Genomic DNA, 56505 nt, shown 5'->3' with positions numbered 1-56505 from the left:
ACTTCGCACGGGAGAGGTGCTCGTCCAGGTGCACCGGGCCCTCCGGGGTCACGGAGAGGTACTGCAGGGAGATGTTGGTGCTGGTCGCGGAGGACAGCTCCTTCTTCGCCTGCTCGGCGGCCTCCTTGAGGCGCTGAAGGGCGATCTTGTCCTTGGACAGGTCGGCGCCCTTGGCCTTGGCCTGCTGCAGCAGCCAGTCCACCACCCGCTGGTCCCAGTCGTCGCCGCCGAGGCGGTTGTCGCCGGAGGTCGCGCGGACCTGGATGGTGGAGAAGTCGTCCTCGTCCTTGCCCACCTCGAGGAGGGACACGTCGAAGGTGCCGCCGCCGAGGTCGAAGACGAGGATGAGCTCGTCCTCCTTGCCCTTCTCGAGGCCGTAGGCCAGGGCGGCCGCGGTCGGCTCGTTGATGATGCGGGACACGTTCAGGCCCGCGATCTCGCCGGCCTCCTTGGTGGCCTGGCGCTCGGCGTCGTTGAAGTAGGCCGGGACGGTGATCACCGCGTCGGTGACCTTCTCGCCCAGGTACTCCTCGGCGTCGTGCTTCAGCTTCATCAGGGTGCGCGCGGAGATCTCCTGCGCCGTGTACTTCTTGCCGTCCACCTCGGTGGTCCAGTCGGTGCCCATGTGGCGCTTGACCGAGGCCAGGGTGCGGTCCGGGTTGTTGACGGCCTGGCGCTTGGCGACCTCGCCGACCAGCACCTCGCCGGACTTGGAGAAGGCGACCACCGACGGGGTGGTGCGTGCGCCCTCGGCGTTCGCGATGACGACCGGGTCGCCACCCTCGAGGACGGCGACCACGGAGTTGGTGGTGCCCAGGTCGATACCCACTGCTCGCGACATCATGTGTCCTTTCGTCGACTGCTGCTCGAGGTGACCGCGGCCGACCGGTGCCGGCCGCCCTTGAGCGTTCTGGACTCAACCTGCCACCGGAGCGGAAGGCCTGTCAAGAAACCTGAGTCACCTCGACTCATGTTCTAGTGTCGTGCAGTACAACCCCACCCCCGGGGACTTCATTCCCGGCGCCTGGTGATCCTCGTCACATCCCTGCCGGACCCGCTCTCGGGCATCTCGCGGGCGCCCTCCCGGGCTTCCCTCGGAAGCGCTCGCGGCGCCCGCGCGGAGCCCTGCCGAGCCCATCGCAGTGTCGGCGCACAGGTGCTGACTAGACTTCTGAAGATCGGACCCGCAACCCAGGAGTGACACGTGTTCATCCTCTCGAGTCGCATGCGACCCACAGAGCAGTTCGAGGGATACGCCTTCGTCGGCACGGACTACGTGCACGGGCCCGCGGGCATGGCCGCGTATCGCGCGCGCACCGGCCGCACCGTCGGCCCCGGCGAGGACGGCTGCTACGTGGTCGCACGCCGGGCGGGCAGGCTCTTCGGCCGCCGCTTCGAGGTGGGCACGGACGCCAGCGGTCTGGGCCGTCTCTTCCTCTACCGCAGCGGCGACGAATGGGCGCTCGGCTCCTCCTACAGCGGGCTGGTGGAGCACCTGCGCGCCGAGGGCATGACGCTCACGCCCCGGCTCGGCAGGCTCCGTCCGTTCGCCCTCCGCCAGACGCTGACCATGCAGCTGTCCACCTTCCAGACGCCGTTCGACGAGATCCGACTCCTGCCGGTCGGCACCGTCGCGGTGATCCGCGGGGGCGTCCTCGTGCTCGAGCGCGCCCCCGAGCTCGAGCCGCTCGAGTACGAGGCGGCGCTCCAGCAGTACCTCGACGTCTGGCGCGGGCGCACCCGCACCCTGCTCGCGGACCCGCGGGTCACCTTCACCGCGGACCTCAGCGGCGGCGTGGACTCCCGCACGGTGTTCGCGTTCCTCCTCGAGTCCGGCCTGTTCCGCACGGACTCGGACCGGTTCTGGCTGCACTCGGGCGTCAACCAGAAGGAGGACCTGGCCGTCGCGAAGGGGATCGCCGAGGCCCACGGCCTGACGGTGAACGGCCCCAAGCCGCCCTCCCGCACCCTGATCTCCGGGTCCCGCGCCTACCGCCACTGGCGGGAGAACAGCCTCGGCGTGTACACCCCGGTCTACATGTCCTCGACGTTCCAGAACCCGTTCGAGGTGCATGCACACGGCGGCGGTGGCGGCACCATCAAGCAGTACTACCGGCATGCCGAGCCGCTGCGCCTGCTGGAGCCGCTCGAGGGGAAGATGCCCGCCGCCGACTTCGCCCTCTGGCAGGAGGAGATGGCCACCACGCAGGAGCAGCTGAAGCAGATCGCCCCGGGCGTCGTGCCGAGCATCCAGCACTACCTCGAGTTCCGGAACCGCTTCCACTTCGGCCACATCCCGAAGGCCCGCCCGCTGTTCATGCCGCTCAACTCGAAGTACGCCATCCGGGCGCTGACCGCCCTCCCGCAGGACGTGCGCCGCCGCTTCTACTTCGACGTCATGGAGTCCCTGGTCCCCGGGCTCAAGGACGTGGACTACGACAGCGCCCGCAAGGCACCCACCGCGCAGGAGCTCGAGAGCCTGGTCGTCCTGCCCGCCTCGGACCGTCTCGCCGCCGGCACGGCCTACGGCGACGACACGGTCGAGGCAGCCGACCCGGACGATCCCCTGTCCGCCGGCTTCCAGCGCTGGCTGCAGGACATCGACCGGGCCGCCGCCCGCCCGGAGGTGCGTCGCTTCATCATGGGCCGCGCCATGGCGCGCACAGACCGCACAGTGGAGGCCCTGCGCGCGCTGGGCAAGCCCTTCCACTCCCACTCTGGTCACTCCGTGGCACTGTCCCACCTGCTGATGGTGGACTTCACCCTCGGCGACTGACCGACGCCCCACGCCCGCCGTGGCGGGACGACGACGGCCCGCACCCTCTCCGCGGTGGGCGCGGGCCGTCGTCGGGAAGGGCGCGGCAGGACCCGGGTCAGGCGGCCTCGGCGGGCCACCAGACCTTCGGGCCGATGTCACGCACGAGCGCGGGGATCAGCAGGGTGCGGACCACGAGGGTGTCCAGCAGCACGCCGAAGGCCACGATGAACCCGAGCTGCACCATGAACATCAGCGGGATCACGGCCAGCGCCGCGAACGTCGCCGCGAGCACCACGCCGGCGGAGGTGATGACGCCACCGGTGACCGTGAGCGCCTTGAGGACTCCGGCCCGGGTGCCGACCACGTCCGCCTCCTCGCGCGTGCGGGTCATGAGGAAGATCGTGTAGTCCACGCCGAGCGCCACGAGGAACACGAAGCCGTACAGCGGCACGGTCGGGTCCGCCCCCGGATACTCGAAGACGTGGTTGAACACGAGCGCCGAGACTCCCATCGCGGTGCCGAAGCTGATGACGGTGGCCGCCACCAGCAGGACGGCTGCCAGCACGGAGCGGAGCAGCACCATCAGGATGAGCAGCACCACCACCAGCACCAGCGGGATGATGACCACGAGGTCGCGCTGGGCGGTGTCGTTGGTGTCCAGCGCCTCGGCCGCGGTGCCGCCCACGAGGGTGTCGCCCGGGATGCCCTGCAGCTCGGTGCGGATCGTCTCGATGGTCTGCTGCGCCTCGAGGGACTCGGCCGGGTCGGCCAGGGTCACGGAGAACAGCACGTCGCCATCCACCTCGAGCGGCGGCAGGTCCCTCGGCGGGGTCTCCGCCGGGGCACCGCCCTCAGCCTCGAGCTGGACCTCGGCGACGCCGTCGGTGCCCTCGAGGATCTCCTGTACGCGGTCGCGCTCGTCCACCGGCACCACGATGTTCGCCGGGGAGCCGGAGCCGGCGGCGAAGTGCTCCGAGAGCACGGCCTGGCCGGCCTTCGCGTCGGACTCGCCCAGGATCACGTCGGTCTGGGAGACGCCCGAGGCGTTGAGCTGGGTGATGCCGGCGGCCACGGCGAGCAGCACGGCGGCGGTGACGATCCAGACCGCGCGGGCGTGGCGGGCCACGAAGGCGGCCGAGCGCGTCCAGATCCCATGGTCGTTCTCGAGGCCGGCGATCGGACGGCCCTCGGCGTCCTTCGGCTGGCGGTAGGACCTGCCCTCGGCTGCCAGCGCCTCCCTGCGGGCGCGGGCGTTCGCCGGTGACGGGATGTTCGGCCAGAAGGCGACACGGCCGAGCAGCTGGAGGATCCCCGGAAGCATGGTGAGCGCGGCGAGCCAGGCGAAGAGGATTCCGGAGGCGGCGATCGGGCCGAGCGAGCGGTTCGAGTTCAGATCGGAGAACAGCAGGCAGAGCAGGGCGATCGCCACGGTGGACGCCGAGGCGGTGATGGCGCCGAAACTGCCGCGGACCGCCGCCACGAGGGCGTCGAACACGTGCTCGCGGACCAGCAGCTCCTCGCGGTGGCGGGCTACCAGGAGCAGGCAGTAGTCCGTGGAGGCGCCGATCACGAGGATCGAGAGGATGCCCTGGGACTGGCCGTTGAGCTGGATCCAGTCCCAGCGGGCCATCCAGTACACGGCCACGATCGCGGCGCACAACGCACCCATGGCGGTCAGCAGCACGACGATCGGCAGCAGCACCGAGCGGTACACGACCACGAGGATCACGAACACCACCGTCAGTGCGACGGCGAGCAGGATGCCGTCGATGCCGGCGAACGCGCCGCCCAGGTCCGAGGCCAGGCCGGCCGGGCCGGTCACGTGCCACTGCGTGTCCGCCAGCGAGGAGTCCTGCACGGCGGGGTCGTCCGCGGTGGTCTGGGCCAGCACGGTGCGCAGCTGATCCACCACGGAGTCGAGCTCGGGCGCCCCGTCCGAGGTGTCCACGAGGGCGATGAGCTGCACCGCCCCGCCGTCCTCGCTCGGGAACGGGCCCACGACCTCCTGCACACCCTCGACGTCCTTCAGGGCGCCGGTGAGCGCTTCGACGGCGGGGGCGTCCGCTTGGGGATCGACGTCCGCCTCGCCCGCGACGACTGCCGGCACGGCTTCGCCCTGACGGAACTTCGCGGCCTCCTCGGAGGCGAGCGTGGACTCGGCGCCCGCCGGCAGGAAGGTCGCCTGGTCGTTGGAGGAGACCTCGGAGATCGTGCCGAACGTCGGGCCGCCGAAGCCCATCGCCGCGAACCACAGGACGGACAGGATCACGGCCAGGCCGGTGCGCAGGCCTGCTGACGGGCGCTTCGCACCTGTCAGCGGGGCGGGCGCGCCGGGCTCGGCGCCCGCGTGTCGGCCGTCCGCGGCCGGGTCGTCTGCGGGGGCTGTCCCCCGGCGTCCGGCACGGGCCGGCGGAGAACGGTACTCGTCGAGAGGTGAGGCAGCGGAGGCGTCCGAACCGGGCGCGCGTGAAGGCATGGGACAACCCTACGGTGGTTCGACCGTCAAACCAACTGGATGTGGGCGAGTAGACTCCAGGGCTGTGAACTCCGCGTCCGACCCTCACGACCCCCTGCATGCGGTGACGACCGCCCTGCGGGACTTCGGGGAGAGCGCGGACCGGATGGTGGACCTGGCCGGACGCGCCGTCGGGCTCTACCGCACGGACCTGCGCGCCCTGAGCATCCTCATGCGCCGCGCCTCTGCCGGTCTGGAGACCAGCGCCTCGGACCTCGGCGGCCACCTGCGCCTCACCAAGCCCGCGACGACCGCTGTGGTGGACCGGCTCGTCGAGTCCGGCCACGCCACCCGCGCACGTTCCCAGCAGGACCGCCGCCGCGTGCTGGTCCACCACACCGACTCCGCCGTCCGCGACGGCATGGCGGCCTTCGCCCCCATGGGCGGCGCGCTGCGCGCCGCCCTCGCGGACTTCACCGACGAGGAGCTGCGGACGGCCCTGCAGGTCATCCGCACCGCGACCGCCTCGCTCACCGAGCTCGAGTCGACCCTCCCCGCACAGGACTCCGCCGCGGAGCCCCGGGAAGACGCCCGAGAGGCCTCGTGAACGTGAGCAGGACACCTGACTCGGACGGCCGCGCCGCCCCGTCCCACGGCCCCGTCCTGGTCGGCGTGGACGGCCGCTCCGGCTCCGGGAAGACCACCCTCGCGGCCGCACTCGTCGACCGGCTCTCGCCGTTCGCCGAGGTCCGCCTGCTCGCCCTCGAGCAGATGTACCCCGGCTGGGACGGCCTGGCGGCCGTCACCGACGACGACGGGCCCTACGTGGCTGCGCTGCGTCGCCTGGCGGCGGGGGCGCCTGCCGACGTGCCCACCTGGGACTGGCACGAGGGCCGGCCCGGCCCACGGCGGACCGTGGCGCCGGCCGACGTGGTGGTCTGCGAGGGGGTCGGCGCGCTCTGCCACGGCGCCCGCGGCCTGCTGACCCTCGGCGTCTGGGTGGATGCCGACGACGCCGACCGGCGCACCCTCGCCCTCGCCCGCGACGGCGAGGTCTATGCCCCGCACTGGAACCGCTGGGCGGCGCAGGAGGAGCGTTACCTGACGGACCACTCCCCCGCGCACGCCGCCGGCCTGCGGGTGCGCCTGCACTGAGCCGAGACCATCCCTGGACGGGATCTGATCTGGGACGATGTGGGCGAAGTCACCTGATGCGCCACCCCATTAGCGGAGCACAGCGCTCCGCTTATGAATATAGTGGGAGCGGCGACCTGTCCGCCGCCTCGCGCCTGACACACGTCTCGTCACGGAAGGCCTCCCCTCCTCATGGCAAAGCTCCTGTACCGCCTCGGCATCGCCTCGGCGCGGCGCCCGTTCGTCGCGATCGTCGCCTGGCTCGTGGCCCTCGCCCTCGCCGTCGGCTCCTTCCTCGCCTTCGGCGGCACCCTGTCCTCCGCCGTGGACATCCCGAACACGCGCACAGCGCAGCTGACGGACCGCCTCGAGCGCGAGTTCCCGGACGCGGCGAAGGGCTCGGGCAGCGTCGTCTTCGCCACCGAGGACGGCTCTGCGTTCACCCGGTCCCAGCGCCAGGAGATCGCCAAGCTGATGAAGGAGGTCGAGGGCGTCGACGTCGTGGACGAGACGCAGAACCCGTTCGCCCTCCAGAAGGAGCTGGACGACGCGAAGACCCAGGTCACCGACGGCAGGCAGGAGCTGGAGAAGGGCGAGAAGCGGGTCTCCGACGGCAAGGAGCAGATCGCCGACGGCAAGACCCAGCTGGCCGAGGGCGAGAAGCAGATCGAGGACAACCAGGCCCAGCTCGACGACGCGAAGACCCAGCTCGACGAGGCCGAGCCGCAGATCACCTCCGGCAAGGCCGAGCTGGACTCCGCCAAGGAACAGCTGGACGCCGGCAAGGCCGAGCTCGACGCCGCCAAGGAGCAGCTGGACGCCGGCCGTGCCGAGCTCGACTCCTCCAAGCAGCAGCTCGACGCCGGCCAGGCCGAGCTGGACTCCAAGGCGCAGGAGCTCGAGCAGGGCGAACAGCAGCTGGAGGCCGGGCAGGCCGAGCTCGATGCCGGGCAGGCCGAGCTCGAGAAGTCCACGCCGCAGCTGGACGCTGCGAAGGCCGAGCTCGACTCCTCGAAGCAGCAGCTCGACGCCGGCCAGGCCCAGCTGGACGCCGCCAAGGAACAGGCGATCGCCCAGGGCATGACCGAGAAGCAGGCCGAGCAGCAGTTCGCTGACCAGCAGGCCGAGCTGGATGCCGGCCGGCAGCAGTACGAGCAGGGCCTCGCCCGGTGGGAGGCCGGCCAGGCCGAGTACGAGCAGGGCGCCCGGCGCATCGAGGCCGGCCGCGCCGAGCTCGAGCAGTCCCGTACCCAGCTCGAGCAGGGCCGCGCCCAGCTGGAGCAGGGCCGCGCCGAGCTCGAGGCCGGCCGCCAGCAGTACGAGCAGGGCGAGGCCGAGTGGCAGGCCGGCAAGGCCGAGTACGACCGTGGTCTGGCCGAGTGGCAGGCCGGCAAGGCCGAGTACGACTCCGGCCGCGCCCAGTGGCAGCAGGGGCAGGAGCAGCTCGACGCCGGCAAGGCCGAGCTCAAGTCCAAGAAGGAGCAGCTCGCCCAGGCCGAGCAGGACCTCGCCGAGGGCGAGCGCCGGATCGAACAGAACCGCCCGCAGCTCGAACGCGGCGAACGCACCCTCGCCCTCACCGAGGACTTCCGAGCGGTCTCCGAGAAGGGCGACGTGGCCATGGGCCGCGTGGTCTTCGGCATGCCGACCATGGACCTGGAGACCGAGCAGAAGGAGGAGGTCACCTCCCTGCTGACCGACGCGGACATCGAGGGCGTGGACATCTACCCGGACCAGCAGCTCAACGCGTCCGTTCCGCAGGTGATGGGCCCGGCCGAGGTGGTCGGCCTGATCGTCGCCGCCATCGTGCTGGTGATCATGCTCGGCACGCTGGCCGCGGCCGGCCTGCCCCTGCTCAACGCCCTGATCGGCGTGGGTGTGGGCGTCGCCGGCGCCCTGGCCTTCTCCGGCGTCGTGGAGATGATGTCCGTGACCCCGGTGCTGGGCATCATGCTCGGTCTTGCCGTGGGCATCGACTACGCACTGTTCATCGTCAACCGCCACCGGCAGCAGCTGAAGGCCGGCATGCCCGTGCACGAGTCCATCGGCCTGGCCAACGGCACCTCCGGCAACGCGGTGGTGTTCGCGGGCCTGACCGTGATCATCGCCCTGGCCGCGCTGAACGTCACCGGCATCCCGTTCCTGGGCCTGATGGGCACGGTGGCCGCGGCCTGCGTGGCGATCGCCGTACTGGTCGCCGTGACCCTGACCCCGGCTCTGCTGGCCCTGATCGGGCCGAAGGCGCTGAACAAGAAGGAGCGCGCCCGCGTGGAGGCCGGGGAGCTGCAGCCGCTGCACGGTGACAAGCCGACCCGCGGCGGAGCCAAGCGCACCCGGATGTCCACCGGATCCGCGGTCGTGACCTCGCTCGCGGCGATCGTGGCCCTGGTGGTGATCGCCCTTCCGTTCGGCTCCATGCGCCTGGGCCTGCCCGACGGCGGCTCCGAGCCGGTCGGTTCCAGCTCCGAGCGCGCCTACACGCTCACCGGCGAGGCCTTCGGCGACGGCTACAACGGCCCGCTCGTGGTGACCGCGGACCTGCCGAAGGGCCTGTCCGGGGACGAGGCCTCGGACCTGCAGCTCACGGTCGCCGAGCAGGTGGCGCAGATGGACCACGTGAAGGCGGCGGTGCCCGCGGCCCTGAACGGGGACCGCTCGCTCGCCATGATCCAGGTCATCCCGGAGGAGGGTCCGAACGCGATCTCCACCGAGGAGCTCGTGCAGACCCTGCGCTCCACCGAGGCGGCGGGCGAGGCCACCGGCCTCGACGTGGCCGGCGTGACCAGCGGATTCATCGACGTCTCTGCGAAGCTCTCCGATGCCCTGCCGCTGTACCTCACCCTGGTGGTGGGCCTGTCCCTGGTCATCATGGTGCTGGTGTTCCGGTCCCTGCTGGTCCCGCTGATCGCCACCGGCGGCTTCATCCTCTCGGTGTTCACCGCGATGGGCGCGGTCGTGGCCATCTACCAGTGGGGCTGGCTCAGCTCGATCTTCGGCGTGCACTCCCCGGGCCCGGTGCTCAGCTTCCTGCCGACCATCATGATCGGCGTGCTGTTCGGCCTGGCCATGGACTACCAGCTGTTCATCGCCTCCGGCATGCGCGAGGCCTACGCCCACGGCAAGCCCGCCCGCGAGGCCGTGCTCTCCGGTCTGCGCGCCGGCCGCTCCGTGGTGATCGCCGCCGCGATCATCATGGTCTCGGTGTTCGGCGGCTTCATCTTCGCCCACGACGCGATGATCCGCCCGATCGGCTTCGGCCTCACCGTGGGCGTGCTCTTCGACGCCTTCGTGGTGCGCCTGCTGCTGATGCCGGCGGTCATGCACCTGCTGGGACCGGCGGCCTGGTGGCTGCCGGGCTGGCTGGACCGCATCCTGCCGGACGTGGACGTCGAGGGTGCCAAGCTCGAGGGCGACCACGAGGCCCCGGCCGGGGACCGCACGGTCACCGGTGAGATCCCGCAGGTCCAGAGCCCGCCCACGCACTGATCCTCCCGCCGCCCGGCCCCGCAACAGGCCGCCGGGCACGCGGCACCGACCGACGCCGTCGGACACGTCGCCGCCTGGCCCGGGCACTACCCTGGGGGCCATGAGCACCGTGTCCGGCGGCGTCGCCGCCTCCCGTGAAGTCCTCGTCCTGCTGCGTCCCTCCGGGGTCGCCGGGCTCGTCCCCGAGCTCGCGGACCCCTCGGCCCCGCACCTCACCGTGAAGGACCAGGGCGTGTCCCGCGGCGATGGTCTGTTCGAGACCGCCCTCGCGGCCCCGGGCGAGGACGGCTCGCTGACTGTCCGCAAGCTCGGCGCGCACCTGGGCCGCCTGGGAGGCTCCGCCGAGATCCTCGACCTGCCGGTGCCCTCCCCCGCCCAGTGGCGCCAGGCGATCGACATGGGCCTCGCGGAGTTCGCCCGCTCCTGCCCCGGCACCGCCGCCACCGTGAAGCTCACCGTGACCCGCGGCCCGGAGACGGCCGCAGGCCTCGCCCCGCAGCCCACCGCCTGGGTGCTGCTCACCGCCACGGCCCTGCCGGACCCGTCCGTGCGTCCGGCCGGCCTGCGCGTGCTCCTGCTGAACCGCGGCCTGGACTCCCGGGTGGCCGACAAGGCCCCGTGGCTGCTTGCCGGCGCCAAGACGCTGTCCTACGCGGTGAACATGGCCGCCCTGCGTCACGCCAAGGCCAACGGCGCGGACGACGTCCTGTTCGTGTCCTCGGACGGCCAGCTCCTCGAGGGGCCGACGTCCACAGCGCTGCTCGTCCGCCGCAACGCCGAGGGCCGCCGCGAGCTCGTCACCCCGCTGCGTCAGCAGGGCATCCTCGCCGGCACCTCCCAGGCCGTGGTGTTCGCCGCCGCCGAGCGGGAGGGCTGGCCGCTGGGCTACGGACCGCTGACTCCGGCCGACCTGGAGGGCATCGAGGGCCTGTGGCTGGCCTCCTCCGTGCGCGGGGTGGCCCCGGTGCTCAGTGTGGACGGTGAGCCGCTCCCTGTGGACGACGAGCTGACCGACCGGCTGAACGCGTGGCTCCGCGAGGACCGGGACCCGGGCGCTCACGCCGTCACCGTGGACTGAGCGGCGTCCGCCGGAGCCCTGCGGCCCGCCGCCGCCGACGGGGCGCGTCGCGTGCCGTGCCTGCGCGTGGGCCCCGCCGGTAGGCTGGGGCGCAGACATCCGCCGAACCGACCGTTCCGGCCCCTCGCCCCGAAGGAGAACCCCCTCCATGAACACCGTCCTGCAGAAGCTCCTCGCCACCGGCATCACCATCGCCGGAGGCATGGTCGGCTCGCAGCTGGTCACGACCGGCTGGCGCCTCGCCACCGGCCACGAAGCCCCGCGCGACGCCACCGACGACGAGCTGCCCCTGGTGGAGGCCCTGTCCTTCGCCTTCATCTCGGCCGGCATCTCGGCCCTGATCAAGGTCGCCGGCCAGCGCGGCGCCGGCACCGCCATGCGCCGCTTCGAGGCGAAGACCGCCAAGAGCATCGACAACGAGGTCTGACCCTCACCGAGCCGCTCCTCGGCTCCCGCAGGGAGCCGGAGTGCTCCCACCCGCTGCACGATGACGGCGCGGCACCCCGACCAGGGTGCCGCGCCGTCGTCGTGGTGTCAGGAGGCGGCGGAGGACGTCAGCGGGTCCCGCCGTCCTTCCGGCTCACCGGGGTGTCGACAGGCTTCGGGGCGGAGCCGTCCGGGGAGACCACCGGCTGGGGCGCGGTGTCCGCGGGATGCTCGCTGTGCCGTCCCCGGCGGACGACGTCGGCGAGCTCGTCCCGGTCCAGCAGGTCGCGCTTGACGTGACGGGTGCGGTAGCCGGCACGTGCCACCAGATGGGCGGCCACGGGCGCGGTGATCATCTGCAGCAGCCACGCGAAGAACAGGATGGGCAGCCAGACCCACGACCGCCACACGACGGCCAGGCCGGCGAGCATGAGCAGCAGGCCGAGGACCTGGGGCTTGGCGGCGGCGTGGATGCGGGTGAGCAGGTCCGGGAGCACCGTCAGGCCCACGCCGGCCACGAGCGAGAGGGACGCACCGAGGATCAGCAGCACGGCGGCGACCGTGTCCCAGAGCAGTGCAGTCTCAGCCACGGGGATCCTCCTTCACAGCCGAGGGCGTGCGCGGCGCGTGGTCCGCGGTGGAGGGGTCCGGGCGCATCTGTGCGCCGGCCTCCTGGGCGTGGTCCGGACGGTTGTCCTCCACGAAGCGGGCCAGGGTCACCGAGCCCACGAAGCCGACCATCGAGGCGAGCACGACCAACACGATGGTGTTGGTGTGCCGGTTGACGGCCATCTCCAAGATCAGGGCGCCGGAGAGGACCACGAGCAGGACATCGGAGCCGATGGCCCGGTCCAGCAGGGAGGGGCCACGGACGATGCGGAGGATCGCGCCAACCGCACCGACCGCCAGCAGCAGGCCGGCGACGACGGCGGCGACGAACAGGGGCGTGCTCATCGGCGGTCTGCCTCCTCGGCGTCGGCGAAGGGACGGTGGATGTGCGGCGGATATCGGCGGTACTCGTCCATGTCCTCGTACGGCGGGGCACTGTCCGGGTACCGGCGCACCAGCTCGAGGTCCGCGGCGGACCCGACGGCCCGGATGATGCGCGCCTCCACGCGCAGGGCGTTGCGGCGGATGCTGTCGACGCGCTCCTCACCGGCGGCGTCCAGGCAGTGCAGATACAGGGTGGCGGTGGCGCGGTCCACGTCCGGGACGATCGAGCCGGGCACGAGGGCCAGAGCGTGGCTGGTCAGGGTGACGATCAGGTCGTCGTGGCTGCGCAGGCGGACCTCCACGATGGAGTGCCGGGAGCTGCGGGGCCGGAGGAGGACCACCAGGGAGACGGCGATGGACGCCGCCACCACGTCCTTGAGGAACGTCAGCGTGAACACCAGGATCCCCCAGGGGTGGAAACGCCCGGGGAACTGCACCGGCGGCAGCGGGAGCAGCCGCTTCAGCAGCAGGGAGAACAGCAGGCCCACGAGCATGACGCCCGGGCTGAAGTCCTGCCACAGGGCGCACCAGAGCAGGACCATGAAGACCACCACCGGCCACTGCGTGAGCTCGGCGCGCAGACCGGTGGGGCGGGTCCCTGCGGTCGTGTCAGCGTCCGTCATGGCCCTCCTCCGTCGGGTCGTCCGCCAGGTCATCCGCGGCCTCCTCGGCGGCGGCCTCTCCCAGCACGGCGGTGATGTACGGGGTGCGGTCCATCATGTCCTGGGCCGCGCGGTCCGAGAGGTCGTAGAGCGGCCCGGCGAAGACGGTGAACGCCACGCTCAGCGCGACCAGGCCGGCGGTCGGCAGGACCAGGCCCATGCTCAGCGGCTTGGGTCGGCGGCCAGAGGCCTTGGCCCGTTGATATGCGGAGACCAGCTGCGCCGGCGGGTGCTCGACGTCGTCGATGCGGCGCCAGAAGGCGCGCGCCCAGGCGCGGACCACCACGAGCAGCGTCAAGAGGGACACGATCACGGAGACCGCGACGAGCACCCAGGCCAGCGGGGTGGCCTGCTCGACGCCGCCCGCCAGCAGGCCGATCTTGCCGAAGAAGCCGGAGAACGGCGGGATGCCGGCCAGGTTCATGGCGGGGATGAAGAACAGGACGGCCACCAGGGGCGAGACGAAGGCCAGCGAGCCGAGCCGGTCGATGTTCGCCGTGCCCGCCCGGTTCTCGATGAGGCCGGTGACCAGGAACATGCCGGTCTGCACGGTGATGTGGTGGGCCACGTAGAAGACCGTGGCCGCCAGGCCGAGCTCGGAGGCCAGGCCCAGGCCGAAGATCATGTAGCCGATGTGCGAGACGAGCGTGAAGGAGAGGATTCGCTTCAGGTCCGACTGGGCGAGGGCGCCCAGGATGCCCACCACCATGGTCAGCGCCGCCACGACCATCAGGAGTGCGTTGACGTGCTCTCCCGGGAACAGCAGCGTCTCCGTCCGGATCAGCGCGTAGACGCCGACCTTCGTCAGCAGGCCCGCGAAGACCGCGGTGACGGGGGCGGGGGCGGTCGGGTAGGAGTCGGGCAGCCAGAAGGACAGCGGGAACACCGCCGCCTTGATCGCGAAGCCCACGAGCAGCATCACGTGCAGGACCATCTGGACGTCCGTGGGCAGGTCGCCGAGCTTGCCTGCCAGGTCCGCCATGTTCACGGTGCCGGTGGCCGCGTAGATCATGGCGATCGCCACGAGGAACACCATGGACGAGATCACGGACACCACCACGTAGGTGATGCCGGCCCGGATGCGCTGGCCGGTGCCGCCCAGGGTGAGCAGGACGTAGGAGGCGGTCAGCAGGATCTCAAAGCCCACGTAAAGGTTGAAGAGGTCACCGGCGAGGAAGGCGTTGGACACGCCCGCCACGAGGATCAGGTAGGTGGGGTGGAAGATCGAGACGGGCCCGCCCTCGTCCTCGTCCACCACGCCCTGCGCAGTGGCGTAGAGCAGCACCGCAAGGGTGATGAGCGAGGAGATCACGAGCATCAGCGCGGACAGGCGGTCCACGACGAGGGAGATGCCGATCGGGGGGACCCAGCCGCCGATGTTCACCGCCGCGGCACCCGTCTCCCAGACGACGGCCAGCAGGCCGACGTTGAGCACGAGCGTCAGAGCGAGGGTCAGGATGGTGAGGGTGATCTGCGCGCGCGGACGGCGCACGAGCGTGAAGGTCAGAGCCGCGCCGAGCACGGGCAGCAGGACGGCCAGCGGGGCCAGGTCCGTCAGCGGGGTCGTGCCGAGCATGATCACGGGCGCTCACGCTCCTCACGGACGGTACCGGCCGGGCGGGACCCGTCGGTGACGGCGTGGTCGGCGGACGTGCCCCGGGACCTGCCGGCGGGGTGGCTGCGGCGGGCGGACACCTCGCGGACGGCCTTACGCTCCTCGGAGGTGTGCTCGTAGTCCGCGTTGGGATCGCAGGAGTCGTCCAGGAACTCGGAGGTCTCCTCCTCGAGCTCGGAGTCCTCCTCCGCGTCGAAGGCCTCCTGGGAGGCCACCTTGACGTCTTCGGGGTCCACGGCCACGACGTCCTCGCGGCTGAGCAGCCAGGAGCGGTAGATCATGGCGACCAGGAACGCGGTGACGGCGAAGCCGATGACGATGGCGGTCAGCATGAGCGCTTGCGGCAACGGGTCGGAGTAGGTCGTGGGGTCCTTGCCCTCGATGCGGATCGGGGCGTCGCCGGATCGGCCTCCGGTGATCAGCAGCAGCATGATCGTGGCGTTGGTGATCAGCATGATCCCGAACAGGATGCGGGTCAGGGTGCGCTCGAGCAGCATGTAGATGCCACCGGCGTACATCACGCCCATGGCGACCAGCAGGGCGAGGTCGATGCTCATCATCGTCCGGCCTCCTCGGCGGTCGTCGGGGCGGTGGTCGGGGTGCCGTTGCCGGCGGGGCCCTGCACAGGGGGGCGGCTGCGACCGGCCACGGCACCGGAAGCGCCGGCGCGGCGGTGGCGGCGCCGCCGGTGCATCCGGGCCTTCTCGCGAGCCATGCGGGCCTCGTCGCCGCGGCGGTCGATCTCGGAGCCCAGGGAGCGGAGCACGTCCACGACGAGGCCGATCACCACGAGGTACACGCCGATGTCGAAGACGGTGGCGGTGACGAGCTTGACGTCCCCGAGCAGGAACAGGTCATGGAACTCGACGTACGCGGACTGCAGGACCTGCCCGCCGAAGAACAGCGGGAACAGGCCGGTCAGGGAGGCCAGGGCCAGGCCGGCGCCGAGGAGGACACCCGAGGGGATCCGGATCGCGTTCTGCAGCTCGTAGCGGCCCCCGGCGAGGTAGCGCAGGGTGAGCGCCAGGCCGGCCAGCAGGCCGCCGGCGAAGCCGCCGCCGGGGGTGTTGTGCCCGGCCAGGAGCAGGTACAGGGAGAACAGCACCATCGGGTGGAACATCAGTCGGGCGATGACCTCGAACACGATGGACCGGCGCTCCGGAGCCAGGGTGCGGCCCCCCTCGAGCCAGAAGGAGGAGTCGTTCACCGCGAAGCGGCGCACGGTGGAGAGCACGGCGGTGCCCATGGCGGACTCGGAGGTGATGCGGCCGACCGAGCCGGTCTTCACCTCGGCGAGGGCACGGCCACGACGGTCGCGGTGCTGGAGGAACACCAGGGAGACCACGCCGGTGGCGGCCGCAGCCAGCACCGTGATCTCACCCCAGGTGTCCCAGGCACGGATGTCCACGAGGGTCACGTTGACCACGTTGCTTCCGTAGCCTTCGGCGTAGGCCAGCTCCGGCATGTCCACGGAGATCGGGGCGGCGGTGCGGGCGGCCAGCGCGGTCGCGGCCACCCACATCATCACCAGGGCGAAGGACACGGCGATCAACACCCGGGGCCAGCGGCGGCCGTGGCCCGAGGCGCGCCGGTCCCAGCTGGCCGGCAGGGAGCGCAGGCCGAGCACGAGGGTGACGAGGACGATCGTCTCCACGAGCACCTGGGTGATGGCGAGGTCCGGGGCGCCGCGGAAGGCGAAGATGGCGGCGGCACCGTAGCCGGTGATGGCCACCAGCAGCGCGGCCATGAAACGCCGGTGCGCCTTCACGGCCGCCACGGTACCGACCACGATGGCCAGGACGACGAGGGCCTGTGCCGCGTCCTCGGCCACGACGATCTCCGCCTGGCTCCAGAGGGTCGCCAGAGGCCTCTCATGGCCGCCCACGGGGAAGACCATGAAGTACAGCGGCAACGCCAGGGCCACGGTGAGGATGATGCCCAGGTAGGTGCTCAGCGAGCCGGTCTGCGTGCGGCCGGTGACCCACACGGCGAGCGCATCCAGCTGGTAGATGATCCGCTGGTAGACCTTGGTCGCGTCCCACGGGAACTGGACACGCTCCTGGGCCTGCTCCACGCGGGTGCGCTGCCACGCCAGCAGCAGGCCGAGCCCGATGATCACGGCAGACAGTGCGAGGATCGGAGTCAGTCCGTGCCAGAGAGCGAGGTGGGCCGGCTTCTCGGCGCCGTCGAGCGGGTCCAGGGCACCGGTGTGGGCGGTGATGACCTTCTCGATCGGCCCCGGCATGAACGCCATCGCCACGCAGAGCGCGGTGAGCAGCATGGACGGGCCGATCTCCAGGGCCGTGACCGAGGTGCGGAACGCGGTGGGAGGCACGGGGCGGAGCGTGCCGGTGTCGTCCATCTCGTGCTTGGTGGCGAAGGCGCCCCAGAGGAAGCGGCAGGTGTAGGCCACCGTGAGCACGGAGCCGAGCGAGAGGAACACGAGAGGGCTCCAGGCCCACACGGTCCCGTGGTGCTCGGCGGTGTGCTGGGCCGCCTCCAACACGGACTCCTTGGCCACGAAGCCGAACAGCGGGGGCAGGCCGGCCATGGAGGCGGCGGCCACGGCACTCATGCCCGCGAGCATCGGGTGGCTCCGGCCGATCCCGGAGAGCGTCCGGACGTCACGGGTGCCGGTCTCATGGTCGATGATGCCGACCACCATGAACAGCGGCGCCTTGAACAGGGTGTGGGCGATCAGCATCGCCAGGCCGGCCATGGCGGCGTCCCGTGTGCCGAAGCCGTTGGAGACCATCAGGAAGCCGAGCTGGGAGACGGTGCCATAGGCCAGGACGAGCTTGATGTCCGTTTGACGCAGGGCCCGGTAGCCGCCGACCAGCAGGGTGGCCAGGCCGACGCCGGTCACGAGCATCTGCCAGCTCATCAGGCCGGCGTACGCCGGGGCGAGGCGGGCGACGAGGAAGACGCCGGCCTTCACCATCGCCGCGGCGTGCAGGTAGGCGGAGACGGGGGTGGGCGCGGCCATCGCCGCCGGCAGCCAGAAGTGGAACGGGATCTGCGCGGACTTGGTCAGCGCGCCGATGAGCACGAGCGCCACCGCCCACTCGGCGTAGCCGCGCAGGGCCGGGTCCGCCAGAAGCTCCGGGGCCGCGGCGAGCACGCCGGAGACCTTCCAGGAGCCGGCCTGGACGCCGAGCATCAGCAGGCCGACGAGCATGGCCAGGCCGCCGAAGGTGGTGACGATCAGCGCCTGGATGGCGGAGCGACGGGCGAAGATGCGCTGCCCTGCGTAGCCGATGAGCAGGAAGGACAGGACCGAGGTGATCTCCCAGAAGGTGTAGAGCACCATCAGGTCGTCCGTGGTGACCAGGCCGAACATCGCTCCGGCGAAGGCCAGCAGCTGGCTGCCGAACGCGGCGTCCTTCGGTTCGTGCTCCCGGAAGTAGCGGGCGCAGTAGGCCAGCACGAGCGCGCCGACGCCCAGCACGATCAGGGACATGAACGCGGAGAGCGCGTCCATGCGGAAGCTGAGGGAGATGTCCAGGAACGGAACCCAGGGGATCTCCCGGACGAGGCCGTCCGCCTGCGCCGGGACGTCCGTTCCTGCGTCGATCGCGGACTGGAGCGCGAAGACGTCCGGCATGCGCGTCAGCAGCCAGACGAAACCGGCGGCCGGGACGGCGGCGAGGACGTAGAACCCCTCACGCCCGGTGAAGCGGAAGATCCAGGGCGCCACCATGGCGACCGCGAACAGGGCGATCAGGGTGACGAGCATGGGGCCCCTTCGGCATCAGCGGGCGAGGGTCTCGTCTATATTACCGGTGCGGTTCCACCTCTTCGACCGGACGGCGGGGGGTGTTCACTCTCAGCAACAAGACTCCACCGGCCAGGATGACCAGCACGATGGTCGGGATGATCCAGCGCTGGTCGCCGGTGAGCGCCAGGGCCACAGAGGACAGAGCCGGCGTGATGAAGCCGACCGCACGGCCGGTGGTGGCGTAGAGGCCGAACAGCTCGCCCGCGGTCTGCGGGGTGGTCAGCCGGCCGAGGAACGCGCGGGAGGAGGACTGCACCGGCCCCACGAACAGGCAGAGGATCAGACCTCCGATCCAGAACGCTCGCGGCCCCTCGGAGAAGAACAGGCCCACGGCCGTGGCGCACATGGCCCCGATCGATCCGAGGATCACCGCGCGCGGACCGAACCGGTCATCCAGCCAGCCGCCGGCGAAGGCGCCCGCGGCGGCCACCACGTTCGCCACGATCGCGAAGACGATCACGTCGCCGTCGGCGATCCCGAAGACCGTGGTACCGAGGGCCCCGCCGTAGAGGAAGACCGCACCGACGCCGTCGCGGAAGACGGCGGAGGCGATGAGGAACTTCAGGGTGTTGCGGTCCTCCCGCCACAGGCGGCACAGTCGCTCCCAGAGCGCCCGGTAGGAGCCCAGCACGGTCTCGGCCGGCGCGCCGGCACCCTCCTGTCGGGCCGCCGTCGGGCTGGGCACGGCGAACAGGACCGGGAGGGAGAAGACCAGGAACCAGACGGCGGCCACCACGGCCACGGCGCGGATGTTGAGGGACTGCTCGTGCGGGATGCCGAACCAGGCGGCGTCGCCGGAGACGAAGCCGACGTACACGATGAGCAGCAGCACGATGCCGCCGAGGTAGCCGGCGCCCCAGCCGATGCCGGAGATCCGTCCGACGGTCTTCCGGGTGGAGATCTGCACGAGGATCGCGTTGATCTGCACCTCGGCGAATTCGAAGAAGACGGTGCCGATGCTCAGCAGCACCACGCCGAGCAGCAGGTACTGCTCGTGCGGGGCCACGAAGAAGCTCAGGCCCGTCACCGCGATCACCACCGCCGTGTTCAGCGCCAGCCACAGCTTGCGGCGTCCGCCCTGGTCCGCGCGGCGTCCCAGCACCGGCGCGGTGAGTGCCACGATGATGCCGGCCACCGCCATGCCGCGGGAGAGCCACTCGGTGCCGCGGGCGTCCGCCCCGAAGGCCTCGGAGGACAGGTAGGTGCCGAAGACGAAGGTGACCATCACCGCGTTGAACGAGGCCGAGCCCCAGTCCCACGCGGCCCAGGCGGCCACCTGCCGCTTGCTCACCGCGGCCACGGTCTCAGCCCTCGATGACGGTGCGGTGGAAGTTCAGGTGCGCGCGCGAGGCCGTCGGACCGCGCTGGCCCTGGTAGCGGTTGAGGTACGGGCCGGAGCCGTACGGGTGCTCGGCCGCCGAGGAGAGCCGGAAGAAGCAGAGCTGGCCGACCTTCATGCCCGGCCACAGCTTGATCGGCAGCGTCGCGGTGTTGGACAGCTCCAGGGTCACGTGGCCGGAGAAGCCGGGGTCGATGAAGCCGGCGGTCGAGTGCGTCAGCAGGCCGAGGCGGCCGAGGGAGGATTTGCCCTCCAGGCGCGCGGCGATGTCGTCCGGGAGGGTGACCTTCTCGTAGGTGGCGCCGAGGACGAACTCACCCGGGTGCAGCACGAAGGCCTCCTCCGGGTCCACCTCCACGAGGCGGGTCAGCTCCGGCTGCTCCACCGAGGGGTCGATGTGTGCGTACCGGTGGTTGTCGAAGAGCCGGAAGAAGCGGTCCAGGCGCACGTCGATGGACGCGGGCTGGACGAACGCCGGGTCGTAGGGCTCGAGGGCCACGCGGCCGGCGTCGATCTCGGCACGGAAGTCACGGTCGGAGAGCAGCACGGGTTCACCGTAGCGCAGGAACAGCCTCGATGTGATTCCCATCATGAGACGTGCCCGGGCGGACGCGCACCGGTCGACCGGCCGCGCGGTGTACAGTGGGGAGGCACCTGCGGGCGTAGCTCAATGGTAGAGCGCTTGCTTCCCAAGCAAGATACGCGGGTTCGATTCCCGTCGCCCGCTCTCCGAACCGTTCGGCCCCGGAACCCCACGTGGGTCCGGGGCCGAACGCATGTCCGCCCCTGATGTCGAGGAGGTCCCCGTGGCCGAGGTGCTCTCCGGATTCACCGTCATCTGGGTGATCATCGGCGTCGGATTCCTCACCGGCCGCACCGGCGTGCTGGGCGTCGAGGGACGGACGGTGCTGTCCCGTACCTCGTTCTTCATCGGCTCCCCCGCCCTGCTGTTCACGACCCTGTCCCAGGCGGACGTGACCGCGGTGCTGGGGCCGCAGCTGTGGGTGGCCGCCGCCTCGGCGCTGGTGTGTGCCGCGGTGTTCATGCTCGTGGCGCGGTTCGTGCTGCCGTCCCGGACCGGCTCGGAGCGGGTGATCGCCGGCCTGGGCTCATCCATGGTGAACTCGGCGAACCTGGGCCTGCCGATCGCCGCCTACGTCCTGGGGGATGCCGCCCTGGCCGCCCCGGTGATCCTCTTCCAGCTGGCGATCTACACGCCGCTGTACATCACCGTCTTGGAGGCCGCGCTGGCCGCGGAGTCCCGCCGTACCGCGCTTGCCGACGACGGCCGCTCACCGTCCGCACGCCGCTCCCCCTCCGCCTACGGCCGGTTCCGCCGGGTGGTGAGCCAGCTGGGGCAGACCGCGCGCAACCCGATGATCATCGGCTCGGCCCTCGGCCTGCTCTTCTCCGCCGTCGGCTGGTCCCTGCCGGCACCGCTGTGGGACTCGGTGGAACTGATCGGCGGGTTGTCCATCCCCGCGATGCTCATCGCGTTCGGCATGTCCCTGGCCGACTCCCGGCCGCTGCGGAAGGAGGACGGCCGCATCGGGGACGCCGTGCTGGCCTCGGCCATGAAGCTGGTGGCGCACCCGGTGATCGCGTGGCTGATCGGCGCGTTCGCGGTGGGCCTGGGCAGCCCGGAGCTGATGATCGCGGTGGTGCTGGCGTCCCTGCCCACCGCCCAGAACGTGTTCGTGGCGGCCGTGCGCTACGAGACCGGCGTGGTGGTCGCGAAGGACACCGTCCTGGTGACCACGGTGCTGGCGATCCCGGCCATGATGGTCGTCGCCCTGCTCTTCGCCTGAGACCGGCCCCGGTGGGCATGCTGCACCGCGCCCCACGCCGCGTGCTGAACCGCGTCTTGAACCGCGTCTTGGGGGCAGGACACGGGGTTCAGATGTGATCTCAACACCGTGTCTGCCCCTCACTTTCCTGGGGCGGCCGCGGAGAACGCCCTCGGCGTCTCACGCGAGCCGGCTCCGGTCAGCTGGCGCCGTGATTGGCCAGTGCGGAGGCGTGGGCCTCGATGGCGTTCCAGTCGCGGAAGTCGCCGTACTCGCCCTTGGCCAGCTTGATCTTCAGCTTGTCCAGGAAGCCGAGGCGCTCCTCGGTGAGGGCGCCACGGAGGTACTTCACAGAGCGCGGACGGTAGGCCTCCAGCTGAATGCGCAGCGCGTCGTCCAGCTGGGGAGATCCGCCGGAGACCACGATGTTCAGGGGCTTCTCGGACAGCTCCGCACGGCGCGAGTCCAGGAAGCGCTTGGCGTCAGCGGCCAGCTTGCCGGCATACACCGGGGCGCAGACCACGACGGCATCTGCGGTGTCCAGCCACGCCGCGGCGCCGGCGACGTCCTCGACGACGGTCTCCACGGCCTGCTTGGTGCGCAGGACCTGAGCCATGCGCTCGGCGATCTCCCGGGTGGACCCGTGCGAGGACGAGGTGACGAAGAGAGTGGTCATGGGTTCAGGAAGCCTTCGGTGTCAGGGGGCGTTTCTCCGGCGGCCCTGCGCGCAGGACTCGGCCTTCCCGCTCAGTGTATCCCGCGCAGGTCCAGGTCCAGGCGGGTTTCCGCCCCCTCCGGCGCGGCCTCGGCCGCATGGACGGTCACCGGGATGCCCCAGTCCTGCTGATACAGGTGGCAGGCGGCATGGTCCGGGATCGGCTGCCCCTTCTCCCCGTCGCAGGCGGCGGCGCGGGCCGTGATGTGCAGGACGCCCTCGGCCACGTCCGGGTTCAGGCGCAGCGTGCGGGTCAGACCGGTGGAGGTGCCGGCACCGTCCAGCAGCAGCTCCTCCGGAGAGGAGGACACCTTCAGCTGAGTGGGATCGCCCCAGCGATCGTCGAGCTTCTGCCCGGACGGGGCCTCGAAGCCGACGGCCAGGCCGAACTCTCCGGCCACCACGGGGGTGCGCGGGCGCTGGGTCTGGCGGGCGCCCTCGTCCACGGTGAGGTACTCGTCCGGCACGGCGATCCGTTCCAGGCGGTGGGCGTTGGTCTCCACCACCACGATCGACGCCGCCTTGCCCTCGGCGTCCACCTCCACGAGCACGTCGGAGGGCTCGGCCAGGCCGCGGGCCACGGTGGACAGCGCCGCCTGGGTCTCGCGCCCGGCGGCGTCCGTGCCGGCCGGGGTGAAGCGTCGGACGGCGCCGTTGTAGGTGTCCGCGACCAGCACGGAGCCGTCCGGCAGCGCGGTCACGCCGAGCGGGTGCTGCAGGCGCGCCTGCTCCGCCGGGCCGTCCACGTAGCCGAAGTCGAACAGGCCGGTGCCCACCGCCGTGGACACGGTCCGCTCCCCCGTCCCGCCGGTGACCGTGCGCAGCGCGGAGGTCTCGGAGTCGGCCGCCCAGAGGGTGCCGGCGGCGTCCACGGCCAGGCCGGAGGTCTGGGCGAACCAGGAGCGCTCGGCCGGGCCGTCGGTCAGTCCCTCCAGGCCGGTGCCGGCGAACAGGGACAGCTCGTCGGCCACCGGGTCGTAGGCGTGCAGCTGATGGGTGCCCGCCATCGCGATCACCACGTGGCCGGCCGCCTCGTCCCACACCACGTCCCACGGGGAGGAGAGGGACACCCCGGTCGGCTTGCCCTCCAGCGGGCCCAGCACGACGACGGCGCCCTCCTCGTCCGCGGGCACCGCGCCCTGCTCCTGGGCCGGGTCGGCCGACTCGGCGGCCTTCGCCGCCGCCGCGACGCGCTCGCCGTCGATGAGGGCCTGCACGCCGTTGCCGGCGAGCGTCCGGACCTCGCCGGTGGCCAGGCTGAGGCCGCGGAGGCGGTGGTTCACGGTGTCGGCCACGACCACGTCGTAGCCGACCTGCGCGGCCACCTCGGCCGGCAGCAGGGCCAGGCCGTTGGGCTCGTTGAACAGTGCCTGCTCCGGGCCGCCGTCGGCGTGGCCGCGGGTGGCGGGGGTCGGGAAGGCCAGGTGCGCGGCCTCGTCAGGGGCGTCGGCGGGGTCGCCGCCGCCGATGGCGCGGATCGGGGTGCTGAGGTCCGCGTCCAGCTCGACGAGGCGGTGGTGGCCGGTGTCCGCCACGAGGAAGGTGCCGGGGCGGGAGCCGCGGTCGGCCAGGGAGATCGCCTTGCCCGGGAAGCGCAGGTCGCGGGCGACCGGCTCCGGGGCGACATAGGGGCCGTCCCCGCGGTGCAGGGTGCCCTTGGCCTCGTGCTCGGCGACGAGCTCGGCCACCAGGGAGCGCAGGCCGGCCACGTGGCCCTCGCCGGAGAGGTGGGCGGCGATGTACCCCTCCGGGTCGACCACCACGAGGGTCGGCCAGGCGCGGGCCGAGTACGCCTGCCAGGTGGTCAGCTCCGGGTCGTCCAGCACCGGGTGGGCGATCTCGTAGCGCTCCACGGCGGCGGCCAGGGCGTCCGGGTCGGCCTCGTGCTCGAACTTCGGGGAGTGCACGCCGACCGTCACGAGGACGTCGTGGTACTCCTCCTCCAGCGGGCGCAGCTCGTCCAGCACGTGCAGGCAGTTGATGCAGCAGAACGTCCAGAAGTCGAGGATCGTGATCTTGCCGCGCAGGTCCTCGAGCGTGAGCTCCTTGCCGCCGGTGTTCAGCCAGCCGCGGCCGACGAGCTCGGAGGCGCGGACGCGGGGGCCGGGACGAGAGATGCCAGTCATGCCCCCATTGTCCCGCGCGCTCGGGCCCGAGCCGCAAGTTCGCGGACACATTCGGGCGGCCGGGCCCCCGCCACAGCACGGCGGGAGCCGACGGGACGCCGATCCGTCCCTCGGCCGGCCGGCTCAGCCGGCGCGCTCGGTCCGCCGGCTCAGTCCGCCCCTCGGCCGGCCGGCTCAGCCCGCGCGCTCGGCGGCGGCCACGATCTCCTCGGCCATGATGGTGAACTCCTTGTCTCCGGCGGCCTGCTGGCCCACGAAGGACACCATGACCACCGAGTCGGCAGTGGTGGCGGTGAGCACCTGCGCGGTGAGCGTGTTCTCCTCGTCGCTCGCGGGGTGACGGGTCCAGGTGATCGCGGACTGCGCCGGGGTGCCGTCGGACAGGTCGGGCTTCTCGGTGGTCAGCACGTAGTCCACGGTGCTGTCCCCCTCGGTGACCGTCATGGTCATCTCCGAGCAGTCGGTCAGCAGGGTGTTCACGGTCTGCAGGTGCTTCTCCACGCGCTGGCGGGCGGGGCCGTCCAGCCTCGCCACCTCCACGGTGCCGGTGCCGGTGAACGAGCCGGCGCCCACGTCCACGCGGGAGACCTCCTCCTGGTCCAGCAGGATCGGCGAGAAGTCCAGAGCGTTCAGCGGTGCCTTGCACTCGCTCGGCTCCACGGTGGTGCGGGAGGCGTCGCGCAGGCGCGCGGCGTTGTCCTCGCGGGTCGTGGAGATCTCCTCGTCCGTGGCGGCGCGCTGGCGGACGAAGCCGAAGGATGCGGCGCGCTCGGCCGCCGCGGCGGCCATCCGCTGGTCCTGGCGGTCGCCCAGGTCCAGCTGGTCCACCACGTCCGCGGCCTCCTGTTCGGAGGCCGGCTCCGGCTTCGCGTCGTCTGCCGAGGCGTCCCCGTCCTGGCCGGCCGAGGCGGAGGCGCCGTCCGGGGCGGAGGTGCCGGCGCCGTCGTCGTCCCCTGGGGCGCAGCCGGTGAGGGCGAGCAGCGCCGCCAGGGCCAGGCCGGCGCAGCGGCGGGCGGCGCGGCGGGCGGGCAGGCGGTCGGCGGTGTCAGCGGCGGCCATGGCGGTCCTCCTGGTCGGCGAGGTTCGAGTACATCTGGTTCCAGGCGGCGAGCTCGGCGTCTCCGTCGCGCTCGGCCTTGCGGTCGTAGCGCTCGGCGACCTTGCGGTCGTCGAGCGCCCACAGGACGGCCACGGTCACGGCCATCGCCACGGTCGGGAACTCGCCGATGCCCCACATCACCGCACCGCCGATCTGCTGGTCGGCCAGCGCGTCCGGACCCCAGGGACGGCCCATGTTGCCGAACCAGTCGGCCTGCATCAGTCCCGTGGAGGAGGTCATGGCCACGCCGATGAACGCGTGGAACACCATGGTGGCCAGCAGCACGACCAGGCGGATCGGATACGGCGGGCGGTTCGGCAGCGGATCCGCGCCCACCATCACCAGCGCGAACACGAAGCCCGTGAGCAGGAAGTGCACGTTCATGAACTCGTGGCCCACGTGGTATTCCAGCGCGAACCGGAAGAAGTCCGTGTAGTAGAAGACCAGGATCGAGCCGGCGAAATTGGCGCCCGCCACGATCGGGTGGGTGATGAACGCCCCCCACCGGGAGTGCACGATCCACAGGATCCATTCGCGCGGGCCGCGCGTGTCGTCCGTGCGCACCGGCAACGAGCGCAGGGCCAGCGTGATCGGTGCGCCGAGCGCCAGGAACAGCGGCGCGATCATCGTCAACGTCATGTGCCCGACCATGTGGGCGGAGAACAGCACACGGCCGTAGACGGCCGGGGCGCCGGAGGTGGCCCAGGTCAGCACCACCAGCCCGAGGATCCAGCAGATCGTGCGCAGCACGGGCCAGGAGTCCCCGCGGCGGTGCAGCTGCACCGTGGACCGCACGTACCAGATCGCCAGGAACACGCACACGGCCACCCACAGCCAGTCCCAGCGCCACAGGTCGAACCAGCGGGCGCCGGTGAGCTCCGGGGGCAGCTCGTAGCCGGTGAGGATGCGGGCCGGGCTGGCGCCGTCCGGCAGCTCCTCCGGCTTCGGCGGCGCAGTGCGGCTGAGGACGGCGGAGACGCCCATGACGGCGGACATCACCACGGCCTCCACGGCGATCAGCTGCCACAGCAGACGGCGGGCCGGACGCGGGGCCTCGGCTGCGGCGTCCTCGCCGGCGCCGCCACGCAGCTGCGGAATGATCCAACGGCGGTGGGCCAGGCCGATCAGGCCCAGGAGCACCACCGCCAGGAACTTCACGGCCACCAGGCCTCCGTACGGGGCGAGAAGCTGATGCAGGTGCTCCACCCGCAGGGCGGCGTTGACCACGCCGGACAGGGCCACGGTGAACAGGCCGAGTCCGGCGAGCACCGAGTAGCGGGACAGCACGGTGTGCACGAGCGGGGCGGCTCCCTGCCGGCGGTAGGTGGTGCGGCCGGTGCCGCCGTCCGGGCCGACCAGCGTGGGGGCGATCAGGGCGAGCACCAGCAGGCCGCCGACCCACACCACCACGCCGAGCAGGTGCAGACCGATGGAGTTCACGGCCGCCATGTGGTCGTCGCCGCCGGCGGCGTGGCCGATCAGTGCGAGCGGCACGAGGGCGATCATCGCGAGGATGCCCACCCAGAACAGGCCGCTGTGGGAGCGCACGGCCACCGCCAGTGAGGTCACCACGGCGGCGATGACGGTCACCCAGAACCAGGCCTGCCCCACCGAGATGGACACGAAGTAGGCGACGAGCCCGTCCGAGAAGGCAGCGCCGGCGCCGAGCGGGATGCCGGCCAGGTCCGAGTAGGACAGGATGCCCACGGCCAGCGCGCACAGGGTCCACACCCCGGCGGCCACGGAGGCCACCAGCATGGTCCGGGCGAACGCGGGGTGCTCCGGCAGGCGCTCGGCCGGCGGGTCGTCCTTGCGGCGGCGCGGGGCCCGGCCGCCGGTGTGGGGCGGCAGGATGGCGGCGGCGAAGATCAGGGCGCCGATGGTCACGGACATCGCCATGTTGGAGCCGTACTCGACGATCGGCACGCCCCAGCGGGTCAGGGCACCGGGGTCGGACAGCTCGCGGGCGGCGGAGACGCCGGTGAACCAGGCGGCCAGCACGAGGGCCAGGGCACCGGCGGCGGCCACCGCCGGCCAGGTCCAGACCGGGAGGGCGCGCTCGGTGCCGCCGGGGGCGGCGGTGTTCCCGGCGGGCCGGGAGCCGTCGCGGGCGGCGCGGTCCCCGTGGCGGGGTGCGGTCTCGGTGGAGGGCATGGGTCCTGTCTTCTCGCGGTGGTGGTCGATCGGTGGCCGGGCCGGCGGCGCCGCGCGGAGCGGCGGCCGACCCGGCGTGTGGGGCAGGCGGTCAGGAGAACAGCACGTCTCCCACGAATCCGCCCTCGGCGCAGCCGGGAGGCACGGCGAACACGGCGGAGCCCACGGGGGTGGTCCACATGTTCAGGTGGTCGGACTCGGCCAGGCTCTGCTGGACGGGGACGAACTGCCGTTCCAGGTCGGTCTGGAACGCCACGAAGATCAGCCCGGACTCGCCGTCCGCGCCGTCATAGTTGTAGCCGCGGCGGAGCATGCCGTGCTCGGGCCCGTCGCCGATCCGGGCGCGCCGCACATGGGCGGTGTCGGAGATGACGGGGAAGCCGGCGGGTCCGGTGGCCTCGAAGTCGATCGGGTCGTTCTCCTGCTCACCGGTGAGCGGGGCGCCGGTGCCGAGGCGACGGCCGATCACGTCCTCCTTGGCGGGGCGGTCCAGCTCGTCCCAGGTGTCCAGCTCCATGCGGATGCGGCGGATGACCATGGTGGTGCCGTGCTCGATCCACGGCTGCAGGTCGGCGCCGAGCCCGTCGTCCACACCCCACACGAGGCGCTCGATCGCCGGGGAGCCGGTCTGCGGGTTGGCCGTGCCGTCCACCTGGCCGAAGAGGTTGCGCATGGTGGTGCCGGTCGGATGGGAGCCGCGGGCCTCGCGGAAGCCGATCTGCGTCCAGCGCGGCGTGGCGAACGCCCGGGTCCCCTTGGTGAGCATGCGGCGGGCGTGGGCCACGGACATCTGGTCGTCGCCGCAGATCTGCAGCAGCAGGTCGCCGTCGGAGTACTCCTCGGACAGCTCGCCGTCGATCTGCTCGAAGCGCGGCAGCGGGCCGAGCCATTCCGGGACCGCGTCCGGGTCGATCCGGTCCACGAGTCCGCGGCCGAAGCCGAAGGTCACCGTCAGGCGGGCCGGCGCCGCGGCCAGCTCGGGCTCGGTGTCCGCGAGGGTCGCCCTGCCCTGGGTGAGGCGGGCGGCGTCCTGGCTGAGGATGCGGAGCATGCGGCGGACGCCGTCCCGGTCCAGGTCCTCGTCCAGGTCGAACGCGAGGAACACGGCGTGCGTCTGGCTGGGGGTGTCCACACCGGCCTGGCGGTCACCGTGGAAGGGCACGGCGTCCGTGCCGATCGGCGAGCTCACCGCCACCCGGGAGGCCTCGCCGCCGGGCTCGGCCCAGCCGGAGGTGCCGATCTCGCCGGAGGCGGACATCGCCCCGCTTCCCGACGACGGCCCCGCCCCCTGGCCTGCCCCCGCGCCGCCGGTGCCGGCAGACGGGGCGGCCGTGGCCGAGTGGCCTGCCGCGTAGCCGACGGCCGTGCCCAGCAGGCCGCCGCCGAGCACGCCGGCGCCCAGCAGGAGGCCACGGCGCGAGGCGGAGGGGCCGCCGGATCGGGACGCGCTCCGCTGCGCCGCTCGGGAATCCTGGTCAGGGCGAGCGTCTTGGGCAGGGCGGGCCGCCCCGGCCGACCCCGCCGTGGCGGCGGGGTCGGCGGGACGGCCCGCACCGGACCGGTGTGCCGGGCCGGTGTGGTCCTCGGGGAGAGGATCAGTGGTCATGGCCCTCGTGGTCCCCGTGGTCGTCGCCCTCGTGGTCCCCGTGGCCGTCGTGGTCCGCGTGGTCATGGCCGTCGTGGTCCATGTCCGCGTCCTCGGAGCCGGAGGCCTCGCCGCCGTGGTAGCTCTCGTTGGCGCCGGCGAAGTCGCGGACCTCGCCGGCGACGGGCACCTCGGTGCCGTCCTCGAGCTCCAGCACGTAGTCCACGGTGTCGCCCGGCAGGAGCGGCTCCTGCAGGTCCATGAACATCACGTGGTCACCGCCGGGGGCGAGCTCGTGGGTCTCGCCGGCCTTGACGGTGAAGCCGTCCGGGGCCTCCTGCATGACCATCTGACCGGAGCCGTCGTCCACCATCGTGTGCAGCTCCACCACGGCGCTCAGCTCCGAGTGCACACCGGTGATGTGCACGTCCTCGTCCGTGGTGTTCTCGAGGGTGGCGAAGGAGCCGGTCATGCCGGACTCGGTGGCCTTGGTCCAGGCGTCGACGACCGTCAGCGGGCCCTCGCCCGCGGACTCGTCCTCGCCCTGAGCATCGTCCTGGCCGTCTCCGGTCTCCTCGGCGTCCGTGCCCTGCTCCGTCTGGCCGGCCTCCTCGGAGGCGGCCGCCGGCGACGCCGAGTCGTCCTGCTCGGCCGGGGCGTCCTGGCCGCCGCCGCAGGCGGTGAGCAGCAGCAGGGCGGCGGAGAGGGCGCCCAGGGAGGCTGTGGTGCGGGTGGTCTTCTTCTTCATGTTCGTGTCCTTCTTCTCCGGTGTCCCCGCGGCATCGTCCTCGACGCCGCGGTCACCGGTCCTCAGGGGTGTCGGTGTGGCCGAGCGCGGAGGCCTTGCGGAACATCAGCACGGCGGCGAGGCCGATCACGGCCACGCCGCCGAGGCCGAGCCCCCAGACCCAGCCGGGCAGTCCCGGCTCCTGGGCCTGGTCGTCCTGCGCCTCGGTGGTGGCCGCGGGGTCGCCCGAGGCCTGGGCGGCCTGGCCGTTCTCCTCCGCGGCCTGGGACGCGTCGGTCGCCTCCTCCGCGGCGGACCCGCCGGCGGACTCTGCGGCCACGCCGCAGTCCTCCGGGACGGTGCCGGCCTCGGGGGCGCCCTCGGCGTCCAGGGTGAAGTCGAGTCGTCGCTCCTCGGAGTGCCCGTCGGAGTAGACCACGCGGTACGCCAGCTCGTAGTCGCCGTTCGGCAGGTCCGGGCAGACCGCGGCGGAGAAGGTGTCCCCCTCCACGGTGCCGGAGTCCGCCTGCCACTGGTTGCCGTCCGCGTCCCGGACCCGGATGAGGTTCTGGATCCCCTGGCCGTCGATCAGGTTTCCGGAGAAGGTCAGGGAGACCTCGTCGGGCGCCTCGATCAGGGTCTGGCCGGCCTCCGGGGTGGAGGACAGCAGCTCGTCGTGGGCCTGGGCCGGTGCGGCCAGGGCGACCCCCGCCACGGGGGCCGCGGCCAGGGCCAGGGCCGCCGTCAGGGCGGCGGTGCGCCGGCGGCGCGGGATGACGTCCTCGCGGACGCGCTCGGTGCAGGTGTGCATCGCGTTCAGGTGCATGGCACGGTGCCTTTCGCCTCCGATGCCTCGTCTCCGGCCCGCTGGGTGTGGGGCCGGGGCATCGGCTGGTCTGTCTCGTTCAGGGAACGGTGAGCCCTGTGACGTCCTCGCCGACGGCGGGGAGGTCAGGGGCCGGGCCCGTCCGGCGCGCACGCGGACACGGTGCCGCGCGGTCTGCCGATCAGGCCGCGACGAGGGCAGCGGGCGGCCCGCGCAGGCCGGTGGAGCCGACGAGCTCGCGGCCGGCGGGGACCAGGGGCGCGGAGGTGCCCCAGAGCAGACGCACCCGGCCGACGGCCGGGCGCAGGGCGGGAACGCGGCGGCGCAGCACGGCGCCCACCACGAGTCCGGCGGCACGGACGAGCAGCCGCTCGCCGTGGCGGATGAGCAGGACGGTCAGCAGGGCCGCCACCACGTGGGCGGCCAGCATCCCGAGACCGAGGTGGTCATGGCCGCCGGCTCCCCCATGCGCGGCAGTGTGCGCGGAGGAGTGCGCCGCGGCGAAGGAGGCGAGCTCCCCGGAGGCCGGGACGGCGTGGCCGAGGTGACCGGCCGTCGTCGGGAAGGCGGCGGAGGCTTCGGGGGCCGGGGAGGCCAGGCTGTAGAGGCCGTGGAGGATGGCCTGGCTGCCGAGCACGGCCGCGAGCACGCGCGGCAGGGACAGGCGGCGGCCGGCGAGCAGGGTGCAGACCGGGGCGGCCAGGGCGACCGCGAGCAGCAGCACCATCGGGTGCGGGGCGTGCGCGGCGCCGAGGACGGTGTGGGAGGCGGCGGCGAGGACGACGGCCAGCACGGCCCCGGCCCACCCGCGGGCCAGGCGGGCGCCGCCGTGCACCGGCAGCGCAGGGGCCGGGGCAGGCGCGGCGGGGCGTGCGGGCATCAGGTGCTGCATGCCGGCCCCCTTCGCGTCGTCGCCTCGGACAGTGTGCTGGGCACACGCCCCGGACGTCCCATTCTACGCCCGGACCGGGGACGATGCCCCTCGACTGCGTCACAGCTCAGGACCGACGGCAGGTCCGTCACGCACAGCCCCGACGTACGACAGGGCGCCCCACCGCGACGGTGGGGCGCCCTGTGTGCGCTGTGCAGATCATGCCCTCATCGGCAGATCCGCTCGGCGGCTCACTCGGAGGCGGCGGCCTTGAGCTTGGAGCCGGCGGTCACCTTCACGGAGTAGCCGGCCGGGATGGTGATCTCCTCGCCGGTGCGCGGGTTGCGACCGGTGCGCTCCTTGCGCTCGGTGCGCTCCACGGCCATCCAGCCCGGGATGGAGACCTTCTCGCCCTTCTTCACCTGAGCGGTGAAGACCTCGAAGACGGCGTCCAGCACATCGCTGACGGCGGCCTGGGTGTTGCCGGAGCGCTCGGCGACGGCGGCGACGAGCTCCTTGCGGTTCATAGCCATTGGGAAGTCCTCCTGAGTGTTGGGACATCGTAGGGGTGATCCCGGGACGTTCCCCGGGCTTCCACTGCCGAACGTACCATCGACCGCCCCGCCGCGCCGCCCTCCAGCGGCCTGATTCTGCCATTTTCAGGCGATTCCAAGGCTCCCGGGAACCCGTGCGGCCCCGCCGGGACGCTGCCCCGTGGCCGTCTCCGTCCCTGGTCAGGGCCTGATCCGGCGGCGTCTGCGGCTCCGCCGCCCTGCCTTCGGGCGCCGTTCGTGCGGTTCCGCAGGAATCCGCGGCTCCGGGCCGGGGACGACGACGGGGCGGCCCACCGTGGAGGTGGACCGCCCCGGACAGGTCGAGGACCTGCAGGTCGGTGGCCGTCGTCAGGGACGGCGCGTCCGGCCGGACCGTTCCGGTCAGGCCGTGGACGAGGTCACCAGGACGACTTGGTCACGCCCGGCAGCTCGCCGCGGTGCGCCATCTCGCGGAAGCGCACGCGGGAGATGCCGAAGCGCTGGAAGGTGCCGCGCGGGCGGCCGTCGATGGCGTCGCGGTTGCGCACGCGCACCGGGGAGGCGTCGCGCGGGAGCTTCTGCAGGCCCACGCGGGCGGCCTCGCGGGCCTCGTCCGAGGCGTTCGGGTCGACCAGGGTCTTGCGCAGCTCGAGGCGCTTCTCGGCATTGCGGGCCACGATGGCCTTGCGCTGCTCGTTCTTGGCGATCTTGGACTTCTTGGCCATGCCTCAGCGCTCCTCTCGGAAGTCGACGTGCTTGCGGACCACCGGGTCGTACTTCTTCAGGGTGATGCGGTCCGGGGTGTTGCGGCGGTTCTTGCGGGTCACGTAGGTGAACCCGGTGCCGGCGGTGCTCTTCAACTTGATGATCGGACGGACGTCCTTCTCCTTCGCCATGTCAGAGCTTCACTCCCTTCGCGATCAGGTCGGCGACCACGGCGTCGATGCCGCGGACGTCGATGGTCTTGATGCCCTTGGCGGACAGCGTCAGGGTGACGTTGCGGCGCAGGGACGGGACCCAGTAGGTCTTCTTCTGGATGTTCGGGTTGAACCGGCGCTTGGTGCGACGGTGCGAGTGGGAGATGCTGTGGCCGAAACCCGGCCCAGCCCCGGTTACCTGGCAGTGAGCTGCCATGATCACTCCTCGTGCAAGTTGTAGTAAAAGGACGGGCGGAACCCGCATGCCGGAGCCCTTCCGACGCACGAGGCGCCGTCGGACTCCTTGAGAGTCCCGCTCGGGTGTGGACACCGCACTCTTACTGCGACTCATCTGAAGGTGAACCAGGCTGGGTGAGAGCCAACCGAAGTCGCCTTGGATCGCTGGTGTGAACGGCGAGTCCCGGCCTGCCCCACAGGAGCGTTCCGGGAGTCCAGTCCGCGGGATCACGCTGCTTTTCCGACCCCTTCCGGGCATGCCCGGGAAGGAGAACAGCGCGGCTTGCGCCGTCCCATCTTACGGGAGCACCCGCGCCGGCTTCAACCGGGGAGCGGGAGAACCGACTCACACCCGCCGCTTGCCTGATTGTTGAACAAGACATAGGCTCCCTCCATCGAGGCGTTCTGTGACCACGGTCACGCGCCCCCTGTCCCGCACCCTCCGGAGGAGCCCATGGCCCACACCCCCACCGACCCGCACCGCCAGGACGCGGCCGCGCACGCCCAGCGGGCCGGCGCCACCGACGCGCCCGCCCCGGACGCCGCCCGCCACCGGCGCACGGCCCTGCTGGGCGCGATGTTCCTGATGGCCACCAGTGCCATCGGCCCGGGCTTCATCACCCAGACCTCCACCTTCACGGTGCAGGTCGGCGCGGCCTTCGCGTTCGCCATCCTGGTCTCGATCATCATCGACATCGCCGTGCAGATGAACGTGTGGCGCGTCATCGGTGTCTCCGGTCTGCGCGCCCAGGAGCTCGCCAACCGGGTCCTGCCCGGCCTCGGCTGGCTGCTCTCCGCCCTCGTGTTCATCGGCGGCATGGTCTTCAACATCGGCAACATCGCCGGCACCGGCCTCGGAGCCGACGCGATGCTCGGCGTGGACCCGCTGATCGGCGGCGGCGTCTCCGCCGTGATCGCGATCTGCATCTTCCTGTCCAAGCGTGCCGGCCTGGCCCTGGACCGCATCGTGGTGGGCCTCGGCGTCGTCATGATCGTCCTGATGGCCTACGTCGCGATCGTCTCCGACCCGCCCGTGGGCGACGCCCTGCGCCAGTCCGTCCTGCCGGACACCGTGGACATGCTGATCGTCGTCACCCTGGTCGGCGGCACCGTGGGCGGCTACATCACCTACGCCGGCGCCCACCGCATGATCGACTCCGGCGTCTCCGGAGTGGACGACGTCACGTCCATCACCCGCTCCTCGGTCCTGTCGATCATCGTCACCGGCGTGATGCGCGTGCTGCTGTTCCTGGCCATCCTCGGCGTGGTGGTCGGCGGCGCGACCCTGGATCCGGACAACCTGGCCGCCTCGGCCTTCCAGCACGCCGCCGGCGACGTCGGCATGCGCGTCTTCGGCGTGATCCTGTGGGCCGCCGCCATCACGTCGGTGATCGGCGCCTCCTACACCTCGGTCTCCTTCATCACGAAGTCCACCACCTCGGCACGCACCCGCAACCTGCTGACGGTCGCGTTCATCGTGGTCTGCGCCGCCCTCTACCTGACCCTGCGCCAGGCCCCGCAGACCCTGCTGGTCTTCGCCGGCGCCTTCAACGGCATGATCCTGCCGGTCGGCTTCGCCGTGCTGCTGTTCGTGGCCTGGCGTCGCCGAGACCTGATGAACGGCTACCGCTACCCGGCGTGGCTCTTGGTGGTCGGTGTGCTGGCCTGGCTGGTCTCCGTATACATCGCGGTCAATGCCTTCACGCCGATGGTGGCCCTGTTCTCCGGAGCCTGATCCGATCCCCGGGTCCACGACGGCGGCCGTCCACCTCGCGAGGCGGGCGGCCGTCGTCGTGGTGTCTGCGAAGCGCCCCGGACGGCCGAGGCACGCCGTGCGGGAGGGCTCAGGCGTCCTGACGCTCGGAGAGGTGGTCGAGGACGAACTGCTCGGCCTGGTCCAGATAGGAGGCCATCGTCTCCTGCAGGTCCTCGGGGCGCCGGTCCAGGAGCGTCTGCGCGATCTGCAGGTTGCGCTCGGCGAAGAGCGGGTGCAGGGCGGTCTCGCGGTCCATGGGCTGGAAGGCCAGGCGCACGCGGGCCATCGCCTGGCGGAGGGTGCGCTGCAGGTCCGAGGCTCCGGTCATGGCGGCGATGGCGCCGTGGAGGCGCTGGTTGGCGTCGCCCATCAGGCGTGGGTCCACGGCGCTCGGATCCGGGGAGAGCACGGCCACCACCTGGTGCAGCTCGGCCTCGACCTCCGGGGTGATTTCGCCGAACCGCAGGGCGCCGAGCTCGATGATGCGGCGGGTGCGGTAGATCTCCCGGACCTGGGGCACGTCCGGGGACGCCACGATAACACCGCGGTGGGGACGGCGGACCAGCAGCCGCTCGGCGGCGAGCTCGGCGAACGCCTCGCGGAGGCTGTTGCGGCTCACGTCCAACTCGGCGGCGAGGGCGACCTCGCCCAGACGGGTGCCGGGGGCCAGCTCGGCGTTCTCGATGCGGCGGCGCAGCTCCTCCGCGGCACCGCCGACGGCACCGCGGCGCTGGGCTTCCGACGGGCGGGGACGACGGCTCTGAACCATGTGGGGGGCGTCTCCTTCTGCCGGTGATCATTCCGCGCCGCTGCCACGCGGGCGGGCGCACATCCCCTCTCCGGCGGGCGGGGTGCCGGCGTTCAGTCCGTGATCGTGGCGAGGACCTGGCCGCGCTGCACCGTGGCCCCCTCGTCGATCTGCTGTCGGGTGATCGTACCGGAGCGGTGCGCCCGCACCACGGTCTCCATCTTCATGGCCTCCAGGACGGCCACCGGCTCTCCCTTGCCGACGACGACGCCCTCCTCCGCCTTCCAGGCCACCAGGGTGCCGGCCACGGAGGCGGTGACGGCGTCCTCGCCCGGGCCCTCGGGCTCACCGGCCGCCGCGGCGCCCGCCGCCCCGCCGCCGTGCATCAGCGCAGCGTAGAGGGCGTCCGGCAGGCCGAGGCGGACGGCGCGGCCGTCCAGGTCCACGGTGATCTGGGTGCGGGAGCCGGCGGGGCCGGCCGCGGCCAGGTGCTCGGAGGCCTCGAACTCGGCGGCGAACTCGGACTCGATCCAGGTGGTGTACACCCCGAGGCCGTCCTCGGAGGTGAAGGCGTCCTGCTCGAGCACGGCCCGGTGGAAGGGCACCACGGTGGGCACGCCCTCGATGCGCAGCTCGGCCAGCGCGTCCTGGGCCCGGCGCAGGGCCTGCGGGCGGTCCTCGCCCCAGACGATGAGCTTGGCCATGAGCGAGTCGTACTCGCCGGGCACCACGGAGCCGGAGCGGACGCCGGCGTCCATGCGGAGGCCGGGGCCGGTGGGGGCTTCGAAGTGCTCCACCGGACCGGGCGAGGGCAGGAAGCCGACGGCCGGGTCCTCGGCGTTGAGCCGGAACTCAAAGGCATGGCCGTGCGGGGCCGGGTCCTCGGCGAGGCTCATCGGCTCGCCGGCGGCGATGCGGAACTGCTCGCGCACCAGGTCCACACCGGCGGTCTGCTCGGTGACCGGGTGCTCCACCTGCAGGCGGGTGTTGACCTCGAGGAAGCTGATCAGCCCGTCCGGGGCCACCAGGTACTCCACCGTGCCGGCGCCGGTGTACCCGGCCTCCGCGCAGATGGCGCGGGCGGAGTCGTGGATGCGGGTGCGCTGCTCGTCCGTGAGGAACGGGGCGGGGGCCTCCTCCACGAGCTTCTGGTTGCGGCGCTGCAGGGAGCAGTCGCGGGTGCCGACCACCACCACGGTGCCGTGTCCGTCCGCCAGGACCTGGGCCTCCACATGGCGGGGGCGGTCCAGGAAGCGCTCCACGAAGCACTCGCCGCGGCCGAAGGCGGCCACGGCCTCGCGGGTGGCGGAGGCGAAGGCGTCCTCGACCTCCTCGAGGTCCCGGACCACCTTGATGCCGCGGCCGCCGCCGCCGAACGCCGCCTTGACGGCGATCGGCAGACCGTGCTCCTCGGCGAAGGCGCGGGCCTCGGCCGGGGAGGCCACCGGGCCGTCCGAGCCGGGGACCAGCGGGGCACCGGCGCGTTGGGCGATCGAGCGGGCGGTGATCTTGTCCCCGAGGTCCCGGATGACCTGCGGGGCGGGGCCGATCCAGGTCAGGCCGGCGTCGATGACCCGCTGCGCGAAGTCCGCGTTCTCGGAGAGGAAGCCGTAGCCGGGGTGCACGGCGTCCGCGCCGGAGCGCTCGGCCACGGACAGCAGGGCGTCCATGTCCAGATAGGTGTCGCCGGAGGCGGAGCCGGGCAGGTGGTAGGCCTCGTCCGCCACGGCCACGTGCATCGCATCCGCGTCCGGGTCCGCGTAGACGGCCACGGAGCCGATGCCGTGGTCACGGCAGGCGCGGGCCACACGGACGGCGATCTCGCCGCGGTTGGCGATCAGGACCTTGGTCAGGGGGCGTGCGGTCACGGGATCAGTCCTCGGTGGTCTGGGCGGCGGCAGCCGCGGGGGCGGGGTCGTGGCAGGCGGTTGCGGCCGGCGTCGTCGGCGCCACGAGGGGCAGGGCGGTGTGGTGGGTTCCGGGGCGTCCGCGTCCAGCGGCTCGAGCGTCTCCGGGTCCACGGGGATCAGGCGCAGCCGGGCACCGGGCGGCAGCTGGGCGGCGGCGCCGAGGTCCTCGCGGACCACCACGGCGATCACCGGGTAGCCGCCGGTGACGGGGTGGTCGGCCAGGAAGAGCACGGGCAGCCCGGACGGCGGGACCTGCAGGGCCCCGGAGATCACGCCCTCGGAGGCCAGCTCTCCCTCGCGGACACGGGTGAGGGCCTTCCCCTCCTTCGGGGCGGCCAGGCGGACGCCGATGCGGTTGGACTCGGCGGTCACTTCCCACTCCTGGGAGGTGAGCAGGTCGATGCCGTCCCGGTCGAACCAGTCGTCCCTGGGGCCGAGGGTGATGCGCAGGACGGCGGTGTGCCCGGCACGCGGGGTGCGGCGCAGCGGAGGCTCGGCGTCCCCGACGAGCCGGTTCCCCGGATCCTCGCGGCGGACGAGCTCGTCCCCGGCGGCCAGCGGAGCCGGGCCGATCCCGGACATCACGTCCGTGGAGCGGCTGCCCAGGTCCGCTCGGGCGTGGATGCCGCCGCGCAGGGCGAGATACGTGCGCAGTCCGGCGGGCGGCTCCTCGACGGTCAGGGTCTCGCCGTCCCGCAGGGCGAACGGGGCGCGCGGCACGGGTCGGCGCAGCACCGTGCCGGCGGCGTCCGTGACCACGGCGCGGGCCTCGGCTCCGGTCAGGGCGAGCACCTGCAGGCCGCGAGCGGTGACGGACAGGCCTGACAGGAGCGTCTCCACCACGGCCTCGTCCGGCGCGTTGCCCACGAGCCGGTTGGCCTGGCGGGCGGCGTCCTTGTCCGCGGCGCCGGAGAACGCGACGCCGAGGTCGCCGTGACCGGCCCGGCCCAAATCCTGCAGCAGGGACTGCATCCCGGGGTCGACGACGGACAGCCCCGGCCGTGCCGTCGGCTCGCCTGCGGCGGTGGCCGGCTCGGAGGAGCCTGTGGTCGGCGCGGAGTGCTCGGATCCCTCCCCCGGCGACGCCGCGCCGGAGGAGGGCTGCGAGGCGGAGACGCGGGCGTCGTCGTCGGGAAGGGGGCCGCGGGAGACGGAGGCGAGGGCGCGCACCGGGCGGTAGCGCACGCGGTCGCCGGGGCGGATGAGCGCGGGGCGCTCGCGGTCCAGGTCCCAGAGGACGGCGTCGGTGCGGCCGAGCAGCTGCCAGCCGCCGGGCGAGGTGCGCGGGTAGACGGCGGAGAAGGTGCCGGCCACGGCCACGGAGCCGGCCGGCACGGCGGTGCGCGGGCTCTCGCGGCGGGGAACGTCGAAGGGGGCGGCGGAGGCATCCGCGGCCGTGCAGTAGGTGAAGCCCGGGGCGAAGCCGCCGAAGGCGCCCACCCAGAGCGTGTCCGCGTGGGCGGCCACCACGGCCTCCTCGGACAGGCCGGTCAGCTCGGCGACGGCGGCGAGGTCCTCGCCGTCGTAGACGACGTCCACCTCCACCGTGCGGGCGTCCTGGCCCGCGTCCCCGGCGGCCACGTGGCTCGGGGCGAGCTCGGCGGCCGCCACCGCCTCGGCGCGGGTGCGGAAGGCGAGCATGAGGGTCTCGGCGGCGGCGAGCGCCTCGGTCTGGCCCGGCAGCGGCTCGGCGGTGAGGCGGGCGTGCAGGGCGACGACGTCCGCGAGACTCGGGCACTCGAGCAGGAAGGCGCGGGTACCGGCCCAGCGCAGGGGGCGGGGCGTCGGCGAGCCGGCGACGCAGCGGTCTGCGGCCGAGGCGCCGGGGACCGGCCCGGGGGCGTGCGAGCCGCTCATGCGAAGGAGACGATCTCGACGCCCGCGTCCTCGAGGGCGGCACGGACGGAGGCGGCCATGGACACCGAACCCGGGGTGTCCCCGTGCACGCAGATGCTGGCGGCCTCGATGCGGATGTCCGAGCCGTCCACGGCGGTGAGCACACCCTCGGTGGCCAGGCGGACCATGCGGGCGGAGACCTCGGCCGGGTCGTGGAGGACGGCGCCCGGGTCCCGGCGGGAGACGAGCGTGCCCTCCGGGGTGTAGCCGCGGTCCGCGAAGGCCTCGGCCACGCCGCGCAGGCCGGCCCTCTCCGCCTTCTCCAGGGCGATGGAGCCCGGCAGCAGCAGCAGCGGAAGATCGCCGCCGAAGGCCTTGACGGCGTCCACCACGGCCTGGGCGTGCTCCTCGTGGTGGACGATCGTGTTGTAGAGGGCGCCATGCGGCTTCACGTAGCGCACATCCGTGCCGGCGGCGCGGGCCAGGGCCTGCAGGGCGCCGATCTGGTAGAGCACGTCGTCCGCCAGCTCGGTGGCCGTGCAGTTGAGGAAGCGGCGTCCGAAGCCAGCCAGGTCCCGGTAGCCCACGTGGGCGCCGACGGTCACCCCCGCGGCCACGGCGTCCCGGCAGGTCTGCGCGATGCCGGAGGGATCGCCGGCGTGGAACCCGCAGGCCACGTTGGCGGAGGAGACGGAGCGGAAGATCGCGGCGTCGTCGCCCATCGTCCAGCTGCCGAAGGACTCCCCGACGTCGCTGTTCATGTCGATGCGCATGGCTCTCCCCCTGGGTCGTTCGGTGTGCCGCACATCACGCGGCACATTCCATGATGGGCCATGGCGGCCAATTGTTCAACAAGTGCCGGGGAATGTGACCTCACCTGGGGGTTCTGTGAACACAGAGGCGGGGAATCCGCCCCGGCGGCGGGCCGGAGGGCTCACCCCTGCAGCCAGGGCGCGCGCACCGAGTCCGGGGTGAGGTCCTTCGTGGTGGCGGCGCCCATGAGCGTCATCGCCACCGTCACCTCCTGGGCGAGCAGCTCGATCACGCGGGCCACGCCCTCCTGGCCGCCGGCCATGAGGCCGTAGAGGTACGCGCGGCCGATCAGGGTGAAGTCGGCGCCGAGGGCCAGGGCCGCCACGATGTCCTCGCCGGTGGTGATGCCGGAGTCCAGGATGATCGGCACGTCCGGGCCGGCCTCGGCGCGCACACCCGGCAGCGCCTGCAGGGACACCGGCGCGCGATCGAGCTGGCGGCCGCCGTGGTTGGAGACCACCAGTCCGTCCGCGCCGGTGTCCAGCGCGCGGCGGGTGTCCTCTGCGGTGAGGATGCCCTTGACGAACAGCTGCCCCTTCCACGCCGAGCGGATCCACTCCAGGTCCTTCAGGGACAGGGTGGGGTCGAACATGCCGTTGATGATGGACGGCAGGTCCCCGGCGGAGTCGGAGAGCGAGGCGAAGGTCAGCGGGTCCGTGGTGAGGAAGTTGAACCACCACTCCGGGCGCCAGGCCGCGTCCACCACGGTCTTCGGCGTCAGCTGCGGCGGGATGGTCATGCCGTTGCGCACGTCCCGCAGACGCTGGCCGGCCACCGGGGTGTCCACCGTGACCACGAGCGCCCCGTAGCCGGAGGCGGCCGCACGCTCGATCAGGTCCCGGGCGCGGTCCCGGTCCCGCCACAGGTACAGCTGGAACCAGCGGTCACCGTCCCCGGAGGACGCGGCGGTCTCCTCGATGGAGCGGGTGCCCATGGTGGACAAGGTGAACGGGATGCCCGCGGCCGCCGCGGCGGCGGCGCCGGCGTTCTCGCCCTCGGCGTGCATGAAGCGGGTGAAGCCGGTGGGCGCGATGCCGAAGGGCAGCGCCGAGTGGGCCCCGGCGATGTCCACGGACAGGTCCGGCTCCGCGATCCCGTGCAGGATCCGCGGCAGCAGCTCCACCGAGTCGAACACCTCGCGGGCCCGGGTGTGGGTGAGCTCGCGCTTGGCGGCGCCGTCCACGTAGTCGAACGCCGGGGTGGGCGTGCGGCGCTTCGCGATGCGGCGCAGGTCCGCCACGTCCGCGGCCTTGGACAGGCGGGCGGCACGGCGGTCCGCCCGCGGGGCGCCGAAGCGCATCAGCGAGGCCAGCTCCTTCACGTCCGGGAGACGGCGGGCCAGCGGGGTGAGTCGGGTCGGAAGCACTGCCATGCCCCGATCATGCTCCCGGCGCGCCGCACGGGACCAGCCGGGTCCGCAGTGTGGCGCCGGCGGCAGACAGACGAGGAGCCGCACCGTCCGGGACGGTGCGGCTCCCCATCCAGGCGAGCGGCCGTCGTCGGGACGCAGGCCCTGCGGCTCCGGAGGCGGCCCGGCTACGGCTCAGCGCAGCGGCGTGTGCGCCGGGTCCACCCTCTCGTCCTCGCGCACGGGCCCGGGCGGGGTGCCGTCCCCGAACGGCCGGCCGCCGAGCTCCTCCCGCCGGTGGGCGCTCATCCAGCCGGACAGGTCCGGGCCCTGCGGGATGATGCCGGTGGGGTTGATGTCCTCGTGCACCACGTAGTAGTGCGCCTTGATCTGCGCGAAGTCCACGGTGTCCCCGAAGCCGGGCGTCTGGAACAGGTCCCGCGCATACGCCCACAGCGCAGGCATCTCGACGAGCCGGTTCCGGTTGCACTTGAAGTGGCCGTGGTAGACGGGGTCGAAGCGCACCAGCGTGGTGAACAGGCGCACGTCCGCCTCCGTGATGCGCTCCCCCATCAGGTAGCGACGGCCGCTCAGGCGTTCCTCCAGCCAGTCCATGGCGGTCCAGAGGCGGGCGTAGGCGGAGTCGTAGGCCTCCTGGCTGCCGGCGAACCCGCACCGGTAGACGCCGTTGTTGACCTCGGTGAAGATCCGTTCGATGACCTCGAACATCTCGTCCCGCTCAGGGCCGGCGTCCGGGATCAGCTGCGGGGCGCCCTCGCGGTGGAAGGCGGTCCACTCGGTGGAGAGGTCCAGGGTCAGCTGCGGGTAGTCGTTGGTGACCACGCCGCCGCTGGGCACGTCCACCATGGCCGGGACGGTGATGCCGCGCGGGTAGTCCGGGAACCGGGCGAGGTAGTTCTCCTGCAGCCGCTGCGTGCCGAGCACCGGGTCCCGGCCGTCCGGGTCCAGGTCGAAGGTCCAGGAGCGGGCGTCGTGCGTGGGCCCGGGCAGGCCGAGGGAGACGGCGTCCTCCAGTCCCAGCAGCCGGCGCACGATGATCGCCCGGTTCGCCCACGGGCACGCCCGCGCGGCCACCAGCCGGTAGCGTCCGGGCTCCACGGGCCAGGCCTGGGCGCCCTCACGCAGCCCGGCGCCGATCTGCCCCACCTTCGTGGGCGGCAGCGCCGGGGCGCGGCGGGCGGCGTCCACGTCCGCCACGATCCTGTCCTCGATGTACTGCGTGTCCCGGGTGAACTCCCGGCCGCCGGTCACGTACGCGCCACGGGTGCTGTGTTCCATAGAATCCACCCTATGCCTGCACGCCACACCGTCCCCGGACCGAACCCGGCCCCCTTCGTCCAGTGCGTCACCGCGGACAACCCGTCGGACATGACCCTGTCCGGCACGAACACCTACCTGATCGGCGCCCCGTGCTCCGAGACGGTCGTGGTGGTGGACCCGGGCCCGGCCTTCACCGCCGAGGAGCACGTGCGCAACGTCCTCGAGGCCGCGGACGGCCGCCGGGTGGAGCTGATCCTCGCCACCCATCGGCACGAGGACCACACCGGCGCGATCGACGTGTTCCACGAGGTCACCGGAGCGCCGGTGCGCGCGCATCTGGAGGAGCACTGCCGCGGCGGCGGGCACCCGCTCGAGGACGGGGACCGGATCGTCAAGGCGGACACCGTGATCGAGGCGATGCACACGCCGGGCCACACCTCCGACTCCTTCTGCTTCATGGTCCCCTCCGCCGGCCCGGACGGTTCGGTCCTCACCGGGGACACCATCCTCGGCGTCGGCACCACCATGCTCGACTTCCCGGACGGCACCCTCGCCGACTATCTGGCCTCCCTGGAGCGCCTCCGCGAGCTCGGCGACACCTCCGTCCTGCCCGCCCACGGCCCGGTCCTGCCGTCCGTGGCGCAGATCGCCCAGGAGTACACGGACCACCGCATGGAGCGGGTGGCGCAGGTCCGCGAGGCCCTCGCACAGCTGCCCGAGGACCAGGCCGCGCAGGCCACCCCGGAGCAGCTCGCCGACCGCATCTATCCCGGCCTGGACGGGAAGGTGAAGCAGGTGGCCGCGCTGGTCACGGCCGCCACCCTGGACTACGTCCGCGCCACCGCCTGAGCGCACGGTCCCGGGCCCCCGGCTCGCCCTAGACTGGAGGCATGGCCTCCTCTTCCCCACGCCGTCGCCGTGCGCCGGGGCGCGCCGCGGACCTTCCCGACGGCGGCTCCCTCACCTCCTCCTCCCCCTCGCCCACGCCTGGCCTCGCCGAGGGCGGGGACCCCGGGGACGCCACGGACCTGACGCCTGAGGAGCAGGCGTCCAAGAAGGCCGCTGAGAAGCAGGCACGCCGCGAGTCCCGGGCCGCCCTGAAGCAGGACGCCAAGGACGCCCGCCTGGCCAAGCGCACCGCCAAGGCCGAACGCCGGCTGGCGCGCGCACAGAAGAAACAGGCCCAGCGCGTCGCCCGCCGCGTCCGACCGATCGGCGAGGTGCCGACGGAGGACTCCCCTGTGACGGACCTGCCCGGCGGCGTTCCGACCATGCGGTACCTCGTCACCGGAGCCACCTCCGGCATCGGTGAGGAGATCGCCCGCCAGCTGGCGGCGCAGGGTCACCGGCTCGTGGTGGTGGGCAGGGACGCAGACCGCCTGGAACGGACCGCCCGGTCCCTGCGCGCCGCCTACCGCGTGCCGGTGGAGGCCCTGCAGGCCGACCTGCTCACCGAGGCCGGCCTGGACGCCGTCGCCGAACGCCTGGAGTCCCCGGCCGAGCCCATCACCGGACTGGTGCACTCTGCCGGGACCGGCGTGGGCCCGGAGGTCCACGAGACCACCCGCCGTCAGGAGTTCGACCAGGCCTTCCTCCACGTCCAGGCCCCGCTGGCCCTGTCCCAGGCGGCGCTGCGCGCGTTCCTGGCGCGCGGCGGCGGACGCATCCTGCTGGTGGCCTCGGTGGCCGGCCTCATCCCGGACGGCACCTACGGGGCCGCGAAGTCCTGGGCCGTGGCCTTCGCCCGCTGGGCGAACATCCGCTACCGCTCCGAGGGTGTGCACGTCACCGCCCTCTGCCCCGGACCGGTGTACACCGGCTTCCACGAGCGCGCCGGCATCGACGCCGCCTCCTACCCGTCCTGGGCCTGGATGCCCGTGGACGAGGTCGCCCGCGAGGGTCTGGCCGCCCTGGCCCAGGGGCAGTCCACCTGCGTGCCGTCCCGCCGCTTCCGTTCCCTGATCCAGGCCGCGAAGATGGCCCCGGACACGCTGGTCGAGCGTTTCTCCCGCCACCGGGTGGCCGCGGAGGTCTCCGCAGCCACCCGCTCCACCTCCGATCCCGACTCCGACTCCGACTCCGACTCCGAGAGGACCGAAGCATGACCATCCTGGTGGGCTATGCCCCGCGCGCGGAGTCCCGCGCCGCACTGAACAAGGCGATCGACATCGCCCGCACGACCGGCGAGCGCATTGTGGTCGTCAACGCCGGCCCCGGCGGCGAGCACCGCTCGTCGAACCTGCTCAACGAGGCCCAGCAGCGTGATCTGCAGCAGGTCCTGGACGGCTGCGGCGTGGACGCCGAGTTCCGCCAGTACGCCCGCGGCCGCTCCACCGCTGCGGAGATGAAGGAGGTCGCCGCCGAGCTCGAGCCGTCGATCGTGGTGATCGGCCTGCGCCGCCGCGGCGCCGTGGGCCGGTTCATGATGGGCTCGGTCTCGGACGAGCTGCTCCGCGAGCTGGACCAGCCGGTGCTGTGCGTGAAGCAGTACGCAGACCACACGCCGGACGCCGTCTCCTCCAAGGCGGACACCGTCCCGGTCTCCGGCTCTCGCCGCGCCCGGGCCGTGGAGCAGCACCCTGTGGAGCGCGAGGACGCTGCCGGGCACCAGGACGCCGTCGGGCAGGACATGGCTGAGCCGCCTCACGCCCTCGGGTCCGAGCCGGTGGGCGAGCCCGAGCCGGTGGCCGAGGAGCTCCCCCGCCCCGAGGACCGCTGAGACACAGCTCCCCCTACCGTTTCGGGGATACAACACGGTGTTGAGATCGCGGAATGTGACCGTGTCTTATCCCCAAGACGCGCGGTCTTACCCCAGGACGCGCGGTAATACCCCCAAGACGCACGGGGCAGGGTGGGGTGATGCGTCGGCGCGTCCGGCCTGCGCTCAGTCGTCGGCCTCGGGCTTGGCGCGCTGCACGCCCTCGTCGTCCCGTCCGGCCTCCTCACGCCCGGCGCTGCGGCGCTCCTCCTTACGCCCGGCCTCCTCACGCCCGGCACTGCGGCGCTCCTGTTCCCGCTCAGCGCCGCGGCTCTCCTCCTCACGCTCGGTGCGGACCTTGGCCTTGCGCTCGGCGTAGGCGTCCTCGCCGGGGCCGGCGAACTCGCGGTTGCGCTCCACCGCGGTGATGGAGCCGGTGTACATGGAGGTGTCCTCGCCCACGCGGGCCAGCGGTGCGGTCGGTTGCGCGCCGGTCTGCGGGCGCCTGTCCCCGTCCACGCGCGGCAGGCGCGCCGTCGGCGAGTGGGACCCCTCACGGTCGGCCGGTGCCGCCGCGTCGTCGCCTCCGGCGTCCTTCGCACCGGCCTTCCTCTGCCCGGCGCCCTTCTCGGCCCCGCCGGCCTCCTCTGCGCCGGTGCCGGCCCTGCCTGCGCCTCCCCGCTCCTCGGAAGCAGGCGAGCCACCCTCCGGAGCCGCTCCGGACGAGGCCGGAGCCGACCCCGCACACGAGGGGAGGCCCGAAGCGGAGGCGGTGCCGCCGTCGTCGGTCAGACCGCCCGGGCGGAGCGGGGTCTCGAGCACACTGAGGCGCTGGGCGTGGATGGCCTCCGGGTGGTCGTGGCGGATGAAGTTCACCAGGTCCTCGCGGACCAGGCAGCGCAGGTCCCAGAGGTCGCCGGAGGTGCGGGCGGAGACCACGGCGCGGATGCGGACCATGCCGCCGAGGGCATCCGTGACCTGCATGGAGGCCTCGCGGCCGTCCCAGAGGTCGGTGGAGGAGAGCAGCTCCTTGAGGCGCTCGCGCAGGTCCTCCATGGGCACCCGCCAGTCCACGTCCATCTCCACGGTGCCGGAGACGGCCGAGCCCACGCGGGTCCAGTTCTCGAACGGCTGGGTGGTGAACTGGCTGGAGGGATAGACCATGCGGCGGCCGTCCCAGAGCTTGAGGACCACGTTGGACAGGGTGATGTCCTCCACGGTGCCGAAGGTGGTGTCCATGGTGACCACGTCCCCCACGCGCACCGAGTCGGTGAAGGCCAGCTGCACGCCGGCGAACACGTTTGTCAGGGTGGACTGCACCGCCAGGGCTGCGATCACGGAGATGAGGCCGGCCGAGGCTAGCAGGCCGGCGCCGAGCGAGCGGACCGCCGGGATGGTCAGCAGGACGACGGCCACGGCCACCACCACGATCACCGCCTGCAGGATGCGGCGGATCAGCACGGTCTGGGTGCGGACCTTGCGCTCGCGGCGGTCGTTGACACCGGCCTCGCGGTAGCGGTCCAGGACCTGCTCCTCCACCACGTTCACCGCGCGGACGGCGGCCCAGGCCAGGCAGCCGACGAAGGCGGCGAGCAGCAGGAAGGACACGAAGGGGAACCACGCCGCCTCCCGTGCCGGGGCCTTCGCCATGGTCACCAGGGCCACGCGGGACATGCTGAAGCCGAGCGCCAGCCCCAGCGGGTGCCGCAGCCGGCGCAGACGCCCCGCCAGCGCCCGCCTCTTGAACAGCACGGCCTGGACCACCAGGAAGCCGAGGAAGACGAGCGCCCAGCCGAGCACGAAGGCCCCGCACACACCGAGCAGCGTGGCCAGCTCCAGCCCGAGGACGCGGACGGTGGCGTCGGCACCCTGCTGCACCTCCTCCGGCACGCCGTCCTGCTGTGTCGCGGAGAACAGGCCGGAGAGGAACAGGGGCATCGGCGCGGCGGCTACAGGCATGTCACCAGTCTGACACCTGGCCCCGGACGGTTCACGGGAGAGCGCAGAATGGAGGCTGGACACCGGTGGCCGGCACCGCGGGGAGCGAGGGCTTCCAGCCGATCGGCCAGCCGGACGAGACAGACCAGCCTGGAGGTTCACCGATGCTCTCCGTCACCGACCTGCGCGACGCCGCCGCAGACACTGATCTGGACGCCGTGGTGCCCCGCGCCGAGGTGGACGTGTCCTCGACCGTCTCCGCGGTCCTGCCGATCATCGAGCAGGTCCGCGCCGGCGGAGCCTCGGCCGTGCTGGAGCTCGGCGAGCGCTTCGACGGCGTGCGTGCCCCAGCCCTGCGCGTGCCGGCCGAGGCGATCGAGCAGGCCCTCCAGACACTGGCCCCGGAGGTCCGCGCCGCACTGGAGGAGTCCATCCGCCGTGCCCGGAAGGTCCACGCCGCGCAGGTTCCCTCTGGCACGGAGGTCGAGCTGGCCGACGGCGCGATCGTGGAGAACCGCTGGGTGCCGGTGGACCGCGTGGGGCTCTACGTGCCCGGAGGCCGGGCCGTCTACCCGTCGTCGGTGGTGATGAACGTGGTGCCGGCCCAGGCCGCCGGTGTGCAGGGCCTGGCCGTGGCCTCGCCGCCGCAGCGCGAGCACGGCGGCCTGCCGCACCCCACCGTCCTGGCCGCCTGCGCCCTGCTGGGCGTGGACGAGGTCTACGCCGCCGGCGGGGCCCAGGCCGTCGCGATGCTCGCCCTGGGTGTGAAGGACGACGACGGCACGCAGGTCTGCGCGCCCGTCGCCATGGTCACGGGTCCGGGCAACGTCTATGTGGCCGCGGCCAAGCGTGCGCTGCTGGGCAGGATCGGCGTGGATGCCGAGGCCGGCCCGTCCGAGATCGCGGTGATCGCCGACGGCACGGCGCAGGCCGCCTGGGTGGCCGCGGACCTGATCAGCCAGTCCGAGCATGACCCGCTGGCCGCCTCGGTGCTCATCACGGACTCCGAGGAGCTCGTCCGGGACGTGCTGGCGGAGGTGGAGCGCCAGGCCCCGCGGCTGCCGCTGGCCGAGCAGATCCGCACCGCCCTGACCGGCCCGCAGTCCGGCGTCCTGCTGGTGCGGGACATGGACCATGCGGTGCAGGTGGCGGACGCCTACGCCGCCGAGCACCTGGAGGTGCACACCCGCAACCCGGAACAGGTGGCCCGCCGGGTCACCCATGCCGGCGCGATCTTCGTGGGCCCGCACGCCCCGGTGCCGCTGGGCGACTACTCCGCCGGGTCCAACCACGTGCTGCCGACCTCCGGCACCGCTCGTTTCTCCTCCGGTCTGAACACCGTGACGTTCCTGCGTCTGCAGCAGCTCATCCGCTACGACGCGCAGGGCCTGGAGGAGCTGATCGACGGTGTCAGCGCCCTGGCCCATGACGAGGGCCTGGAGGGCCACGGCGCCGCCATGCGGATCCGCCGGAGCTGACCGGTGAGCGCCGTCCGTCTGGACGCCTGGCTGTGGGCGGTCCGCATGTACAAGACCCGCTCGGCCGCCACCGCTGCGGTGCGGGGCGGACACGTGCGCGTCAATGGGGAGCCCGTCAAGGCGGCGCACACCCTGGCGGTCGGGGACACGGTGCGCCTGCGCAAAGACCACCGCGAGCGCATCCTGCAGGTCACCGGGCTGATCTCCAAGCGCGTGGGCGCCCCGGTGGCGCAGCGGCAGTACATCGACCACTCGCCACCGCCGATCCCCCGCGAGCTGCTCGCCGTGCCCGTGCGCGAGCGCGGCGCCGGGCGGCCCACCAAGAAGGAGCGCCGCGAGATCGACCGGCTGCGGGGCCGGCGCTGAGGGCGAGTCAGTCCTCACCGACCCGGACGGCCCGGTCCACCGTAGCGTGGACGAGCGGGTCGTGGCTGGCCACGAGGATCGCGGACCCAGCCTGCGCGTGCTCGCGCAGCAGGGCGATGACCTCGCGGGCCGTGGTGGCGTCGAGGTGCCCGGTGGGTTCATCGGCCACGACCAGGTGCGGGTGCTTGGCCAGTGCCCGAACGATCGCCACCCGCTGGGCTTCGCCGCCGGAGAGCCGGGAGGCGGGTGCGCCGAGCCGGTGCCCCAGGCCAAGGCGTTCCAGCTGGGTCCGGACCGTGTCCAGTGCGTCCCGGGGCGAGCCGGCGACAGGCCCGCCGTGGACCCAGATGGCCGCGTTGTCCAGCGCGGACAACTCCCCGATCAGCTCGCAGGACTGGTCCACGTACCCCAGGTGTTCACGCCGGTACCGTGCCAGGGCCTCCGCGGCGAACCCGCCGAGGTCCCCGTCCAGCCCGCCGTCGGGACTGCGGTAGCGGATCCGGCCCGCCAACGGGATCGTCAGCCCGGCAAGATGGCGGATGAGGGAGGACTTCCCGGTGCCCGAACGCCCCCACAGCCCCACGATCTCCCCGGGGTGGAGCGAGAGATCCAACCCCTCGATGAGCACGCGGGTGCCGCCGTCCGGACTGCGGTACCCGACCTGCACGCGGTCGAGGGTGAGAACGGGCGCGATCGCGGTCATGCGGGCTGCCCCTTCCAGGCACGGGCGAGCTGGGCTCGCCGGGTGAACAGGGTGATCAGGAGGGTGAGGAGCAGTCCGAGACCGGCCGCTCCCACCACCGGCGGCAGGTCCACCGCCGGGGTGAGCAGAACCAGCACGAGCCCTGCCACCAGGCCTGCCACGGCCGCCTCGACGGCCAGAGTGGGCAGGTGCCTGACCATCAGCTTGGCCCGGGACCAGCCCGCCAGCAGCAGCACGATAGCCTCAGCACGGACGGTGTCCCCCTCCACGCGATGCAGCTGCACCAGCAGGATCATCCCCACGACGGCGGCCAGCGCCCCCAACGCCAGCCGGAACGGCAGGTCCTGCGCCACGGCGGCCCCGGCCAGCAGGGAGGTGCCAGCCTCGCGGCGGGCCTGCAGGACGACGGCGACCAGCAGCCCCGCCCCCACCGCGACGGCCGCCCGGTAGGCGGCGCCGGTGAGCAGGCGCGGCCATGTGCGGGCTGTCCACCGGGTCAGCAGCGCGGCTGCCGTGCGGGCCGGCCGGGCCGGACCCGTCGACCGGGTGGCGTGCTCCCGGGTGTCGGCGGTCGTGGGACGGGCGGCGGTCACCGCCGTGGTCACGATGGCGGCGGCGAGCACCGCCGTCGCCCCGAGGCCCACGGCCACCAGCGGGGGTTCGACCCCGATGCGTGCGGTCGTGGCCCCGGCCGCGGTGAGCGCGGCGAGGGTGAGGGCGAGCACCATGAGCGTAGGAGCATCCTCCTTCAGGTGGCGTCTCACCGTGGCCCCGCGCGTCCAGCCCTGGAGAGCCAGCACACCGGCCCGACGGCGTCGCGGCCGGGCCGCCGCCAGGATGCACAGGCCTGCCAGGCCGGTCAGCAGCGCGGTCACCGTCATGGCCTGCGCGGTCCCCGCGGACCCGACCGCCGCCGAGACCCGCTGGGAGGCGGCCAGCTCCGGGCCGAGCTGGCGCACGGTGCCCAGCGGGCCGGTGTGGGCTTCGCCGTCGGTGGAGTCGAACCGGTAGGACACCACCTGGAATTGCCGGGGCGAGAGGCTGGAGGCGGCCACGGTGGTCACCGCGAATCCGGCGTCCTTCAGCTGCTGGGCCACTGCGTCGATCGTGGCGAGGTTCTCCGGTGTGAGGTCCTCCCCCACATCGGCCACCCGGACCCGCACGGTGCTGAAGGGCCGTTCCAGCCCGAGGGTGGCGGCCGAGGCCGCGTCGACATAGGCGGCGGGCATCTGGTTGGCCAGGCCGAAGCCGGTGGAGGCAGGCTGCAGACGCACCTCGCGCGGGGTGCCGTCCGGGTCCGCGACGAGGGTCGTGGGCAGCTCCACATCCGTGAGCAGCGGGGCGATCCCCGCCAGGTCCGTGTCCGGTTCGGGGACGAGGGTGCCCACGCTGACCAGCAGCGGGGCGTCGCCCGTGCCGAAGCGACGCCCGTCGTCGGTGGCCGCGTAGTAGGCGGACTCGCGGGACGTGGACGCCGGCAGGGCCCGGGCGACGGCGACCTCGGGCCGGCCGGGGAGCGTCCCAGAGGCGGTCTCCACGCCGGCGGCCTCGGCCAGGTTCCCGTCCGCCGTCGTCGGCCGGGTGAGGGTGCGCGTCTCCTGTACCAGAGACAGACGAGGTGAGTCATAGCTCAGGACCGGGTCCTGGCCCGTGGTCAGCCCGGGCACGGGGATGACGGTGACCCCGAGGCCGAGGCCGCCGAACCGCCCCGAGACGTCGGAGGTGGAGACGTCCTCCTGCGTCGCCAGACCGCCCGTGGGCAGCTCCCAGGTGGGCAGGCCGAGCATGCCGCGCGGACCGGTGGGGTCCCGTGGGTCCACCGGAGCCTGCTCGATGCGCAGGCGGGTGGCCGGTTCGCGGTAGGGCTTGGCGCGCACCTCCAGGGACAAGGGCGCCGAGCCGACGCTCGTGGCGAGCACGGGGACCGCGCTCAGGGACTCCGCGGAGCGACCGGTGGTGTCCGCGAGGATCTGCAGGTGGGCGGGGAGCCGGTCCTTCGCCTCGACGAGCGCACGTGCCTCCTCGGTTGCTGCGCCCGAGAGACGGTCGACCACTGCGGAGAGCGACCCGGCAGGCGAGGACTGGGCGAGCACACGGAACGCGTCCGCGGCGGCCGTGTTGCCGCCGAGGTCCAGCAACGTCGCCTCCGCCGCGGCGTCCACCACCACCATCCGGTTGCCCTGCGGGTCGGGTTCCGCCCACGGGGCGGCCCAGTAGGTGCCGGCGGGGACCTCACGCTGCGCAGGCTCGGGTGTGCGTCCGCGGGGTCCGAGGGCGAGCGTGGGGAGTTCGACGTCCGTGCAGGGGCCGGGCTCAGGAGGAGCTGGATCGCAGACAGCCTGGTCCTCCAGCAGCGGCCGGGCGTCCTCGATCGGGCCATCGTCGGAGAAATAACCGATGAGCGTGGTGTCCATACCGAGCACGGGACGGCGGCCGAGGCCGTCGTCGGTGTGGACACGGGCCTCCAGGTCGAACGCGCGGGGACCCTCCACGCTGCCGTCCGCCGGGTACCCGATCATCACGGCATCCTGGTTGGCCACGCTGCGCACGCCGAGGTCGCCGAGCGGGGCGGCGACCTCGACGCCGGACACCGCGCGGATGCGGTCGAGGTCGGCGGTGCTGAGGCGGTCGGCCGAGCTCGTCCACGCGGCCGTGTCCAGCGGAGCGGAGAGCGCTTCAGAGCTCGGGGCGGCACCGGGGGCGGAGACGACGAGGTCGTAGGTACCGCGCCAGCTGCGATCGACAAGGTCCCGGAGCCGCTGTGTGGCCTGCGCCTGGACGGTGAGGCCCACGACAAGTGTCAGGGCAAGGGCACCGGCCACCAGCCGGAGCATGCGAACGCTCGGCAGAGCCGGCCAGGCGGGAGCGGTGCGGCGAGACGCTTCTCCCGGGGATTCACGTCCCGCCGCGCCCCTTCTCCGAGGCTGCGTCATTCGGAGAGTGCAGTCAGGACGACCCGGAACGGGGAATCGTTGTCCACCGTGACCGTGAAGGTCATGGGTCCGGCCTCTGGCACGGGAGCCGTCGCCGCAGACCAGTCACCGCACGCACCCTCCGAGCCGGCCATCCACGTCTTCTCGTCCTCGCCTTCCCGAGAGGTGTGAATATCCGTCTTACCCGTCGCGTCCGAGGGGCAGAGCAGGATGACCCGCAGAACCGCACCCTTCTGTGCATCCACGGTGATCTCCTGCGAACCGGTCCCGACCGCTTCCTCGAGCACAGACTCCGTCGCCGGGTCGAGGTAGCCGGCATCCGGATGCTGGCGTGAGTACTCGACCAACGTCATCCCGTCCTCCTCGAAGAGAGCGGCCGGAAGCGCCTCCTCAGCGTCCGAGCCTGACGAGCCCGCGCCGGAAGCGGCCGTGGACTCCGCAGAAGATGCGGACGCGTGTGCCGGGTCACTCGATGACGCTGCAACACTGGATTCCCCCGAACTGGACGTCTTGTTGTCCGAGGCGGAGGAGCATCCTGTCATGGCTGTACCGAAGAGAATCGCCGCGACGATAACCGAGGCGCAACGAGTAGATCGCAGGAGGGGGAAGGAGGACATGATTGACCTTCTTGTCATGAGTGAACGAAACGGGAGTGCTCTGGCGCCGAACCTTTCGAGTTCGACGCCGGAGCACTTCCCCTGGGTCAGAGACGGTAGTGCTGAAAGTGGAACTGCTGCCATGGAGTGGTGAACGACCCGCTACGCACGGTCACTACCTTGCAGTTCCTGGTCAGCATCTGGCGCTTCCAAGTTCCCTTAGCCCGCTTGGCACCAATCACGAGCTTGCCACCGTTCTTATAGCTAGCCGGCACCTTCCACGCTCCACTGATCGTATTGGTGGAGGAATAGGTGACACCCACTCGGGTGCCTACCTTGGCCGAAACACCCGCGAGGATTGCACGAACATCACCTGACACCTCGCCCGTAATGTCCCCGCTGACGGCAAACGTTCGTCCAGTCGCGATGGAGAGGGTCACGCCGGGCGCCCCAGACACAGAGGAATAAGCCGAATGGGACTTCTTGAAGGTATTCGAGGTCACATTGACAGTCGTCCAACTCTCCTCTGCACAGTCGGCGTTCGGCGAGATGACACCCCCCTCCGGGGATGAGGTCACCGCCCCCGCTCCCGGGGCTGCCGTCAGCGCAGCTGCCACAACGACCCCTGCCGATACCGCCGACAGCTTCTTCTTGATGTCCATCCACATGATCCGACCCCTTTCAGGTGAACCGGCCGTGGGGCCGCGGGTTGCGGTCTCGAGCTCCCCCCCTCTCTCGAGTAGCGTCATCCTGACCCAGCCGCCCTAGATGTGTCAAGCATCACATTCTGGCAGTGCTCCGCCGAGACTACGGCGCAGGAAAACCGTCGTTTCGCCGCTGCTCGGCACGGCGACGGCATCGGTGTGACCTCGCGTGTCGTTCACAGGGTCGACACCTTTGACGCCCCGGCGTGCCCGCTCCTACCGTGGAGCCCAGAATCACGAGTTCCCGCCATTCACGGCCCTGGCCGGCGGGACGGCAACCCTCTCAACGCTGCAGTGGGGTGCTCCAGGTGAGGATTCGGCCCTCCGGCACCCCGGTTGGGCAAGTACAGCGTCTCTGCGGACACGTCGGTCCGCCCGCCTGCACCGCAGGGCCGCGTCCGTTCCGAAGGGATCCGACGCATGACCACCACCGCACTGCTCTCCCCCGCCACCGCCGCGCATCCGCGGTGGGACGAGGACATCACACCCCTGAACCTGCGCCGAGGACTCGGCGCGTTCCCCACCGGCGCGGTGGCCGTCACCGGCCGGTCGGACGGTGTGGACGAGGTGATGGTGTCCTCCTCCTTCGCCGTGGGGATCTCCTGGGAGCCTGCGCTGGTGTCCTTCTCCGCGCAGAAGTCCTCCCGCACGTGGACGCGTCTGCGGAACGCGGACACCCTCGGCGTCTCCCTGCTCGCCGAGGAGCAGCACCACTTGTGCCGTCAGCTGGCCTCCCGCACCGGAGACCGCCTCGCCGGGCTGGAGCTGCACCGCACGGGCCGGGGCACCCCGTTGCTCGAGGGCTCCTCGCTGTGGTTGGAGACCCGCCTGCACGCCGAGGTGGACGCCGGCGACCACACAGTGGTCCTGATGGAGGTCCTGGGCTTCGCCGACCACACGGACGTCCACGCCCCGGCAGCCCTGCACCACAACGCCTTCACCGGGTTGCGCCCGCTCGCCTGATCCGCCCGGCTCGCCTCCGCCCGCCGGCGGCGGGAGGCACGACGACGGCCGCCCCGCGTCATCCGCCTGTCCCCTCCCTGCGACAGGGCCGGGAGGACAGCGGCCGGTGTACCGCCGTCGTCGGGAAACGTGAGACGATGGGCAAGAAGCAGTTCTCCCTGTTTACCCGTCTTCTTGCAGTACCCGGGCCTGACGGCCAGGGGGCGTTGGTCTTCGCGGTGCAGTGTCACCGCTTCACCCGTGCCGCGACCCCGCTGCACGGCACCGACGCCGACAGCCTGCGCACCGCAGGCGGGCACAGCGAAAGGACACCCCCATGACCGTGGGCACCGTCAAGTGGTTCAACACCGAGAAGGGCTTCGGCTTCATCGCTCCGGAGGACGGCTCCGCCGACGTCTTCGTGCACTACTCCGCCATCCAGGCGCAGGGCTTCAAGGAGCTCCAGGAGAACGACCGCGTGGAGTTCGAGACCGTCCAGGGCGACAAGGGCCTGCAGGCCGCCAACGTCACCCGCCTCTGAGTCCGTGACACCCCGCCCGGCGGGGCGCTGACCTGGGCATGAGACCACGCCCAGGGCATGGACACAGGAGTGTCACAAGGGCCGGTGAGCCGCTAGAATCGTCTTTGCAGGCGTTCGACATGCGGCCGACCGGCCCTCGTGCATCCAGACCTGACTGCACCGGCACCGGCCATGAGCCCGGAGGGGACCCACTGATGACCGCACGCAGCACCACCGGCTCCGCACACGCGCGCGCCCTCGGCGTGACCGGCGTGCTGCTCTCTGCCGCCGTGCTCGCCGGCCCGGCCCACGCTGTGGAGACCGCCGAGCCGACCCCCGCGCCGTGGTCGAGTGCGGAGACCACCACCCCGGAGCCGACCGAGGAGCCGACCGCTTCCCCCACGGAGGAACCGACGCCGTCCGAGGATCCGTCGCAGAGCCCGTCGGGCGATCCGACCGAGCCCGCTGGGGACCCCACCGCGGACCCGACGCCGAGCCCGTCCGACGACCCGTCCGAGGAACCCACGCCGTCACAGGAGCCGTATGCCTCGCCGTCGGGCACCCCGACCGAGCCCACTGAGGACCCCACCCCCTCCGAGGACCCGACGCCGTCCGAGGACCCCACCGAAGACCC

The 56505-nt window shown here is 72.4% G+C and carries 48 protein-coding genes, 1 tRNA gene, 2 pseudogenes and 1 riboswitch (1 of these 52 only partly in view); of the genes and pseudogenes, 18 read left to right on the top strand and 33 right to left on the bottom strand.

Annotated elements, in window-relative coordinates:
- Positions 1 to 841: the 5' portion of a molecular chaperone DnaK gene (gene dnaK, locus FM125_RS11560; RefSeq protein WP_087134759.1), read on the bottom strand. It extends 1025 nt beyond the left edge of the window; the window shows 841 of its 1866 coding nt (coding positions 1-841); it begins with the start codon at positions 839 to 841; the stop codon falls past the left edge of the window.
- Positions 842 to 1225: 384 nt separating this feature from the next.
- Here dnaK and FM125_RS11555 point away from each other — a divergent pair, with 384 nt between their 5' ends.
- The gene (locus tag FM125_RS11555; protein ID WP_143745349.1) at positions 1226 to 2776 is read left to right on the top strand and encodes an asparagine synthetase B family protein; all 1551 of its coding nucleotides are present in this window, start codon (positions 1226 to 1228) and stop codon (positions 2774 to 2776) included.
- Positions 2777 to 2873: 97 nt separating this feature from the next.
- On the opposite strand, the gene FM125_RS11550 is transcribed toward FM125_RS11555, so the two are convergent.
- Positions 2874 to 5234, bottom strand: a complete 2361-nt coding sequence (locus FM125_RS11550) for an MMPL family transporter (RefSeq protein WP_087134741.1) — start codon at positions 5232 to 5234, stop codon at positions 2874 to 2876.
- A 64-nt stretch (positions 5235 to 5298) separates the two neighbouring features.
- On the opposite strand from FM125_RS11550, the gene FM125_RS11545 reads away from it, so the two are divergent.
- The 5 genes from FM125_RS11545 (at position 5299) to FM125_RS11525 (ending at position 11338) form a co-directional block, all read left to right on the top strand.
- Positions 5299 to 5820, top strand: coding sequence for a MarR family winged helix-turn-helix transcriptional regulator (locus FM125_RS11545; protein ID WP_245830048.1), 522 nt, complete (start codon positions 5299 to 5301; stop codon positions 5818 to 5820).
- Positions 5821 to 5822: 2 nt separating this feature from the next.
- Complete coding sequence (locus FM125_RS11540) at positions 5823 to 6368, top strand: nucleoside/nucleotide kinase family protein (protein ID WP_087134757.1); 546 nt, start codon at positions 5823 to 5825, stop codon at positions 6366 to 6368.
- Between the two features lie 171 nt (positions 6369 to 6539).
- Positions 6540 to 9833 (top strand): MMPL family transporter, encoded by a 3294-nt coding sequence (locus FM125_RS11535; protein ID WP_087134737.1) that lies wholly within the window; start codon positions 6540 to 6542, stop codon positions 9831 to 9833.
- A gap of 100 nt (positions 9834 to 9933) precedes the next feature.
- The gene (locus tag FM125_RS11530) at positions 9934 to 10911 is read left to right on the top strand and encodes an aminotransferase class IV (protein ID WP_087134735.1); all 978 of its coding nucleotides are present in this window, start codon (positions 9934 to 9936) and stop codon (positions 10909 to 10911) included.
- A gap of 148 nt (positions 10912 to 11059) precedes the next feature.
- Positions 11060 to 11338, top strand: coding sequence for a DUF4235 domain-containing protein (locus FM125_RS11525; protein WP_067189639.1), 279 nt, complete (start codon positions 11060 to 11062; stop codon positions 11336 to 11338).
- 127 nt (positions 11339 to 11465) lie between these two features.
- Here the strand turns inward: FM125_RS11525 and mnhG are convergent, their stop codons facing one another.
- The 8 genes from mnhG to dcd are packed head-to-tail and all read right to left on the bottom strand — an operon-like array spanning position 11466 to position 20271.
- Positions 11466 to 11927, bottom strand: coding sequence for a monovalent cation/H(+) antiporter subunit G (mnhG, locus tag FM125_RS11520; protein ID WP_087134733.1), 462 nt, complete (start codon positions 11925 to 11927; stop codon positions 11466 to 11468).
- Complete coding sequence (locus FM125_RS11515; protein ID WP_087134731.1) at positions 11920 to 12291, bottom strand: MrpF/PhaF family protein; 372 nt, start codon at positions 12289 to 12291, stop codon at positions 11920 to 11922. The genes mnhG and FM125_RS11515 overlap by 8 nt, the downstream gene beginning before the upstream one ends.
- Positions 12288 to 12953, bottom strand: coding sequence for a Na+/H+ antiporter subunit E (locus tag FM125_RS11510; RefSeq protein WP_087134729.1), 666 nt, complete (start codon positions 12951 to 12953; stop codon positions 12288 to 12290). Before FM125_RS11510 ends, FM125_RS11515 begins: the two co-directional genes overlap by 4 nt.
- Entirely contained in the window at positions 12940 to 14568 is a 1629-nt protein-coding gene (locus FM125_RS11505; protein ID WP_180525538.1) for a Na+/H+ antiporter subunit D, read from the bottom strand. The genes FM125_RS11510 and FM125_RS11505 overlap by 14 nt, the downstream gene beginning before the upstream one ends.
- A 2-nt stretch (positions 14569 to 14570) precedes the next feature.
- A complete protein-coding gene (locus FM125_RS11500) occupies positions 14571 to 15167 on the bottom strand; it encodes a Na(+)/H(+) antiporter subunit C (RefSeq protein WP_087134728.1) in 597 nt (198 codons plus the stop codon).
- Positions 15164 to 18343 (bottom strand): Na+/H+ antiporter subunit A, encoded by a 3180-nt coding sequence (locus tag FM125_RS11495; protein ID WP_087134726.1) that lies wholly within the window; start codon positions 18341 to 18343, stop codon positions 15164 to 15166. The genes FM125_RS11500 and FM125_RS11495 overlap by 4 nt, the downstream gene beginning before the upstream one ends.
- 40 nt (positions 18344 to 18383) lie before the next feature.
- Positions 18384 to 19685: an MFS transporter gene (locus FM125_RS11490; protein WP_425435848.1), complete on the bottom strand. Its 1302-nt coding sequence runs from the start codon at positions 19683 to 19685 to the stop codon at positions 18384 to 18386.
- Between the two features lie 4 nt (positions 19686 to 19689).
- Positions 19690 to 20271 (bottom strand): dCTP deaminase, encoded by a 582-nt coding sequence (gene dcd / locus FM125_RS11485; protein ID WP_067189675.1) that lies wholly within the window; start codon positions 20269 to 20271, stop codon positions 19690 to 19692.
- Positions 20272 to 20380: 109 nt separating this feature from the next.
- On the opposite strand from dcd, the gene FM125_RS11480 reads away from it, so the two are divergent.
- Together FM125_RS11480 and FM125_RS11475 are read left to right on the top strand one after the other, a co-directional pair.
- A tRNA-Gly gene (locus FM125_RS11480) sits at positions 20381 to 20451 on the top strand.
- 79 nt (positions 20452 to 20530) lie between these two features.
- Positions 20531 to 21532: an AEC family transporter gene (locus tag FM125_RS11475; protein ID WP_087134751.1), complete on the top strand. Its 1002-nt coding sequence runs from the start codon at positions 20531 to 20533 to the stop codon at positions 21530 to 21532.
- 178 nt (positions 21533 to 21710) lie between these two features.
- Here the strand turns inward: FM125_RS11475 and FM125_RS11470 are convergent, their stop codons facing one another.
- The 12 genes from FM125_RS11470 to rpmB all read right to left on the bottom strand — a co-directional run bounded on the left by FM125_RS11470 (position 21711) and on the right by rpmB (position 33281).
- Positions 21711 to 22187 carry a flavodoxin domain-containing protein gene (locus FM125_RS11470; RefSeq protein ID WP_087134724.1) on the bottom strand — a complete coding sequence of 159 codons (477 nt, stop codon included), beginning with the start codon at positions 22185 to 22187 and terminating at the stop codon, positions 21711 to 21713.
- Positions 22188 to 22258: 71 nt separating this feature from the next.
- Positions 22259 to 24352, bottom strand: coding sequence for an NHL domain-containing thioredoxin family protein (locus tag FM125_RS11465; protein ID WP_087134722.1), 2094 nt, complete (start codon positions 24350 to 24352; stop codon positions 22259 to 22261).
- Between the two features lie 174 nt (positions 24353 to 24526).
- On the bottom strand, positions 24527 to 25411 hold the full coding sequence (locus FM125_RS11460) for a hypothetical protein (protein ID WP_245232137.1): 885 nt from the start codon (positions 25409 to 25411) through the stop codon (positions 24527 to 24529).
- Positions 25398 to 27605, bottom strand: coding sequence for a bifunctional copper resistance protein CopD/cytochrome c oxidase assembly protein (locus tag FM125_RS11455; protein ID WP_087134719.1), 2208 nt, complete (start codon positions 27603 to 27605; stop codon positions 25398 to 25400). Before FM125_RS11455 ends, FM125_RS11460 begins: the two co-directional genes overlap by 14 nt.
- A gap of 91 nt (positions 27606 to 27696) precedes the next feature.
- Positions 27697 to 29211, bottom strand: a complete 1515-nt coding sequence (locus FM125_RS11450) for a Dyp-type peroxidase (RefSeq protein WP_087134716.1) — start codon at positions 29209 to 29211, stop codon at positions 27697 to 27699.
- Positions 29201 to 29938, bottom strand: coding sequence for a copper chaperone PCu(A)C (locus FM125_RS11445; RefSeq protein ID WP_087134714.1), 738 nt, complete (start codon positions 29936 to 29938; stop codon positions 29201 to 29203). Before FM125_RS11445 ends, FM125_RS11450 begins: the two co-directional genes overlap by 11 nt.
- Positions 29939 to 29990: 52 nt before the next feature.
- Positions 29991 to 30743: a copper resistance CopC family protein gene (locus FM125_RS11440; protein WP_067189737.1), complete on the bottom strand. Its 753-nt coding sequence runs from the start codon at positions 30741 to 30743 to the stop codon at positions 29991 to 29993.
- Positions 30744 to 30924: 181 nt separating this feature from the next.
- The gene (locus tag FM125_RS11435) at positions 30925 to 31635 is read right to left on the bottom strand and encodes a hypothetical protein (RefSeq protein ID WP_087134712.1); all 711 of its coding nucleotides are present in this window, start codon (positions 31633 to 31635) and stop codon (positions 30925 to 30927) included.
- Between the two features lie 230 nt (positions 31636 to 31865).
- A complete protein-coding gene (locus FM125_RS11430; RefSeq protein ID WP_067189733.1) occupies positions 31866 to 32147 on the bottom strand; it encodes an HU family DNA-binding protein in 282 nt (93 codons plus the stop codon).
- A gap of 419 nt (positions 32148 to 32566) precedes the next feature.
- Complete coding sequence (gene rpsN / locus FM125_RS11425) at positions 32567 to 32872, bottom strand: 30S ribosomal protein S14 (protein ID WP_067189732.1); 306 nt, start codon at positions 32870 to 32872, stop codon at positions 32567 to 32569.
- A gap of 3 nt (positions 32873 to 32875) precedes the next feature.
- On the bottom strand, positions 32876 to 33043 hold the full coding sequence (gene rpmG, locus FM125_RS11420) for a 50S ribosomal protein L33 (RefSeq protein WP_067189730.1): 168 nt from the start codon (positions 33041 to 33043) through the stop codon (positions 32876 to 32878).
- A gap of 1 nt (position 33044) precedes the next feature.
- Positions 33045 to 33281, bottom strand: a complete 237-nt coding sequence (gene rpmB / locus FM125_RS11415) for a 50S ribosomal protein L28 (RefSeq protein WP_067189728.1) — start codon at positions 33279 to 33281, stop codon at positions 33045 to 33047.
- A 474-nt stretch (positions 33282 to 33755) separates the two neighbouring features.
- Between rpmB and FM125_RS11410 the strand changes: the two genes are divergently transcribed.
- Entirely contained in the window at positions 33756 to 35036 is a 1281-nt protein-coding gene (locus FM125_RS11410; RefSeq protein ID WP_087134710.1) for an NRAMP family divalent metal transporter, read from the top strand.
- A 109-nt stretch (positions 35037 to 35145) separates the two neighbouring features.
- Here the strand turns inward: FM125_RS11410 and FM125_RS11405 are convergent, their stop codons facing one another.
- The 6 genes and pseudogenes from FM125_RS11405 to FM125_RS11385 all read right to left on the bottom strand — a co-directional run bounded on the left by FM125_RS11405 (position 35146) and on the right by FM125_RS11385 (position 43011).
- Positions 35146 to 35826, bottom strand: a complete 681-nt coding sequence (locus FM125_RS11405) for a GntR family transcriptional regulator (protein WP_087134708.1) — start codon at positions 35824 to 35826, stop codon at positions 35146 to 35148.
- Between the two features lie 92 nt (positions 35827 to 35918).
- Positions 35919 to 37658: an acetyl/propionyl/methylcrotonyl-CoA carboxylase subunit alpha gene (locus FM125_RS12160; RefSeq protein ID WP_219337048.1), complete on the bottom strand. Its 1740-nt coding sequence runs from the start codon at positions 37656 to 37658 to the stop codon at positions 35919 to 35921.
- 162 nt (positions 37659 to 37820) lie between these two features.
- Positions 37821 to 39572: pseudogene (locus FM125_RS12155) on the bottom strand (5-oxoprolinase subunit B/C family protein); the annotation flags it as partial.
- Positions 39569 to 40324 carry a LamB/YcsF family protein gene (locus tag FM125_RS11395; protein WP_070640093.1) on the bottom strand — a complete coding sequence of 252 codons (756 nt, stop codon included), beginning with the start codon at positions 40322 to 40324 and terminating at the stop codon, positions 39569 to 39571. The gene FM125_RS11395 and the pseudogene FM125_RS12155, both read right to left, overlap by 4 nt.
- A 161-nt stretch (positions 40325 to 40485) precedes the next feature.
- Positions 40486 to 41736, bottom strand: a complete 1251-nt coding sequence (locus FM125_RS11390) for an alpha-hydroxy acid oxidase (protein WP_067189724.1) — start codon at positions 41734 to 41736, stop codon at positions 40486 to 40488.
- Between the two features lie 171 nt (positions 41737 to 41907).
- The gene (locus tag FM125_RS11385) at positions 41908 to 43011 is read right to left on the bottom strand and encodes a glutathione S-transferase family protein (protein WP_087134704.1); all 1104 of its coding nucleotides are present in this window, start codon (positions 43009 to 43011) and stop codon (positions 41908 to 41910) included.
- A 12-nt stretch (positions 43012 to 43023) separates the two neighbouring features.
- Here FM125_RS11385 and FM125_RS11380 point away from each other — a divergent pair, with 12 nt between their 5' ends.
- The 3 genes from FM125_RS11380 to FM125_RS11370 are packed head-to-tail and all read left to right on the top strand — an operon-like array spanning position 43024 to position 45712.
- Entirely contained in the window at positions 43024 to 43842 is an 819-nt protein-coding gene (locus FM125_RS11380; protein ID WP_067189719.1) for an MBL fold metallo-hydrolase, read from the top strand.
- A 41-nt stretch (positions 43843 to 43883) separates the two neighbouring features.
- Positions 43884 to 45098 carry an SDR family NAD(P)-dependent oxidoreductase gene (locus FM125_RS11375; RefSeq protein ID WP_087134702.1) on the top strand — a complete coding sequence of 405 codons (1215 nt, stop codon included), beginning with the start codon at positions 43884 to 43886 and terminating at the stop codon, positions 45096 to 45098.
- On the top strand, positions 45095 to 45712 hold the full coding sequence (locus FM125_RS11370; protein ID WP_087134701.1) for a universal stress protein: 618 nt from the start codon (positions 45095 to 45097) through the stop codon (positions 45710 to 45712). Before FM125_RS11375 ends, FM125_RS11370 begins: the two co-directional genes overlap by 4 nt.
- Positions 45713 to 45877: 165 nt before the next feature.
- Here FM125_RS11370 and FM125_RS11365 read toward each other — a convergent pair whose 3' ends face one another.
- On the bottom strand, positions 45878 to 47650 hold the full coding sequence (locus FM125_RS11365; RefSeq protein WP_087134700.1) for a mechanosensitive ion channel domain-containing protein: 1773 nt from the start codon (positions 47648 to 47650) through the stop codon (positions 45878 to 45880).
- 143 nt (positions 47651 to 47793) lie between these two features.
- Between FM125_RS11365 and hisD the strand changes: the two genes are divergently transcribed.
- Positions 47794 to 49107 carry a histidinol dehydrogenase gene (gene hisD / locus FM125_RS11360; protein ID WP_087134749.1) on the top strand — a complete coding sequence of 438 codons (1314 nt, stop codon included), beginning with the start codon at positions 47794 to 47796 and terminating at the stop codon, positions 49105 to 49107.
- A gap of 3 nt (positions 49108 to 49110) precedes the next feature.
- Positions 49111 to 49473: an RNA-binding S4 domain-containing protein gene (locus tag FM125_RS11355; protein WP_067189711.1), complete on the top strand. Its 363-nt coding sequence runs from the start codon at positions 49111 to 49113 to the stop codon at positions 49471 to 49473.
- A gap of 7 nt (positions 49474 to 49480) precedes the next feature.
- On the opposite strand, the gene FM125_RS11350 is transcribed toward FM125_RS11355, so the two are convergent.
- The 4 genes from FM125_RS11350 to FM125_RS11335 form a co-directional block, all read right to left on the bottom strand.
- Entirely contained in the window at positions 49481 to 50176 is a 696-nt protein-coding gene (locus FM125_RS11350) for an ABC transporter ATP-binding protein (RefSeq protein ID WP_067189709.1), read from the bottom strand.
- A complete protein-coding gene (locus FM125_RS11345) occupies positions 50173 to 52998 on the bottom strand; it encodes a hypothetical protein (RefSeq protein WP_245830044.1) in 2826 nt (941 codons plus the stop codon). The genes FM125_RS11350 and FM125_RS11345 overlap by 4 nt, the downstream gene beginning before the upstream one ends.
- Before the next feature lie 107 nt (positions 52999 to 53105).
- Positions 53106 to 53726, bottom strand: coding sequence for a hypothetical protein (locus tag FM125_RS12365; protein ID WP_245830042.1), 621 nt, complete (start codon positions 53724 to 53726; stop codon positions 53106 to 53108).
- Between the two features lie 86 nt (positions 53727 to 53812).
- Positions 53813 to 54367, bottom strand: coding sequence for a hypothetical protein (locus FM125_RS11335; RefSeq protein ID WP_227718866.1), 555 nt, complete (start codon positions 54365 to 54367; stop codon positions 53813 to 53815).
- Positions 54368 to 54641: 274 nt separating this feature from the next.
- Positions 54642 to 54762, top strand: a riboswitch (SAM riboswitch).
- 67 nt (positions 54763 to 54829) lie between these two features.
- Between FM125_RS11335 and FM125_RS11330 the strand changes: the two genes are divergently transcribed.
- The 4 genes and pseudogenes from FM125_RS11330 to FM125_RS11320 all read left to right on the top strand — a co-directional run.
- Positions 54830 to 55372, top strand: coding sequence for a flavin reductase family protein (locus FM125_RS11330; RefSeq protein ID WP_070640071.1), 543 nt, complete (start codon positions 54830 to 54832; stop codon positions 55370 to 55372).
- A 137-nt stretch (positions 55373 to 55509) separates the two neighbouring features.
- Positions 55510 to 55692, top strand: a complete 183-nt coding sequence (locus FM125_RS11875; protein WP_143745348.1) for a hypothetical protein — start codon at positions 55510 to 55512, stop codon at positions 55690 to 55692.
- A complete protein-coding gene (locus FM125_RS11325; RefSeq protein WP_067189701.1) occupies positions 55689 to 55892 on the top strand; it encodes a cold-shock protein in 204 nt (67 codons plus the stop codon). The genes FM125_RS11875 and FM125_RS11325 overlap by 4 nt, the downstream gene beginning before the upstream one ends.
- Before the next feature lie 194 nt (positions 55893 to 56086).
- A pseudogene (locus FM125_RS11320) lies at positions 56087 to 56505 on the top strand (hypothetical protein); the annotation flags it as partial.

The sequence above is a fragment of the Micrococcus lylae genome (assembly GCF_900163825.1).
Taxonomy (GTDB): Bacteria; Actinomycetota; Actinomycetes; order Actinomycetales; family Micrococcaceae; genus Micrococcus; species Micrococcus lylae.
This window is presented reverse-complemented; position numbering and strand designations above follow the sequence as displayed.

What these genes read in the sequence shown, in the direction of transcription:
- FM125_RS11555 (WP_143745349.1), top strand. Translation starts at nt 1,226, where the DNA reads ATGCGACCCACAGAGCAGTTCGAGGGATACGCCTTCGTCGGCACGGAC.
- FM125_RS11550 (WP_087134741.1), bottom strand. Translation starts at nt 5,234, where the DNA reads ATGCCTTCACGCGCGCCCGGTTCGGACGCCTCCGCTGCCTCACCTCTC.
- FM125_RS11535 (WP_087134737.1), top strand. Translation starts at nt 6,540, where the DNA reads ATGGCAAAGCTCCTGTACCGCCTCGGCATCGCCTCGGCGCGGCGCCCG.
- FM125_RS11530 (WP_087134735.1), top strand. Translation starts at nt 9,934, where the DNA reads ATGAGCACCGTGTCCGGCGGCGTCGCCGCCTCCCGTGAAGTCCTCGTC.
- FM125_RS11525 (WP_067189639.1), top strand. Translation starts at nt 11,060, where the DNA reads ATGAACACCGTCCTGCAGAAGCTCCTCGCCACCGGCATCACCATCGCC.
- FM125_RS11515 (WP_087134731.1), bottom strand. Translation starts at nt 12,291, where the DNA reads ATGAGCACGCCCCTGTTCGTCGCCGCCGTCGTCGCCGGCCTGCTGCTG.
- FM125_RS11510 (WP_087134729.1), bottom strand. Translation starts at nt 12,953, where the DNA reads ATGACGGACGCTGACACGACCGCAGGGACCCGCCCCACCGGTCTGCGC.
- FM125_RS11505 (WP_180525538.1), bottom strand. Translation starts at nt 14,568, where the DNA reads ATGCTCGGCACGACCCCGCTGACGGACCTGGCCCCGCTGGCCGTCCTG.
- FM125_RS11500 (WP_087134728.1), bottom strand. Translation starts at nt 15,167, where the DNA reads ATGATGAGCATCGACCTCGCCCTGCTGGTCGCCATGGGCGTGATGTAC.
- FM125_RS11495 (WP_087134726.1), bottom strand. Translation starts at nt 18,343, where the DNA reads ATGCTCGTCACCCTGATCGCCCTGTTCGCGGTCGCCATGGTGGCGCCC.
- FM125_RS11470 (WP_087134724.1), bottom strand. Translation starts at nt 22,187, where the DNA reads ATGACCACTCTCTTCGTCACCTCGTCCTCGCACGGGTCCACCCGGGAG.
- FM125_RS11465 (WP_087134722.1), bottom strand. Translation starts at nt 24,352, where the DNA reads ATGACTGGCATCTCTCGTCCCGGCCCCCGCGTCCGCGCCTCCGAGCTC.
- FM125_RS11460 (WP_245232137.1), bottom strand. Translation starts at nt 25,411, where the DNA reads ATGGCCGCCGCTGACACCGCCGACCGCCTGCCCGCCCGCCGCGCCGCC.
- FM125_RS11455 (WP_087134719.1), bottom strand. Translation starts at nt 27,605, where the DNA reads ATGCCCTCCACCGAGACCGCACCCCGCCACGGGGACCGCGCCGCCCGC.
- FM125_RS11450 (WP_087134716.1), bottom strand. Translation starts at nt 29,211, where the DNA reads ATGACCACTGATCCTCTCCCCGAGGACCACACCGGCCCGGCACACCGG.
- FM125_RS11445 (WP_087134714.1), bottom strand. Translation starts at nt 29,938, where the DNA reads ATGAAGAAGAAGACCACCCGCACCACAGCCTCCCTGGGCGCCCTCTCC.
- FM125_RS11440 (WP_067189737.1), bottom strand. Translation starts at nt 30,743, where the DNA reads ATGCACCTGAACGCGATGCACACCTGCACCGAGCGCGTCCGCGAGGAC.
- FM125_RS11435 (WP_087134712.1), bottom strand. Translation starts at nt 31,635, where the DNA reads ATGCAGCACCTGATGCCCGCACGCCCCGCCGCGCCTGCCCCGGCCCCT.
- FM125_RS11430 (WP_067189733.1), bottom strand. Translation starts at nt 32,147, where the DNA reads ATGGCTATGAACCGCAAGGAGCTCGTCGCCGCCGTCGCCGAGCGCTCC.
- rpsN (WP_067189732.1), bottom strand. Translation starts at nt 32,872, where the DNA reads ATGGCCAAGAAGTCCAAGATCGCCAAGAACGAGCAGCGCAAGGCCATC.
- rpmG (WP_067189730.1), bottom strand. Translation starts at nt 33,043, where the DNA reads ATGGCGAAGGAGAAGGACGTCCGTCCGATCATCAAGTTGAAGAGCACC.
- rpmB (WP_067189728.1), bottom strand. Translation starts at nt 33,281, where the DNA reads ATGGCAGCTCACTGCCAGGTAACCGGGGCTGGGCCGGGTTTCGGCCAC.
- FM125_RS11410 (WP_087134710.1), top strand. Translation starts at nt 33,756, where the DNA reads ATGGCCCACACCCCCACCGACCCGCACCGCCAGGACGCGGCCGCGCAC.
- FM125_RS11405 (WP_087134708.1), bottom strand. Translation starts at nt 35,826, where the DNA reads ATGGTTCAGAGCCGTCGTCCCCGCCCGTCGGAAGCCCAGCGCCGCGGT.
- FM125_RS11395 (WP_070640093.1), bottom strand. Translation starts at nt 40,324, where the DNA reads ATGCGCATCGACATGAACAGCGACGTCGGGGAGTCCTTCGGCAGCTGG.
- FM125_RS11390 (WP_067189724.1), bottom strand. Translation starts at nt 41,736, where the DNA reads ATGGCAGTGCTTCCGACCCGACTCACCCCGCTGGCCCGCCGTCTCCCG.
- FM125_RS11385 (WP_087134704.1), bottom strand. Translation starts at nt 43,011, where the DNA reads ATGGAACACAGCACCCGTGGCGCGTACGTGACCGGCGGCCGGGAGTTC.
- FM125_RS11380 (WP_067189719.1), top strand. Translation starts at nt 43,024, where the DNA reads ATGCCTGCACGCCACACCGTCCCCGGACCGAACCCGGCCCCCTTCGTC.
- FM125_RS11375 (WP_087134702.1), top strand. Translation starts at nt 43,884, where the DNA reads ATGGCCTCCTCTTCCCCACGCCGTCGCCGTGCGCCGGGGCGCGCCGCG.
- FM125_RS11370 (WP_087134701.1), top strand. Translation starts at nt 45,095, where the DNA reads ATGACCATCCTGGTGGGCTATGCCCCGCGCGCGGAGTCCCGCGCCGCA.
- FM125_RS11365 (WP_087134700.1), bottom strand. Translation starts at nt 47,650, where the DNA reads ATGCCTGTAGCCGCCGCGCCGATGCCCCTGTTCCTCTCCGGCCTGTTC.
- hisD (WP_087134749.1), top strand. Translation starts at nt 47,794, where the DNA reads ATGCTCTCCGTCACCGACCTGCGCGACGCCGCCGCAGACACTGATCTG.
- FM125_RS11350 (WP_067189709.1), bottom strand. Translation starts at nt 50,176, where the DNA reads ATGACCGCGATCGCGCCCGTTCTCACCCTCGACCGCGTGCAGGTCGGG.
- FM125_RS12365 (WP_245830042.1), bottom strand. Translation starts at nt 53,726, where the DNA reads ATGTCCTCCTTCCCCCTCCTGCGATCTACTCGTTGCGCCTCGGTTATC.
- FM125_RS11335 (WP_227718866.1), bottom strand. Translation starts at nt 54,367, where the DNA reads ATGGACATCAAGAAGAAGCTGTCGGCGGTATCGGCAGGGGTCGTTGTG.
- FM125_RS11330 (WP_070640071.1), top strand. Translation starts at nt 54,830, where the DNA reads ATGACCACCACCGCACTGCTCTCCCCCGCCACCGCCGCGCATCCGCGG.
- FM125_RS11875 (WP_143745348.1), top strand. Translation starts at nt 55,510, where the DNA reads ATGGGCAAGAAGCAGTTCTCCCTGTTTACCCGTCTTCTTGCAGTACCC.
- FM125_RS11325 (WP_067189701.1), top strand. Translation starts at nt 55,689, where the DNA reads ATGACCGTGGGCACCGTCAAGTGGTTCAACACCGAGAAGGGCTTCGGC.